Origin of the sequence: Pseudoalteromonas sp. S408 (assembly GCF_005886645.1) — a bacterium.
In the GTDB taxonomy this organism is placed as follows: Bacteria; Pseudomonadota; Gammaproteobacteria; order Enterobacterales; family Alteromonadaceae; genus Pseudoalteromonas.
In genome coordinates, this window is sequence record NZ_PNDY01000014.1 from 57,672 (window position 1) to 115,342 (window position 57,671).

The window sequence follows — 57,671 nt, forward strand, 5'->3', positions numbered from 1 at the left end:
CTCAGTCGGTAAGTGATCCACTTGCTGATGATTTATATAAACACTCTGCTCGTCCTCAAGCCCACTAATACAGCGCAGCAATGTCGACTTTCCTGAACCTGATGGGCCAAAAACCCCAGCTATAGAAAACGATTCAAGGTGAAGCTTTATATCTAAATCAAAATTATTAAGTGCTTTAAATAGGGTTAATTTAATCATATTATTGTTTAACCCCCACTATGCTTTTATTAAATTTAAATAACAGCACTAAACAGGCAAACGAAATAGCGAGTAAAATAAGCGAAAGCTGATGCGCAGCTGCATAGTTTAACGATTCCACATGGTCGTACAAAGCAATAGAAACCACTTGAGTTTCTCCTTGTATGTTGCCACCAATCATAAGTACTAAGCCAAACTCACCCAATGTATGCGCAAAACCCAATGCAAACGCACTACCTATACTGGGTTTTAATAACGGCAAAATTAAATAAACAAAGCGTTTAAAGTGGCTTAACCCCAGTGCTATTGCAGCTTCATTATAGGTTTGATTAATTTGCTTAAACCCTGCAACTAAGGGCTGCATTACAAAAGGAAGAGAATAAAAAAGCGAACCAATAACCACCCCCTGAAAACTAAACGCCAGCTGCGTGCCTGTTAGCCAAAACCAAAATTGCCCAACTGCATGCGTAGGTGAAAATAAAACAAGTAAGTAAAAACCAAGCAAGGTCGGTGGCAACACTAACGGCATTGCAATAAGCGCTTCTAAAAACGGTTTAAATTTACCTTTGTATCCCGCTAGTTTGTATGCAACAGGAATACAAAAAGCGAGTAATAATATAGCGGTTATAAAGGCTAGTTTAATTGTTAACCACAGTGCAGTTAAATCACTTTGAAGCATTGCTATCCTTTGTTCTATACCCTAATTCAACAAGCTTTTTCTGTGTGTTGCTGGTCATTAAAAAATCCATAAGCTTTTGAGCGCTCACTATTTTTTTACTCGTTTTAATAATCACCCCCTGTTGAATAATTTCGGGATACTCGCTAGGCGGTATTAACTTATACGACAAATATTGAGGATCTTGACTGGTATTAAACGCCATTTTTAATGTAGAAACAGCCACTATCCCTACAGATGCATTACCACTTTGAACAAACTGAAAGGCTTGCGTAATGTTATTCCCATATACATAACTTATTGGCTTTTTAAAATTGGCATTAGCGTAAAACTCAGACGCTTGCCCATAAGGTGAAAAACGCGGGTTAGCTATAGCTACTTTTTCGTTTAGTTTATTAGCATTGGGCTGCCATACAGCAAGTTCACCGAGCGCATAAGTAACTAATGTACTTTCACTAGCAAATCCCTCTTTGATTAATGCTTGAGGGCGCACATTGTCAGCCGATAAAAACACATCAAACGGCGCACCATGCACAATTTGAGAATATAAAACCCCACTCGATGCTGCTGATATTTTTACTTGTATACCTGGTATTGGGGAGTCTTGTAGCAAGGTTTGTAGCACAGTTTTAAAATTACTTGCCACCGCAACATGTATTGTTTCTTTTGCGTTTAACGTACTTGAAAACACGCAAACACCCAACAAAAAATAACCCAGCCATGTATTGTAAAGCTTTGACATTGTAAGTATTGTTTTAAAAAATGATTTAAGTAAGCAATATATATGAACGATGTTTGCAATGCACCCGGTTTATTACCTATAGAAACCGCAATCAGTAATATGTTGGACGCAATTAGCTTCAATAAACTCACCGAAACAATACCTTTAATGAGTAGCGTTGGCCGCATTTTAGCTACAGATGTTAAATCAACAATTAATGTGCCCGCACATGATAACTCGGCGATGGATGGTTATGCACTGTGTATCAGCGACGGCCTTACCACCTACAAACAAGTAGGCAGTGTATTTGCTGGGCAAACTTTCGACAAAACGCTTAATCCTGGCCAATGCGTAAGAATTATGACCGGTGCAGCACTGCCAACAGGTGCTAACGCCGTTGTTATGCAAGAAAACGCCACAGTTAATGACGATGAAATTACTTTCTCAGGCACTATTGAGCTCAATAACAATGTCCGTTTTGCTGGTGAAGATATAGCAGTAAACAGTGTCGTATTAAAAGCAGGCAGAAAGCTCAAAGGTGTAGATGTAGGGTTACTAGCCTCTATTGGCATAAATAAAGTAAACGTTTACGAAACACTCAAAGTAGCCGTGTTCTCAACTGGTGACGAACTAATAGAGCCGGGTAATACCTTACCTGCAGGCGCTATTTTTGAAAGTAACCGGGCTGTTATTATTAGCGAACTTAATAATCCCAATATAGAAGTTATTGATTTTGGTATTATTGCTGATGACAAAACCTTGATTCAAAATACCTTTTTAAAAGCGAACGAGCTAGCCGATGCCGTTATTAGCTCAGGCGGTGTATCGGTTGGTGAAGCCGACTTCACAAAAGAGGTATTAAACGACATTGGCGATATTCACTTTTGGAAAATAGCCATGAAACCAGGCAAACCCTTTGCCTTTGGTAAATTGCCTAACAGCTACTTTTTTGGTTTACCTGGCAATCCAGTTTCTGCCGCTGTGACGCTTGAGCGACTTGTAAAACCAGCATTGACTAAACTATCAGGCAATGAACATAAAACCACGCTACGTTTAAAAGCAGTCACAACTCAGCAAATTAAAAAGCGCCCTGGCCGCACAGATTTTCAACGTGGTATTGCAAGTAACGATGAAAACAATAACCTTGTTGTTACACCAGTTGAAAAGCAAGGCTCAGGAGTACTGTCGTCACTCAGTAAAGCAAATTGCTTAATTGTAGTCCCTGCACAAAGTGGCAACATTGCACAAGGCGAAACCGTTGAAATAGAACTGCTGTAATACCAGCGAGCAATAATACAAAAAGCCCAACTAGGTGTTCACCTTGTTGGGCTTTTTAATATTAGTTTATAAAACTAAAGGGGGTTTAAAACAACGATTCAAAATCACCATTTGGAAATAAAACACCCGGAATACCACGAACAGCGGTAACCTCAGCAATTTTTGTATCACCAAAGTATAAGCCGCCACTGTAATTACGACCCGCTTGTTTTACATCTAACCAGCGACCGTACTCACCTTTAGCAACTAAGCTAATATTGCCATTAACATCGCGAATACGAAGATCTAACGCTTGCCCTTGAGCACTCACATATATATCTGTTGATGTTAGCTCTGTTAAATTATCTACAGCACCCACATAAGCAAATTTAAAATCGTTGGCAGCACTTAGCGGAAAATCTAATTCAAAGGTAAATGCTAAATCATCATTTTCTTCACCAATAAAGGGGGACGATTCAATTGCAGTAATATGAAACGCGGTATTTTGAATATCACTTTCATAATCACCTTGAAAATTAAAAGACGATAACGTGTTAGACACCTCTGCAAATGAGTCTACAAAACGATTTAAATTTAACGACAAATCCCCAGCCAACTTACCATTAGCCTTATTAATAACAACATCTGTAGTAAGCTGAGCAATACCTGTATCAGCGTCTGGGTTTGTTTCGTTTACCACCTCAATACCATCAAACTGAATCAGTAACTCGCTAACATCAACACTCAGTATCGTTGCACCATTGGTTACCGTAGCACTCATTACCCCCTCAATTTTATTACCTAACACACCACTTACTCTAAAAGTAGGAATAGATAAGTCTATGCTAATGGGTAGGTCATCGTAGGTACCCGTTATTGCCCAAGTATAAGGCGATTTACTGTAATCAATGTCTAAATCTCTAAGCGAATATTGCCCAGCAGGCACTGAGTCATCAGCCAGCGGAGAATAATTTGTTATTACCTCGTTGAGCGCATTAATAAGTGCAGTCAGTGTTGCTTGGGTATCTTCATCAAACGCGCCCTCAAGTTCAGCAAACTTAGCATCGATTTCTTCTGAATAGCTTTTTTCTTGAAGCCTTGCCACACCAATAATGTTTCTAACATCAACAAGCAGCTCTTTTGACTCTAAGCTTTGTGCTTCGCTTACACGTGGCTCCCACTGCTGATAAGTAGTAACACTCGCAATTGTCTGGTTTACTTGGCCTGCAACGTTAGGTAATAAGCCATTTCCCTGTTCATTAAACAGATTATCAGGAATGTATTGAGCAGCTAATTGGCTGTAATCTTGCCATGCTTGCTGTTCAGTATCATTACTAGAAAAAGCATTAAATGCCGCATCTACATTAAATGTACTATCAGCTACGCCTGCAATAATAGCGGCATACGTAAATGCATTTGTGACCATTTCAGCTTCAACACTTGCTGTAAGGTTACTGTGCGTTAAATGATAAAACGGCGTGGCCGATAAACTAGCCTTTGCTGCACTTAAGCCGGCATCAGTGATAGCTGTACTTAATGGAGAAAAATACACCGCGTTCACACCAGGGGCAATAAACGCATCGGCCTTATAATTTAATGTAACAGCCGTCGGTTCTTGAAAATCAACTAAGCGGTTGCCGTTTAAATCATTAGGGTCGTCACGCACGGTTCTGCCACAACCGGTAAATCGCGGACATGGGAGCGACGTGTTGTCAGGTATAAATTCAAAACGGCTATAAGCGAGTGGTGTCACAGTAACACTAAAGGTATTAATATTATCAACGTCAATTGATTCTTGAATAACACCTTCACTATTTAAAATATTAAGCGTACCCTGTGGCGACTGCCAATTAGCTACAAAAAAACGTGCTGTTGAATTAGTTGTAATTTGAGTTAAAGCCACGTTTTCATTGTTATCAGTACTCGAAGATGATCCACCACAACCCGCTAATGCTACTGCAACCCCTAAAGGTATAATTTGTTTTAACATCTTCATTCCTTAAAACTTAATGTTCATGTACCAATTTATATTTGCATAATACGCTTTATCCAAATCTAAACTATCGGTTTGCAAATTAAGACCAAAATACTTGCTTTCAATCCCCACTAAGTAAGCTTTACTTTTAGTTTCGTAGCCAGCCTGTACTTTCCAATGGTCCCAAAAGTGAACTCGCCCTTTTAACTGGCTAAATGTATCTTGATCGTAGCGTTTAAGAGTTAATTGAGTAGAAAATCGATCATTAATTCTGTAATCAGCAAACGCTTGCATGCGCATTTTCATATCAAAATCGTGAGATTGCGTATTACCAAATGACGACGTTTTTAACGATACCGTTGGCTGAGTTATTATGTCGCCATTGTCGTTTTGGCTAAATGGGATCTCAGTGGTTTGGCCGTTTACAAAACCACTGTCTTCGTAATCTGTTTTATAAAGTAAGTCTTTAACGCTAAAGCCTACATGTAATTCATCATTTACTTGCCAATCAGCAAATATATCTAGGCTGTAACCTAGCCCTTCAGGGTTTTCAGAGGGAGTAAACTTTTTAAATAAAATATCTTTTGAATAGTTATAATCAACAGATATATCGCCTTCTACTTCATCACTGTAAATACGTCCATCAACTATCCCATCTTGAAAATGCGTACTCGCAAACACAGACAATTTTGGGGTAATGGTTAATGCATTTTTGTCTAAAAATTTAAAATCGTAAGACACAAAAACACCGTTAGACGTTGCCTGTTTGGCGTCTAAAAAGTAAGTGTAATATCTATCTTCAAAAGCAAGATCATTTTTTTCGGTGTGCGTATATTTTGCCGTATCAGGGTCAAAGTTTAATACGTAGTCAAAGCGACTTTGCAGTCCAACTTTAAAATTACCGTATCCTACACCTACTTCAAATATATTGTACGTAAATGCACTGTCACCCGATGTTAGCGGCGCATCAAAGTCATCAACAAATGCCTGAACTGGTTGCGCTTCGGTATAAATTTCTGCGTCAAAATGAGTAAAAACTTGAAACTGATTATTAGCGGATGCAAGTGGAGAAAGTAGAGCTGATGAAAATCCTAGCAAAAGAATTTTTTTTTTCATAATTTAATCGCTTTCAATAAAAAAAGGGAAAAGCACACTGCTTTTCCCTTTAATAGTTTAAAAATTACTTGCTTGAGTCAATTAAATCAACATCAGTGTAATCCATTGTTACACCATCAATGTAAGTGATTGAAAGCCCATTAGTAACTTTAGTAGCAGTACCAAACGACATCATCATGCCTTCGTACATCGCTTTAACGTCGCCAGTGTAACCTGTAGACTCAGCACCCATAAGAGATAATGTGTAACCCATTGCTGCGTCACCTTTAACCATTACATCTAACATGCTTTGATCTTCATCGCCGCTTGCGTCAACCGTACCCATAACTTTAAAGTCTAGGTCGCCCGACATACCTTCAAGAGTAACAGTACCCATGTCAGTCGCGTCATCAGCAGTTACATTTAACATACCAGTAAACCCAGAATCACCGTCCATAATTGTAACGTGGTTCCAAGTTTCAGTATTAACGATTTCAGCGTCATCTACTGTGTCAGCATCTACTTCGCCGTCAAATGTAAATATTAAACAAGAATCAATTTGAGTCTCGTCAATATTACCAGCTGCAAAGTCAACACAATCTGCAAGTGCATTAGTTTGCGTGTCTGCAGTCATTAGCTCAACCGTAGCGTCACCACCAACTAGCGTAGCGCCCCAAGCAACAACTAACTGCTCACCTTGGTAAGATGCAGCAGCGCTGATCATTTCACCTGTGGTTGCATTGTTAAGCATAAGCGTTAGGTCGTCTAAGCTGTAAGCATAAGTCCAGTTGGGTTGACGAGTAGACGTACCCTCACCAGAGTTGCCCATATCAGCAAGTTCGTTAATTACGTCAGCTAATACATCTGCTGCATCAAGAACCGCTTCACCACCAGTGCTTGTAAGTACAGTCATTGTACTTAGTGACTCTGATGTTGCTTTAACAGATACAAGTACTTCAAACTTAGCAACTGCATCTTGCGCTGTTAATTGTAAAGCATACGCTGTAGCAAACTGCTCTGATGCAAGCTCTGCTTTAGCAGCCGCTGTAACAGCCATAGCCTCTGCAGCGTCAATTAAGTCTTGTGCATCTGCGCTGTCAGCATCTAAAGCTAAGTAAGCTTCTGCAGCAGCTAATGCTTGTGCAATAGCAACTTCTAATGCGTCAACACTTGCAGCAAAGTCAGAAGCCGCAACAATTGCAGCGTCTGCAAGTACTAGCGCCTCAGCTGCATTTTCAGCGTTGTCTACCATTGCATCTTCAGCAGAAGATAGTGCTGTTGTTGACGCTGTTTCAGCAGTCATTGCAGCTGTTTCAACCGCTAGCGCTAATTCATTTGTTTCTGTAGCAAGAGCAGCTGCTGCTGCAACTTCTGCATCAAAATCAACAAGTGCTTGCGCTGCAGCAGCTACAAGTACTTCAAGTTCTGTATTAAATGTAGCAACTTTTTCAATTTCAGCAGAAGAACCGACAACTAACGCGTCTGCATCATCTAAAATCTGTTGGTAATCAGTGTTATTAGCCACAAGTAAAGTAGCTACAGACACTAAACCTTGAGACTGTACAAATAATGCATCTGATTCACCGGCTAAATCAGCCACTTCAGCTTCATTTGTAAGTAACTCAACCGCATTTGCAAACGCAACGGCTGTGTCTGCGTCAACTACAGTGTCACCACCTAGTGCTTGTACTGCAACTAAATCAGCCTGCGCAGCAGTAACTGATGCCTGAATTGACACTAGCTCAGCTTCTGCAACAGTAACGGCAGCAGTTGTTTTAGCTGCAAGTTGCATGTAAAAGCCATCGCCCACTGTACAATCGTCAGTACAACCAATTTTCTCAAGTGCTTTTTTAGATTTTTCAGCGGCCTTTGCTAAACCGGCATCACTCGCTGCACCATTTTTAACAGCTTTATCTTTAGCAGCTTTTGCCTTTTTAGCAATACCTGTAGATTGCGCAGCAAACGCCGCTTTTTCAGCGTCAGTCGCATCTGGGTTGTTTACAGCAAATGCAGCTGCTAGTGCAGCTTCAATATCGCTTTCTTCACCTGTAGCAATTGCAAAGAAAATATTAGCTGTATTTGTAGCAGCTTGTTGTAATGCAGTGGCTAGTGCAGCTATCTCTGCATCGTCACTACCTGTTACTTTACCTGCTTTAATACCAGCAATAAGTTTTGTCATGTTGCCGTTAATGTCAGAAAGGCCCTGAATAGATGAAGCAACTTGAGTTAACGATAAAATACCATCGTCTAGCATTTCTTCACCGTCAACGTCAGTTAAATCAACTGCACCGCCGTTAGAAACATCACCTAGCAAAGAAGCTAGTAAAAGTGCTGTATCTGGGCCTAAAACTTGAACAAGCACATCAACACTTGAATTAGCAATACCAGCAGCATCAACACCTTCACCTGCATCAATTAAAAGTTGTGAAACAAGCGTTGTTAAGAAAGTCGCATTTGCTCTAAGTGAACGCGCTACGTTTGCGTCGCCTAAAGCACCACTTGCGCCAGATGCATCAGCTTCTACCGCTGGAATAAATTTAACAACAGAAAGCTCTAGGTCTGTTTTGTACCACTCGCCAAACTCAATCGCTGTATCGCCATCGTTAACATCGTCTTCTGCTGCTGGTGCTTCGTCGTAAGTACCACAACCTAGGTAAGCATCACAACGTAGGTAGCTATCGTCACCTTCAGCTGATGTTTTAACTGTGATGTATACAGGACCTGAAAAGTCATTTTCTAAGTAAACGCTGTAACGACCACTTTCGTTTGTTAAAACGGCTTCTGGGTTTGCTGCTAAAATGCTTGCAGCAACTGCTGCATCTGCAGCTTCTTGAGTTGACTCTTCAGCAGAGAATGTTTCAGCTTCAGCTGAGGCTGCTAAACGAAATGGTACTGCTACCATTTCACCTGTTGCATCTAATGTTGAAACGCTAACCACCGCGTTCATCATCGCACCTTTAACCGCTTTACCTGTAACTTCTACGTTAAATAAAGCCGTGTCTTCTGAACTAAAAGACTCCGCCGGTGGTGGTGGTGCAACATAGTTATTGCCATCGTTGTCAGAACCACACGCAGTTAAGCCGAGTGTAAGTGCAACTGATGCCGCTATTGGTGTAAATTTGATCATACGCTTCGCCATTTATTTCTCCTTGATAGCTATGAAATAAGTATCTGAAAAAGTTTGGTTAAACTTGGGTAAGCTTATTCACCGTTTACAAAAAATGTAAACAAGCACAATAATCTAACCTTTGTTACTAGAACTTTAAAAGTACCATTAAGCTATGAGTTGTTGCTACATATTTATACATATAAAATGATGTAATTTTAGTTTAACGCCATGTTTTAATTTTTATAGGCCTTAATTAAATTCAATAACCTAGGTTAGAGCCACAAAAAACCAACATGTTGGTTTATAATATATCGTGTTTGTTGATTGATTATTACATTAAATTTAGTTTGTTAAATTTTTTCTTCAAGTATTTGCGACAGAACATTAAAAATAAATGTAGACTGGAAGGAAATCAACCCTAAAGCATTTAGCTTTAATGAAAAAGCAACCCTTTAGAACTAACCAAGCTAATCCCTTGTTTATTATTTATTTTAAAATCCTGCTTAATTGTTACTGCATTATTAATACTGTTAAATTAACCCTAACTGACTATAAGGGTCAGTTGATTTTTAAAAGTGAATAATGCAGCAAAAAATGATTAAAAAGGAACCCTTACAAGCCCTTCCATTAATACTCTGGCGCTTCGGCTCATACTCGCTTTGGTAACTTGCCAGTCGCCATTACTGTTTTTAGCCTCGGCGCCTACTTTTAACGTGCCCGAAGGATGACCAAAGTTCACCTCACTCAATGCGCCGCCACCTGCAGCTAAATTAACTAACGTACCTTCTATAGCCGCTGCGGTGCCAATAGCAACAGCGGCTGTTCCCATCATGGCATGGTGTAATTTACCCATCGACATAGCACGTACTAATAAATTAATACTGCCCGCATCTATGTGTTTACCGCTTGATGCAATATACGCAACGGGCTTGGCAACAAACGCCACTTTAGGAGTGTGCTGGCGTGCTTGTGCCTCATTTATATTAGTAATTAAGCCCATTTTAACAGCGCCATAAGCACGTATTGTTTCAAGCTTTTTAAGCGCAGCGTCATCATTGTTAATGTCGTCTTGAAGCTCAGTGCCGGTATAACCAATATCTTCAGCATTAATAAAAATAGTTGGAATACCCGCATTAATCATCGTCGCCTTTAGTGTGCCAACATCTGGTACCTCTAAATCGTCAACAACATTACCTGTAGGAAATAAAGCCCCATCCCCATCAGCAGGGTCTACAAACTCAAGCTTTACCTCAGCCGCTGGGAACGTAACACCGTCAAGCTCAAAGTCCCCTGTTTCTTGCACTTCGCCATTAGTCATTGGTACATGCACTAAAATGCTTTTTTTAATATTAGCCTGCCACACACGCACAATAGCAATGCCATTTTCGGGCAAGCGGTTTTTATCAACTAAGCCATTACTAATAGCAAACGCACCCACTGCCGAAGTTAAGTTACCGCAGTTACCGCTCCAATCAACAAAGGCTTTATCAATAGCGACTTGCCCAAACAAGTAATCTACATCGTGATTGGCTTGCTCACTTTTACTTAAAATGACCGTTTTACTGGTGCTTGATGTAGCACCACCCATGCCATCGGTTTGTTTTCCGTAAGGGTCGGGGCTACCAATAACACGAAGTAATAAGTTATCCCGCGCCTCACCTGCCACTTGGGCAGGCTTTGGCAAATCGGTTAAATTAAAAAACACACCTTTACTCGTACCGCCACGCATATAGGTTGCCGGCACTTTTATTTGTGGTTTAAACATTTTAAAAAATCCTTATTACGCGTTTGTCGCTTCTAAAAAGTCTTGAGCAAAACGCTGTAATACACCACCAGCAGCATAAATAGAAAGCTCTTCTTGCGTATCTAATCGGCATTTCATTACTGTAGTAACCACCTCACCATTTTTACGAGTGATCACCAGCTCTAAAGTTGCGCCCGGTGCTGGAGTACCTTTTACATCGTAACTTTCACTACCATCTAGGTTTAATGTTTTACGCGTAGTGCCTGGTGCAAATTCGAGCGGTAAAACACCCATTCCAATTAAATTAGTGCGGTGAATACGTTCAAAACCTTCAGCAGCTATCACTTCAACACCTGCAAGCCTAACGCCTTTTGCAGCCCAATCGCGCGACGAGCCTTGCCCGTAATCGGCACCGGCCACAATAATAAGCGGTTGCTTGCGCTCCATGTAGGTTTCAATTGCTTCCCACATGCGCGTGTTTTTACCCTCAGGCTCTATGCGTGCGAACGAGCCTTGCTTAACCTCGCCGTTTTCATCAAGTACCATTTCGTTAAGTAATTTAGGGTTTGCAAACGTGGCACGCTGCGCCGTTAAATGGTCGCCGCGGTGCGTTGCGTATGAGTTAAAATCTTCCTCTGGCACATTCATTTTAGTCAGGTATTCACCTGCAGCACTGCTTGCCATAATCGCGTTAGAAGGCGATAAATGATCGGTTGTAATATTGTCACCCAATACCGCTAATGCACGCATACCACTCATGGTGCGCTCACCTGCAAGTGCGCCTTCCCAATAAGGTGGGCGGCGAATATAGGTACTTTGCGCTCGCCAATCATAAAGTGGGTCGTTGTCTTCACCGTAATCTACGGTTAAGTCAAACATCGGCTCGTACACTTTTTTAAATTGCTCGGGTTTAACGCTTTGCTGAATAACCGCATCAATTTCTTCATCGGTTGGCCATAAATCTTTAAGGGTTACATCATTACCGTGTTGGTCTTGCCCTAAAATATCTTTTTCAATATCAAAACGAATCGTGCCCGCAATAGCGTAAGCCACAACCAAAGGCGGTGATGCTAAAAAGGCTTGTTTTGCATAAGGATGAATACGCCCGTCAAAGTTACGGTTACCCGAAAGCACAGCCGTTGTGTATAAATCGCGATCTATTACTTCTTTTTGAATAACAGGGTCAAGTGCCCCACTCATGCCATTACAAGTCGTACACGCAAAGCCAACAATACCAAAACCAAGTTGTTCAAGCTCTGGTAATAGGTTTGCATCTTCGAGGTACGATTGCACGGCTTTAGAGCCCGGCGCTAACGACGTTTTAACCCACGGTTTGCGCATTAAGCCTTTGGCATTTGCGTTGCGCGCTAACAAACCTGCCGCAATTACATTGCGCGGGTTACTGGTATTGGTACAACTGGTAATTGCCGCAATAATACACGCGCCGTCTGGCATTAGGCCTTCTTCGTTTTCAACAACACCCGAAATACCTTCTTTCGCTAAATCGCTAGTTGAAACACGACGATGTGGGTTAGAAGGCCCCGCAATATTGCGACCAACACTCGATAAATCAAAAGTCAAAACACGCTCGTATTTTGCTGTTTTTAAGCTATCGCTCCAAAGGCCTGCTGTTTTAGCGTAGTTTTCAACAAGGGCTATTTGCTCTTCATCGCGCCCTGTTAAACGTAAATAGTCTATTGTTTTATCGTCGATATAAAACATGGCCGCAGTTGCACCAAATTCGGGTGTCATGTTCGAAATGGTCGCTCTGTCGCCAAGCGTTAGCGCATCAGCGCCTTCGCCATAAAACTCTAAATAGGTAGATACCACACGCTGCTCGCGTAAAAACTCAGTAATCGCTAACACAATATCGGTAGCGGTGATCCCCGGCTGGCGAGTACCCGTTAGCTCTACACCCACAATATCAGGTAAACGAATATACGATGCACGGCCAAGCATAACGCTTTCAGCTTCAAGCCCGCCTACACCTACAGCAATAACACCTAACGCATCAACATGCGGGGTGTGGCTGTCGGTACCTACCAAAGTATCGGGGAATGCAATACCATCGCGGTTTTGAATAACGGGCGACATTTTTTCAAGGTTAATTTGATGCATAATGCCGTTACCAGGCGGGATCACATCAATATTTTTAAAGGCCGTTTTAGTCCAATTAATGAAGTGAAAACGGTCGTCGTTGCGGCGGTCTTCTATTGCACGGTTTTTTTCAAATGCGTCAGGATCAAAACCCGCATGTTCAACCGCTAACGAATGGTCAACAATTAACTGCGTTGGTACCACAGGGTTAACCTTAGACGGATCGCCCCCTTTTGCTGCAATAGCATCGCGCAAGCCTGCTAAATCAACAAGGGCTGTTTGGCCTAAAATATCGTGGCACACCACACGTGCCGGATACCACGGAAAATCTAAATCTTGTTTGCGCTCAATTATTTGGCTAAGTGCATCGGTTAACATAGCAGGGTCGCAGCGGCGTACTAAGTTTTCGGCAAATACACGCGAGCTGTAAGGAAGAGTAGCATAAGCACCGGGTTTAATAGCATCAACAGCGGCATGAGTATCGTAGTAATCTACGTTTGAGCCCGCAAGCGGTTTGCGGTACTGAGTATTGTTAATTATGGTCATAATAAAAACTCGCTAATAAGTGACGGGAAATAAAAGGCAAAAAGGTGAGCGTGTTGCTCACCTTACATACTGACTAATTAGCCCCTTGATTCAATTGGCGTGTAGCTGCGTGCATCTGGTCCTGTGTAATCAGCACTAGGGCGAATAATACGGTTATTAGCACGTTGCTCTTTAACATGTGCTGTCCAACCAGTTACGCGGCTCATTACAAATATTGGCGTAAATAACTTAGTCGGAATATCCATAAAGTGATAAGCCGATGCATGGAAAAAATCAGCATTACAAAATAACTTTTTCTCACGCCACATTACTTCTTCACAACGAACAGACACCGGGTAAAGCACATCATCGCCCACCTCTGCAGCTAATTTTTCAGACCACTTTTTAATAATTACATTACGTGGGTCCGACTCGCGGTAAATAGCATGGCCAAAGCCCATAATTTTATCTTTGCGCTCAAGCATGCCCATAACTTCTTGCTCAGCGTGTTCTGCACTAGTAAAACCTTCAATCATGTCCATTGCGGCTTCGTTTGCACCGCCATGTAATGGGCCACGTAACGTACCAATAGCACCGGTTACACACGAATGAATATCAGACAAAGTAGATGCACACACGCGCCCCGTAAATGTAGAGGCATTAAATTCGTGCTCTGCGTATAAAATAAGCGACACATTCATTACCTGTGCAAATAACTCGCTTGGCGCTTTGTCGTGTAATAGTGTTAAAAAGTGTGCGCCTACTGAATCGTCCTCTGTTTGTGTTTCAATACGAACGCCATCGTGTGTAAAACGGTACCAGTAACAAATAATGCTTGGGAACACCGCAACCATACGGTCAATTGCATCGTTTGCTTGGCTAAAATCAAGTTCCATTTCAAGGTTACCCAACATAGAGCAACCTGTACGCATTACATCCATTGGGTGCGCGTCTTTAGGAATATTTTCAAGCACGGTTTTAAGTGCATCTGGTAGGCCACGTAAGCTTTTTAATTTGGCTTTGTACTCAGCTAGTTCGCTAGTAGTTGGTAACTCACCGCGTGAAAGTAAAAACGACACTTCTTCAAACTGCGCTTTTTCAGCCAGTTCGCTAATATCGTAACCACAATACGTTAAACCCGAGCCACTTTGGCCTACTGTACACAATGCTGTTTGACCCGCTACTTGGCCGCGTAAACCTGCGCCGCCTAATGCTTTATCTACCATGATCTTCTCCTATCTTAAATTTGTGTGTGTTATCTAATTTAATAGTTATTATTTGTCAGATTTTGATGAAAAAAGGTTATCAAGTGTGTTTTCGTACGTGTGGTAATCTAAAAAGTCGTAAAGTTCAGCACGGGTTTGCATGTTCTCAATTTCGCTTTGCTGCGAGCCTTCATTTAAAATTGCCGAGTACACGTTAAGCGCCGCTTTGTTCATTGCTCTAAACGCACTGAGTGGGTAAAGCACCATTTCAACGCCTACATCACTCAACTGCTCTTTGGTATAAATTGGCGTTTGGCCAAACTCAGTGATGTTGGCCAAAATAGGCACGTTTAGCGCATTGGCAAACGCTTGGTAATCGGCAAGGTCGTGCACGGCTTCTGCAAAAATAGCATCAGCGCCGGCTTCAACACAGGCTGCTGCACGGTCAATAGCAGCATTTAAGCCTTCTTTTTGAAACGCATCGGTACGCGCCATAATGTAAAAATCGCTATCGGTTTTTGCATCTACCGCCGCTTTAATACGGTCAACCATTTCGCCTTGGCTAACAATTTCTTTGTTAGGGCGATGACCACAACGTTTTTGCGCTACTTGATCTTCTATATGAAAACCCGCCGCACCCGCTTTAGTCATTTCTTTAACGGTACGTGCAATGTTAAATGCCCCGCCCCAACCGGTATCGGCGTCAACAAGTAAAGGTAAATCGCTGGCACCCGTAATACGGCGAATATCTTCCAGCACGTTATCAAGGCTGGTCATACCTAAATCGGGCATACCGTAAGAGGCATTAGCAACACCCGCACCCGAAAGGTAAATAGCCTGGTGGCCCATTTTTTCAGCCATCATTGCTGTGTAGGCATTAATAGTACCCACCACTTGTAACGGACGGTTATTAGCAATAGCTTGTTTAAATTTATATCCTGCTGACATGTCATTTCCTCTCTTTGAACGGTTGCTACGTGGAGTAACTTATATTTTTAATCTTTGTATATGACGCTTTAACTATTTTGCTTAACTTTTAGCTTTTAGCGGCTTTGCCAATCTGTATGGGTAAACAGTTATTCAGATTGGTATAAATCAAATTTTGTTTGAATATTGGCTTGCGACGCGCTTATGTGGCGCTTCATTAGCATTTCGGCCAGTTCGCCGTCGTGGTTTTCAATCGCGTTAATAATAGCTAAATGTTCGTCAAACGCTTTTGATACCCGCGGCCCCGCCATACCCATTTGCACACGGTACATGCGAATTAATTGGTACAGGTCGTTACAAAGCAAATGAATCAAATGTGCGTTTTTACTGCCTTTAATAATGCGGTAATGAAAATCTAAATCGCCCGCCTCTTGGTAGTACGACTCGCCTTCTTTAACACGCTGCGTTTGTAAATGCTGATTCAGTAATTGTTTTAAGCCTTTAATTTCATCAGGCTCCATATTGTCGGCAGCTAAACGGCAAGCAAGCCCTTCAAGCGAGCTACGTACTTGGTAAACTTCAATTAAACGCTCAGCGGTAAGGGCGACTACACGGCAGCCTACATTGGCTTTACGCTCTACTAAATAACAGCTTTCTAGGCGGTTTAGCGCCTCACGCAGGGTTGCGCGGCTTACACCGTAACGCTTTGCAAGCTCAGGCTCCGAAATTTTACTACCTTGTGCAATAGTGCCTTCAACAATCTCACGGCGCATGTTTACAAATACCTGGTCGGATGCTGTGGTAATAGGCGCTTCGTTTAAAAATGAGTCTGTCATAAGTTAATTTTTTAGATTGTCGACAATTTGTATCGCCATAATGGGCGCATTAAAAAAACATGTCAACCCTAAAACTGTACAAAAAGACTAAAAAACACCTTCATTGTCGACACTATTATTCTAAAGTATGTATAAAATAGTTTATAAATACCTAAAAACCACAAAGTGTCGACAGCACCATATAATTACTGGAGGTGTTTTTATCACTGAAATTTAGTTATTTAAATGCTAATATCGCGCTTTATTTTTAATGTACGAGCTAGCGCGTGAACGCCAATACTTTTATTCCTGAGCACTTTATAAACGACGTAAAAACCTACCTACCAAATCACCTAAAGTTAGATGACTTTATAAATGCGTGTCGTCGCCCGCTCAGAAAATCTATCCGCGTAAATACATTAAAAATAACCGTTGAAGACTTTATTAAAAAAGCAGAACAAAAAAATTGGCAACTTACGCCAATTCCTTGGTGTAGCGAAGGCTTTTGGCTAGAGCGCCCAATTAGCGAAGAGCAAAACCTAGCCCTAGGCAATACCGACCTGCACCTAAGCGGCGCAATGTACGTGCAAGAGGCAAGCTCAATGCTACCGCCAATCGCGCTTAAACAAAGTATACAAACAAGTAACACCGTGCTCGATATGGCGTCGGCGCCGGGTTCTAAAACATCGCAGCTAGCAGCACTAATGAACAACCAAGGGGTGCTAGTAGCAAACGAGCTTTCGTCGTCGCGTTTAAAAGTACTCAGTGCCACCTTAAAACGCATGGGCGTGGGTAACTGTGCGCTTTCACACTTTGATGGCATTATATTTGGCAATTACATGTTTGAATGTTTCGATAGCATATTGCTAGACGCCCCCTGCTCTGGCGAAGGCACGGTACGTAAAGACGCCGATGCACTAAAAAATTGGTCAATCGAATCAAATATTCAAATAGCTCAAGTACAAAAAGATTTAATAAAAAGCGCATTTTACGCGTTAAAACCCGGCGGCACGCTGGTGTATTCTACCTGTACGCTCACCCCGCTTGAAAACCAACAGGTATGCGAATTTTTACTTGAAGAATTTGGCGAGTTTATAGCGCCCGAGTCACTCAGCGATTTATTTCCCGGAGCCGACAAAGCAACAACGGCCGAGGGCTATTTGCACGTATGGCCGCAAACATACGACAGCGAAGGCTTTTTTATTGCTAAATTTAAAAAGCATGCAAGTTGTAACAACCCAAATCAGACAGTCAAAAAAGGCGCGTTTCCGTTTACTGAGTTTGATAAAAAACCAACAACCGCGTTTATGAGCGAGCTTAAAAAGCACTTTGGTTTAACAGGCCTACCCGGCACATTAATGCAGCGCGACAAAGAACTGTGGCTATTCCCACAGGGGTTTGATGCCATTCAAAACAAAATTAAATATGCCCGCTTAGGTATTCAAATAGGCATTATTCATAAAAATGGCGTAAGGCTCACTCACGAATTTGCCACCGTGTTAGGTAACGCGTGCAAAACCAACACGTACGCGCTTAATAGCGAACAAGCAAACGACTATTTTAATGGTAAAGATGTACGCTTAGCCGAGCCCACAAAAGAGCTAGGCGAAGTGGTATTAACATTATGCGGCTGCCCCATTGGGCTAGGAAAATGGCAAAAAAATAAGATCAAAAACTCACTTCCACGCGATCTGGTTCAAAATACACAGTTAATAACGTGGGAGTAAATACGCATAAATTGCGTATAAAATGTGTACAACATAGTTAAGTAACTGTATTTGCTGCAGTATAAAAAACAACCAAAAAATATGTAATTTTAAGAGCTTTGGCTATACTTAAAATACTTTCAACTTCTCCCTATGAATTAGAAAGTTTTTTGTTAACGCAAGGCTCAAAAGAGCCCGTTATAGCCCAGAGTTTCCCTAAATCACTCTGGGCATTTTTTTGCCTGCTTAAATACACCAGTGAAATAAAATTCACAAAGGGTCGCTCTGTGATTAATTAGTAATCAAGTAATTTAATCACCACCGAGCAGTAAAGGAGAATACAAGGAGAAGTAATTTAAGGGCAGGTAAATAATTTGGATTTAAATATATTTTTCTCTGTGTAGCGCGCAGCGCCTCTGTGTTCTCGGTGGTCATATTCTTATAAATAACAAGAAGCTGCGCTTCTAACGTGAGCAAGCTCTACGTCTACAAAGCAAAGTCAATTTTACACCGTACATTGCTAAGTGAGTTTGTCACCACCGAGCAGTAAAGGAGAATACAAGGAGAAGTAATTTAAGGGCAGGTAAATAATTTGGATTTAAATATATTTTTCTCTGTGTAGCGCGCAGCGCCTTAGTGTGCTCGGTGGTCATATTTTATTTATAAGTAACAAGAAGCTACGCTTCTAACGTGAGCAAGCTCTACGTCTACAAAGCAAAGTCAAACTTTACAGCGTAGACGCGCAGCTTGCTGGCGTTTAAAAGCAACGCTTTTACATATCTATAAATAAAGTGCCAGCGAGCAAGACGCCTACAGTAAATCAACACCGTACATTGCTAAGTGATGTTGTCACCACCGAGAAGTGAAGCAGAATACAAGGAGTAGTAATTTAAGGGCAGGTAAATAATTTGGATTTAAATATATTTTTCTCTGTGTAGCGCGCAGCGCCTCTGTGTTCTCTGTGGTTATATTTTAATTATAAATAACAAGAAGCTGCGCTTCAACGTGAGCAAGCTCTACGTCTACAAAGCAAAGTCAAACTTTAAAGCGTAGACGCGCAGCTTGCTGGCGTTTAAAAGCAACGCTTTTACATATCTATAAATAAAGTGCCAGCGAGCAAGACGCCTACAGTAAATCAACACCGTACATTGCTAAGTGATGTTGTCACCACCGAGCAGTGAAGGAGAATACAAGGAGAAGTGACTACCAAATTACTTGTGTTTCCTCTGTGTAGCGCGCAGCGCCTTAGTGTTCTCGGTGGTAGTATTTTATTTGTACCCTGCGCTTTAAAGAAATGACGAATAAAGTTATTAAACAGCTTGGCTAGTGTCTTCTCATTTTGTTCTCTTTGTGCAAATGGTCTTTCAAAACCCCGAAAAAGAAGCTGCGCTTCTAACGTGAGCAAGCTCAACGTCTACAAAACTAACTTAAACTTTACAGCGTAGACGCGCAGCTTGCTGGCGTTTAAAAGCAACGCTTTTACATATCTATAAATAAAGCGCCAGCAAGCAAGGCGCCTACAATACAACAACACCGTACATTGCTAAGTGATTTTGTCACCACCGAGAAGTGAAGGAGAAAACAAGGAGAAGTGATTTAAGGCTAGTAAATATTTTTTGGGTTTATAACTTTGTTTTCTCTGTGTAGCGCGCAGCGCCGCAGTGTTCTCGGTGGTCATATTGTTATAAATAACAAGAAGCTGCGCTTCTAAAGTGAGCAAGCAAAACGTCTACAAATAAATACAAGCAATTTCGCTCTAATCTCGTGGGTATGGTTTTAGATCTAATATCTGAAATCTAATATCTGAAATCTAATATCTGAAATCTAATATCTGAAATCTAATATCTGAAATCTAACATCTAAAACCTTTTCCCTAAAAAACCTATTTACACTGTTTTTTGAACATCCAACTGTTTCTGACGGGATCAAAATGAGCGCCAAATTTAAGCGACAAACATAAAATAGGTAAAGCATCTACCTGCTTAGCTATGTCAAAAGCGCGTGAAAACTTATGGCCATGCTTAGCTGCTAACTTAAGCTCGTTAACATATAACGCTTTATATTTTGGAGGGAGTTGTTGCCAGTTCATTAGGGCTATTTCTATTACACCTAAATGAACATCTATTTTATAAGGGCCCACGCGTTTAGCCTGCTCAATATACTCAAATACACGATCGGTTGGCCCTTCTTGGTAACTCACTACCTTAGCCAACGCAATCCAGGTTTCGGCCCAGGTTTGCCTATATTTAACCGACTCAAGCAGCCTAGCTTCAGCCTGTTTTAACACACGCAAATTATGCGCTATTGCCTCATCTGTATTCGCCGGGTTTAATTGCAGCAACTTAACATGGGCAAAAACTTCATGGTAATGAGGGTGTGAAGGGTCAAGCTCACTCGCAAGGCTAATAGCGGTTTGTGCAAGCTCAATATTTACCGTGTTATCAACTTGGCTTTTTAGCCCCTGCAGCGTATTTTTAGCATTAAAAAACCACGCATTCGCGCGCATACTATTAATACTGCTTAAACATACACCCACAGTAATTAGTGCAAGTAAAATTACCTGCACTATTTTAATCGCTTTATTTGGCTTGGCCGCGCTATTACTCATTAACCGCACCGTTAAATAAACTTTGGGTTAAACGCAGTGGGTTTGTATAAAACAACGCCTGTGCTTGCTCGGCCCCTATTAAATCGCTAACAATCCTTTTTGCCTTACTTAAAATAGGCGGCCTACGTTTAACCGAATGCGCATCACTTGCAACGTAAGTCACTAACCCATTTTTAAGCATATCGAGGCTAATAATTTGCGCCTGTTCGCCCCACTCGCCTTCAATGCTTGAAGCCGTTAACTGAAATTCGCAGCCCAATTGCTTTAAGCGCTCTATGTAAAAAGGCTTAGCTTGTATATCGCGGTTACGCTCTGGGTGCGGAATAATGGTTTTAATATTTTGCTTAGCCAACCAACTAATAAACTTGTCAAACCCTTGTGGTACATGCGAATGCGGTAACTCAAGCAGCACGTAATTAGCACCATTTACATTACCAATAAACGGCAGCTTTTTGCTCATAACTAAAGTCATTAGCTCTACATCTAGCCTAACCTCTGCGGCTACTGCTAGTTGTACATTAATATTTGCATCACTGGCGGCGTGTTTTAAATTAGCTAGGTCGTCGTAAATGTGCGAAGCCGCATTATTAAAGCGGCCTAAATGAATATGCGGGGTAGCTACCATATGGGTTATACCATCGGCTTGTGCCATGGTTAAAAGCGCTAAAGACTCATTCAAGTCTTTAGCGCCATCATCAAGCCCAGGTAATATGTGGGAATGTATATCTATCATAGTAACCGTTAATTACGACTTTTCAGATTGCTGAGTGTAATCGTAATAGTCGTAGTAGCCATAATTATGCTCTTCTTTCGACTTAGTTATATCTACTTGGTTAACAACAACCCCAGCAATATGCGCCTTAGATTCAAACAAACGTTCAATACCTGCTTTAATCGGTTTAATGCGTGTTAAATCGGCTTTAACAACATAAATAACCGAATCGGTATTTTGCGCTATTACTAATGCGTCACTCACCGCTTGGGTTGGTGGTGTATCAATAATTATATGGTCGTAGGTTTGTTTTAGGCTTACCAATAACTCATTAAACTGATTGCTCGAAAGCAGCTCTAACGGGTTACCCGGTATTTGCCCACTTGGCATAATAGTCACGCCCGACTGCTCGTCTATGTGTATACATTCGCTTAATTGTTCAGTACCCACAATTAGGTTACTTAAACCAGGGTGAAATACCGGTATATCAAAGCGTTTTGCAATACTGGGTTTACGTAAATCGCCATCAATTAATAATACTTTACCCATTTGCGCAAGCGACATCGCTAAATTGGTAGAGGTAGTTGTTTTACCTTCACCCGGCGAGCTAGAGGTAACGGCAATAACTTTGTGCTCACGGTCAAGCTGGGTTAACAATAAACTGGTACGAAACGTACGCACCGACTCAGCAAAACGCCTGTAATGTTCGTCAAAGTAGGCATGAATACCAAATACGCTATTTTTAGGCACTTTAACAAACGGTAAAATACCTAACATACGTTGCGCTAGTTTGTTTTCAACGTCGTTTTTATTTTTAACAGTATCGTTAAGTGCGTCAAACACAAAGCTCATTACCACAGCAAAACCAAAGCTTGCTACAAACGCCAATACTACAATAAGTTTTTTGTTTGGTTTGCTTGGATCTTTTGGTGCGTATGCGCGGTCGGTAAAACGGGCCGCAGCCGAGCTAAAGTCGCTAGTTACTTCGGTTTCGCGTGAGCGCGATAAAAACGTATTAAATATATTACGGTTAGTTTCAACTTCGCGTTTAAGCTGATTGTAGGCGGTTTCTTTACGCGTTATTTCTTGGTATTCGGCGCGTATTTTAACTAAGTCGGCTTCAAGGGCGCTAACGGTGCGCGTAATACGGTTTAGCTCTTTTTCTATGCCGGTAATCAGGCCTTTAATTTGCTTATTTAAGTTACTTTTAACCGTAGCAAGCTCTGCCTTTGCCGATATTATTTTAGGGTGCTTAGGGCCGTAAACTTCGCTAAGTTCACTTACTTTACGCTCTACTAAAATAACTTCGCGTTTTACATCTTGCACCACTTTGTGCGATGTAATTTCGGGCATGCTGCCCAGTAAATCTAAATTGTTATTACCGTATTCACTTATTACACGGTTAATACTTTGTAGGTTATTTTTTTCGGTGCGGGCAGTTACTAATTGCTCAGACGTTTGCTCAAGCTCTTGGGTTACTAAACCCGCAATACCTTCAATATCTACCAGTTTTTGCGCTTCACGGTAGGCTTGAAGTTTTTCTTCAGAGTCGTCAAGTTGCACACGCAACTGAAACAAACGCGTATTTAACCAGCTAGACGCTTGCTGAGTAATGCCCATTTTAGCGCGCATTTGGCTTTCTATGTACACTTCGCCCACGGTATTAGCCACTAAAGCGGCAAGCTTTGGGTCGCTCGACTCAAAACTCACTTTAACTAGTTGGGTTTTACGTACAGGCGAAACGGTTAACCTTTCTTTAAATACCTCAAGCAAGCCAAGCATTTGTAGATCTTGTTGTTCTTGCTCAGTAAGTTGTTGCTGATCAGCTTTATTTAAAAAAGGAAACAACCCTTTTACAAAACCAGTGGCCTCACCAATAAAAGAAGACTTAGGGATAAAATCAGCATGGGCTTTTAAATCAAGCTTAGTAATTACCTCGCGGGCAATACTGTCCGACTTAATAACTTCAAACTGGGTAAGGTAGTATTCTTTTTTAGATGAGTCGAGCCCGTAAACTTCATCAAAGCTTACTGCTTTGCTTTGTTCGGCCTCAATTAACAATGTAGCGGTTGCGGTATAACGCGGTATTAGCGTTAACGTTACCATAATAGTTAACAAGGTAACTACTAGCGCAAAGCTTAAAATACGCCATTTGTTGCGCTTTATAACAGTTAAATAAGCACTTAAATCTATGACTTCTTCGCTTTGTGGGTTTTCGTTTATTTGGTTCATTTATTACTGCCCTAACAATTGCTTAAAACAAGCGCTGTTCTATTTTTATTGTATCGCCCGCTGCAATTTGGCTATTTAAATTACCTTTTTGTTGCTGCTGCTTTGTTTGCTCTTTAAATATATATATTTTATCAAGCGATGCGCGCTCGGTTAAACCACCGGCTAGTGCTACGGCTTGGTTTACTGTCATCGCGGGTTGGTATGGGTATGCTCCGGGGCTTTTAACTTCGCCATGTATATAAAATGGGCGATATTCAGTAACTTGTACATATACGTTTGGGTTTACAAGGTAGTCGGGCTTTAAACCTTGGGTAATTAAGTTTTCAACTTGCGTTGTACTTAAACCGGCCAATTTAATTTTACCTAAAAACGGGTAACTTACTTCTCCGCTGTTACCCAATAACGCGGTTACTTCTAGGTCGGGCTGGCCAAATACTTTTATTTCAACCTTGTCGCCCGCGCCTAAAACGTAATCTTGCGCAGCATGCGCAAGATTACCCATTACTAAATTTATAAATAAACCAGTAATAAAAATACCAAATTTCATTAATTAGCCTTTAGTGCAAATGTAAAGTTAATGCCTACAACCATGCGGTCAAACTTTAGTGCGTCTTGGGTTGAGTCTTTATCAATAAAGTCAACATAAGTCGAAACCATACCAAAGCTGTTTGTGGTATAGCTTACTGCAAAGTTAGCATTGCTGGTTTTGTCTTTACGGCCAATTTCACCTACGTATTTTTCGTCGGTGTACGACAGGCCAGCACTTGTGCTTAGTTGGTCGTTCCAATCGTGTGTCCATGTTGCACGGTATACACTTTCACGAATGTAATCGCCTTCAACTAATGGGTCTTTTGCGGCGCGGCTAGTACTAAAGTCAACAAACGAGTAACTAAGTGGTTGCCAAGTAACGCCCGCCTCCCAGCTAATACCGCTAAAGTTTTCACGCTGTTCGGCAGCAAAATCCTTTTTTTGGTAACCTAATTTAACCGAGCCCGATGTAAGTGCCGTTGCATCCCACTCCATACCAAACAATACTCTTACGTCGTCTGAGTCACGGCTTATACCATTAGCGTCTATTACATCGTAGCGGTAGTCTTCTTGTTTTAGCTCTAAAAAGGTACGTGTAGCGGCTTGTGTATTGTAGTAACCAACAATACCTAGGGTAGTTCTGTCGTAGTCACGAAATTGCGAAATAGCTCTAAAGTTTTGGTATTTTTTATTAAAAACCCCACCCAATAATGCTATTTGCGCTTTTGAACTTTCGGCGCCAAATTCGTAGCGGCCATTTAAGCTTTGTTGTTGGTATTCAACCAACTCATTTACGGCATCGCCTAGGCCTTCGGTTAAACCGCTACCACGTGGCTCAAACAACCAATCGGCTGTAGCGTTAAAGTCAAGCCTGTGCTTACTGGTAAATTCGTTATGGGTTGCAGCACTTAAATTAACTTGGGTAAAATTATCGGCGCTGTCTTTATTGTGTATGCTAGTGCTGGTTGCAACGTTAAAGTTATAGTAGTTAACACCGTCTTCTATTAGTGCATCAACATTTGGCGCTATAGTCCAAATTAAACGCGACTCTTCGTCGGTTGGGGTACTAAAAAAGTTATCGTTACTGCTAATACCCGTGGTTAAAGTAGGTGTTATTTGTGCGCCATCTTTGGTCATAACACTGCCCGGGGTTAGCTCAGCCATTGCAGGCGTTGCTATACCCATACTTGCAACTAATAGTAAACCTTTAACGGGGTTAGTAAGCGTTTGCATTTTTAAATCCCTTAAATATTGTTAAAAAAATAATTTTTATGTCAAACCACAGCGACCAATGTTTAATGTAATGTAAATCGTACTCTACACGTTTGGTCATTTTGTTTAAGGTGTCGGTTTCGCCCCGCCACCCATTAATTTGTGCCCAGCCCGTAATTCCCGGCTTTGCTTTATGCCTAAACATATAAAAGTCGACCTTTTTACGGTATTCCTCGTTATGGGCTACTGCATGCGGGCGTGGCCCAACAATCGACATATCGCCTTTTAGTACATTTATAAACTGGGGCAGCTCATCTAAGCTAGTGCGGCGCAAAAAACCACCTAAGGGTGTTACACGTGCATCGTTTTTAGTGGCTTGCGTAACAACATGGCTATTTTCGGTCACACTCATAGAGCGGAACTTCCATACTTTAATTTTTTTGCCATCAAGCCCGTAGCGGTCTTGCTTAAATATAACAGGCCCTTTTGACGTTATTTTTACAGCGGCAGCAATAACCACTAACAATGGCGAAATAAGTAATAAAATAAGGCTGGCTACTATTATGTCTTCGGTGCGTTTAATAAATTCGTGCGCGCCAATAAAAGGCGACTCAAATACACTTAATGTGTCTACCTCGCCAACATGTTCTATGCGCGCATGTATAAGGTTCGAGAGCAAAAAATCGGGGATTATGTGTACATCTACCGTGGTGTCGCCCAATTGTTTTAAAATGTCGGCAATACGTTTTTCGGCTTTTAATGGCAGTGCAATATATAGTATGTCTATCTCGCCGGCTTTTGCGGCATTAACAGCTGTTTGTATACTACCTTCAACACTATCAATAGCCAGTTTATCGCTTAGGCGCTCTGGCTTACGGTCGTCAAAAAAGCCTTTAAATTTAAAGCCGAGCTCGTCGTTGTTATCTATTTCGGTAAATAAGTACGCACCGCTTTCGGTAGCCCCTACAATGGCAACATTACGTAAGTTCATGCCTAATTTACGGCGGTTACGCTTGTATAAAAACACCGTTAAGCGCCATGCATATAAAAACAGCGTGCTACATAAAAACCAAACACCTAAACCAATGCGCGAATAGGTTTCGGTAAATTTAAACATAAACGAAATTACAAAAAGGCATAAAAACGCAATAGTTAACGAGCCCCATGCACACAACACCATGCTTCTAAACTTACCCGCTCGCCACGAACGATAAGCCGAAAACAATTCGGCGCAATACATGTAAGCCACAGCAACAAAAAGCACTGCAACCAAGTAGGCAGTATTAAAGGTAAATGAATAAATAAGGGATGAAAGCTGAAACGCTAAAAAAAGGCAAAGTAAGTCAAACAATCGATAAAAATTGGCATCAGAAGAGCCCGAAGGCTTAAACGTCCTTGAAGTAACCACACTAAAGTCCCTCTAGTTTTGTATAAATTTGTAAACATTAAGCTATCGTTAATATAAAGCATTAATCAGTTATATACAATAAAAATAAGCCAAAACACCTAGCTAATTAGTATTAAAAAACAAAGGTGCTTTTAACTTATTAAATTAATTAACAAAAGTAAAAAATAAATTTATATTTATAAAAAATGAATTTTTATCCTCATTTAGCATAAAAATAACATTATAAAACAGCTTAACTCAGCTAATCGTATGCTCTACGTAGCTTTGTACTTTGTTAAGTACATTTAAAGCCAGTGCTTTTGCATTGCTTGCATTACTGCTTTCGGTGTAACAACGTAGCTCGGGCGCATTACCCGAAGGACGTAAATGTACTATGTCGCCACTGGTTAAAGTTAACCTTACCCCATCGGTAGTATCTACTTTACTTACGCTGTATTCGTTTAAGCATAATGTAACCATTAGCTCAGCTGGGTTGTTTTTACCTAACTCAATTAATGGGGCCGATTGTGCTTTGGTAATATTTTTTAAACGATCACTGTAATTAAAACGCTGCGGCAATAAGCTATTTAAATCAGATAAATTAGCCCCGTTAGCTAATGTTAACGTTGCCAAAACAGGTAATACCGCATCGCGTGTTGGTAAGCTAATTAATGGCTTATTATTAATTAAAATATTAGCCGCCAACAAAAATCCGCCATTGGCTTCAAAACCCGCAACAGCAGAATAGTTATTCATTAAATCGGCAAAGGCCGCTATTACATAAGGCGAACCTATTTTTGTGCGTTTTACAGTATTAAAGTAGCCAGTTAATTCAACCGAGCTAGTACAACTAACCGGAATAGCTAACGCCTCAATATTTAAGCTTTTAGCTGCCAATAAACATAAAGCATCGCCTGTAAAGTAGTCGCCGTTTTCGTCGGCTAATAAGGGCCTGTCGCCGTCGCCATCGGTCGAAAAAAGCGCATCTAACTTATGCTCACTTGCCCACTTGCGGGCCTGTGCGCGGTCGGTTTCGGCTACGGCTTCGGTGTCTATGGGTACAAATTCATCGCTATAACCTAAGCATACAACGTCGGCGCCAAGTGCTTTAAATAAAACGGGGTATAAATCTCGGCCAGCGCTTGAATGCTGATAAATACCAATTTTTTTATTTTTTAATAAATCACTAGCGTAAACATCTAGGTAACGCTTTATGTATAAATCGAATGCGCGGGTATCGGCATTAGGCAAAGGTAAAAGGTCACTATTTTCAACTGGTACGCTGGCACTAATAATGGCTGTTTCGTCTTGCTTGGTTATTTCACCGGTGTTTGTGTAAAACTTTAGCCCATTACGGTCAAACGGTATATGGCTACCGGTAACCATAATGGCGGGTACCTGTGCAATTTGCGCAGTATATGCAAGTGCCGGCGTGGGTATAACACCAAAGTAGTCAACCTCAATACCGGCTTGTGTAGCCGCACTAATACACGCTTGCGCCATAGCTGGGCTGCTCGGCCTATTATCAATCGCAATCGCAATGCGCTTTACATTGTTTTGCGTACTTAAAAATGCCAACGTGAACGCAAAACATACCTCGTCTGTAAAATTGGTAACTAAGCCACGTGCGCCCGATGTACCAAATTCTATCCCACTTTGTTCAATAATAACCGAACTATCCATAGTACCCTCTAATATACAAATTTATTAAGATCGACCGTAACGATCTTCAAAACGAACAATGTCGTCTTCACCTAAGTAAGAGCCCGACTGAACCTCTATTAGCTCAAGATCTACTTTGCCTGGGTTTTCGAGCGCATGAACTGCAGTAATAGGTATATAAACCGATTCGTTCTCGGTTAAATATTGCTCTTGCCCATCTAAATGTACTTTGGCAGTACCCGAAACCACAATCCAGTGTTCAGCACGGTGGTGATGCATTTGCACCGACAATTTAGCACCGGGTTTAACCGTAATGCGCTTAACCTGAAAACGCTCACCGCAATCAACCGAGTCATACTTACCCCAAGGGCGGTATACTTCACGATGAAACTTAACCTCTGGGCGTTGCTCATTTTTAAGTTGTTGTACAATGGTTTTTACTTTTTGCGATTCGTTTTTATGGGCAACTAAAACGGCGTCTTTAGTGTTTACAATGACTAGGTTTTCAACACCTACGGTGGCAACCAGTTTGTCTTCACCAAATACGAGGGTATTTTTGGTATCAACCGCTTTTACATCGCCTTTAAACGCATTGCCGTTTTCGTCTTGTTGAGATACTTCCCATAATGCTTCAAAACCGCCTACGTCGTTCCAACCGGCGTCCATAGGCACTACAACAGCATCTTTTGTGTGTTCCATTACTGCGTAATCAATCGACTCGTCGGGGCATTGCTCAAATGCGGCTTTGTCTACTCGTACAAAGTCCATGTCGTCGTTTTGTACTTGCATGGCTTGTTCGCACGCAGTGTAAATATCGGGCCTGAATGCTTTTAGCTCTTGTAAATAACGGCTTGCTTTAAATAAAAACATACCGCTGTTCCAGTAGTAGTCGCCACTTTCAATATAGGTATTCGCGGTCGCTAAATCGGGCTTTTCAACAAAACGGTCGACCACAAAACCTGCTTGGTATTGTTCGCCACGTTTAATGTAGCCATAACCTGTTTCGGGCTTGTTGCCCACAATACCAAAAGTAACTAATTTACCCTGCTCAGCTAGTGCGGCTGCTTGGCTTACGCTTTGCTGAAATGCCGCTGTGTTTTCAATAACATGGTCGGCAGCTAGCACAAGTAATAGCGGGTCTTGCTTGTTTTCAACGGCTTTAAAGGCAGCTAATGCAATAGCCGGTGCGGTATTGCGCCCTACTGGCTCTAAAAAAATACCCGAATGCTCAACATTTAATTGCCTAACTTGCTCGGCGGCTATAAAGCGGTGTTCTTCGTTACAAATAAGCATGGCGGGTGCATGGTCAATACCGCTTAAACGGCTAATGGTTTGTTGCAGCATAGTGTGGTTAGAGCCATCAAGCGCTAAAAACTGTTTTGGGTAATTACCACGCGAAAGCGGCCATAAACGTGTACCAGAACCACCGGCCATAATAACAGGTAAAATCATAATTATTCCTTTGTATATTTTACAGTTTGCAATCACTGCTATTGTTGCTTAATGACTCAAAATACCATTTAGTATGTTTATGTACTGCGGTGTCGTTAAGTAAATCGTTAATTTCAAACCATTTGTAACCATTATGCTGTACATCCATTGGTAGGTTACTAAGGGGTTGTGTCAGTTTTATAACAAACGAAATAGCCACGTAATGGGTAGTAAACTCGTTTCCAAATACATTGTCGTCGTAAAAATGGTCATACGGGCCCTGCAACGTTGCTTGTTCAATAGCAAACTCAGTACCTAGCTCGTCAAGCGTTAGGCGTTTAAATGCATTAGCTAAGCTTTCGTTTTTTAAAATTCGCCCGCCAGGCACAAACCAAAACCCTTTTGCGGGGCGGTTAAGTCGCTCTCCTAACAAGGCTTGCCCGTCAGTATTAAATACAACTAAATCGATAGAAACTAAAGGCGTGTTTTGGATTACAGACTTGAATAACTTTTTCTCCAACATCAGAATTTCATACCCCTAATACATTTTTTGAATACTTACCGGAGGCTAACTTAACTAGATAAGAAGCTACCGTTGCTAAAAGCACACTTAATGTGAATGTGAATACAAATTCATGCAAGGAGTCCTCTAATCCAAGTTTAGAAAATAATAATGTGAAAAGAATCAAAAAATAATAATGGATAAAAAATATCCCAAATGAATATTTCGCAAGAACATCAAGGGCCTTAAATTTATAACCCATTTTTTCTAAAAACATAAATAATGAGATATAAAATAAAACACTCGCTAACTTTTCTAAAGCTGAATAGTTGAACATGCTCTCGTCATAGTTAACCTTCCAATAAAGAAACAATAGCGATAATGGTAAAGAAATAAATAAAAATAATAACGCTTTATCAAAGATTACTTTCTGATTTTTCTTACAAAATATACCTAAAAGAAACACCCCCAAATAATGAGCATACTGAGAGGTAGCCCAATCCCCCCTTTCACTCAAACTGGTATAAATTAAGGTAATCACTAAAACAAAGCCGAAATATCGTGTTCTAGAAATAAATACAGTTAATGGCGATGTTATAAAAAATATAGTTATCATTGGTATAAACCAAAGTGGATAGTTAATAGCCCCACCTTTTAAGTAGTGCCAAATAAAGCCATTATTTGATAGCAGATTTTCAAAACTTACTTGGTAGTCAAATCTTGAATAGTCAATCGAATTAACTCCAAATTTTGACAATATATAAACACTTAATAGCGTAATTGTTAAAATAAGAAGATAAGGCGAGACCACGTTGTTAATTTTATTTTTTATAAAAGTAAAATAGTTGTATTTGTGTATTTGATGCCAAAATAAATACCCAGCTATAAATACAAAAAAAGCAGTGCCATTTTGAAAGTATGCAGCTAAATAAACCCCAGCTCTATATTCTAGTAGCCCATTTAATGGTGTATGAGTCATAACAACAAATAATATTGCTAAACCTCGAAACCAATTGAGAGAATGTAGATATTCTTTTTTACTATTCATAATATCTACTTTCTAAAGTTATTTTGGTTAGCTAAAAACCAATCGTAAGTACTAGTAAGGCCTTGTTTTAGGTCAATACTGTATTGCCAACCTAAGTCTTTCAAGCGTGATACATTCATTAACTTACGCGGTGCGCCATCGGGCTTGGTTGCATCAAACTCAATAGTGCCTGTAAAGCCCACTACTTGTGCCACGGTTTCAACTAATTCACGTATAGTGCAATCTACGCCTGTACCCACGTTTATATGGCTTAGCATGTCTTGCGTGTTGGCTTGGTAGGTTTCGTTATTTAGGTTCATAACGTAAATAGAGGCTGCTGCCATGTCGTCTACGTGTAAAAACTCACGCATAGGCTTACCCGAGCCCCACGCAACTACTTTGCTGTCGCCATTAAGCTTTGCTTCGTGAAAACGGCGTAACAATGCAGGTATAACATGAGAGTTTTCAGGGTGAAAATTATCGTTTTCACCATATAAATTAGTTGGCATTACCGAACGGTAATTACGGCCATATTGCCTATTGTACGACTCGCACATTTTAATACCGGCAATTTTAGCAATAGCATAAGGCTCGTTGGTTGGCTCTAACGTACCTGTTAATAAAGCCTGTTCGGTCATGGGCTGAGTGGCAAGTTTAGGGTAAATGCACGACGAACCTAAAAACAATAAGTCGTTAACGCCGGCTAAATGTGCGCTGTGTATTATATTGTTTTGTATAGTTAGGTTTTGGTAAATAAATTCGGCTGGGTAGGTATTGTTAGCAACAATACCGCCTACTTTAGCCGCCGCTAAATATACTTGGTCAATTTTATGGGTTTCAAAAAAATGTTTAACCGCTGTTTGATCAAGTAAATTTAATTCGCTACGGTCTTGAGTAATTACATTTATGTTGGGGTTTAGCGCTAACTGGCGAACAATAGCCGAGCCCACCATGCCTTTATGGCCCGCTACAAAAATAGTTTTCATAATAAATCCATGTAAAGTGTACTGCACACTTAAGTGCAGCATTAATACTTAAATGTTACTCAACACTTACGCTAATGTTGTAACCATGCGTTTTTAAAATAGCGTGTTGTTTGGCTTTGCCTAAATCGTTTTGCACCATTTCGGCACACATTTCTTCTACGGTAATTTCTGGCTGCCAACCTAGTTTAGCCTTTGCTTTAGAAGGGTCGCCTAGTAGTGTTTCAACTTCAGCTGGGCGGAAGTAACGCGGGTCAACTTTTACTATTACATCGCCTACTTTAAGTGCCGCCGCGTTATCGCCCTCAATTGCGGCTACCGTTGCAATTTCGTTTACGCCTTCGCCACTAAACTCAAGTGTTACACCTAGTTCTCTAGCTGACAAGCGCACAAAGTCGCGTACCGAAATTTGTTTACCTGTAGCAATAACAAAGTCTTCAGCAACATCTTGTTGTAACATCATCCATTGCATGCGTACGTAATCTTTAGCGTGGCCCCAGTCACGTAATGCATCCATGTTACCTAGGTACAGGCATTTTTCTAACCCTTGTGAAATATTAGCTAAAGCACGGGTAATTTTACGGGTAACAAAGGTTTCACCACGGCGTGGCGACTCATGGTTAAACAAAATACCATTACAGGCATACATACCGTATGACTCACGGTAGTTTACTACAATCCAGTAAGCGTACATTTTTGCAACTGCGTACGGTGAGCGCGGGTGAAACGGGGTTGTTTCTTTTTGTGGTATTTCTTGTACTTCACCGTATAGCTCAGAGGTAGACGCTTGGTAAAACTTAGTTTTTTTCTCAAGCCCTAAAAAGCGAATGGCCTCAAGTAAACGCAGTGTTCCCATTGCATCTACATCGGCTGTGTATTCTGGTGCCTCAAAACTAACCGCTACATGGCTTTGTGCGCCCAGGTTATATACTTCGTCTGGCTGAACTTCTTTTAAAATACGCGTAAGGTTAGACGTATCGGTTAAATCGCCGTAATGCAGAAAAAACTGTGGGTTAGTTTCATGGCGATCTTGGTAAATATGATCAACTCGCTCTGTATTAAAGCTCGATGCACGGCGTTTAATACCATGTACTTCGTAACCTTTTTCAAGTAACAACTCAGCTAAGTAAGAGCCATCTTGGCCTGTAACACCGGTTATTAACGCAACTTTTTTTGACATGTCATTTCCTTTTAAATTTTCTAAGCTGTTAAATGTTATAAATTGTTATTTGTTAGTTTGTTTAGGTCTGTAACAAACTGATCAAGTATTTTATTTTTTGCTAAATAAGTTTCTGCAAATTGGCGAGCAACTAAATTATGCGTAGTTAAATCTCGGCTTAAAATTAGCTCAAGCCCTTCAATAAAAGCAGCTGTGTTTTCGGGCTCTACACAGTCATAAATGCCGGTATGCTTATTAGCTATTTGGCCAAGCTCAGTATGTGGCTCTGCGGTAATTAATGCATGCCCACCGGCCGATAAAATGTTAGTTAACTTTGATGGCAATACGGCATCGGCAGCACCCTTTTTTTGTACGACTAAATGTACATCGGCCAATGCCAGCATTTGCGGTACTTTTTCCCATGGTTGTAATGGCAAAAATACAACATTGTTAAGGTTGAGTTGGTTCGCATTCGCTTTTAGCGTGTCTACATACGCGCCAGCACCTACTAATACAAATTTCACATTAGGTTGTGTTTGGTAATGCTTAGCAGCGTCAAGCACAACTTCAAGGCCTTGCTTATTACCAATATTACCTGCATACAACACTATTTTATCGGTAGGTTTAAAACCCCACTCTTTTTTAAGTGCTTCACCACATGTTTGCGGGGTTACAAAGTCGGTATCGGACCAATTTGGAAAGTGAATAATTTTACTCTCGTCTACGCCCTTACGTTTAGCGTTTTCAATCATTGAGTACGATATGGTCGATACCGCATCAAAGCGTTTCATTAGCCAACTTTCAATGCGTTTAACAAAGCGCGACACTTTACCTTCGGTCATTAAGCCTAAGCCAAATAATGCGTCTACCTCATAGTCTTGTATATGCATTACCGTTTTAGCGCCAGTAAGTTTTGCGTACAGTAGCGTGAAAGGAGCACAAAATAAGGTAGGTTGTACCAGCATAATTACATCAGGCTTTTTAAATAACTGGCTAATTAGGGCAAAAAATGACGAAATAGCAAACGACCCTAAGTGAATTACCCGCTTTATGGTAGTTACATTTTTAGGCACATAAAGTGGGCATCGTATTACATTTACACCTTCAACTTCGCTGCTGCTAAAAGTAAATGCATTAAAGCCGTTATGCACTTGCCATTCAGGGTAGTAAGGTGGTGCAACAACAGCTGTTACGTTTAAATCACGCTTAACCAGTTCTGGACACATTTCACCATTGTATTTACCAATACCTGTAAGCTCAGGTGAGTAGTTAAGGCTCTGGAGTATAAGGTTCATTGTAATCCCATTAGGTTTTCATAAAGAGTGATAATATGTTCTTCTTAAATTCTGACTTCGAAAATAACTTAGAACGCTCAAAAGCTTTTTTTTGCATTTCAATAAGTAAGTCTTTATTTGAAATTAACCTTATCACTTCTTTTTGAAGACTGTCTGCTGATTTTTTTTCTACGAATATTGCTGCATCATCCACAGTTTCAGGAATACCATTATGATAAGTTGTTATCACTGAACACTTGTTAGCCATAGCCTCTAAAATAGTTAATGGTACCCCTTCAGTAGGATAATAAGTCTGCAATACGAATACCTGCGTTTTTTCCCATATCAAACGCTTAACCTTTCCAGTTACAGAGCCGTGAAATGTTAAGTACCCATTATTTTGCATCTGCTTAAGTTTATTTATAATGATACTATTGCCAGAGCCACACACATGAAAATTTGCGACTGCAAACAATTTTTGAGCAACAGTAATAAACTCATCAATACCTTTTTCTTCCATTAAACCACCTAAAAAAAGTATGTTGATCTTATCTGTGCTTATTTCATAAAACTTACTATCGTGTGATTCTTCACAAAAATTTTGAAGTATATACGTATTTTTTAAATTTAATCCAAGGCTTTCAAGCTTTAGTTTAAAGTCATAAGTTAGCAATATATTGGTAGTTCGATTATTAAAATACAGTTTCTTTAATATGCGATTACTTTTTAGTACATCATATACACCATAACCATGCCAGTGAAGGAAAACTTTTTTCCTAAAAACAAGTGACAATAATACAACTGGTGAAAACCTAATTAAACCAAACAAACTTTGACCAGGCGTGCAGTACAAAAAATCAGCCCCCGGTAAATTAATAATTGCTTTTAAGATAACATTAAAACCTTTAAATACTTTATAAAAACCTATAACTCCAACATTATTAACATCATTTATGATACAGGAGTTAATCTTTTTTATTTTAAATTTATCACTTAAACTATCAATAATTAACTCATTACAAATAGACTCTCCAGTAATTGGAGGTGGGAACTGCCCAACGACTAAGATCTTTTTCATATAAAAATTTTTCTCTTATATATGCTGTGTAATTTAAGTAAAAGCAGCCCAATCCATATAGGCAATCCATTAAAAAACAAGTAATTCAAAAATGATAAAAATGTTGCATTATAGAAATTTAAAAGTAGAAGTGCTCCAATGTATGCATAAATTAAATACTCAAAAGGTTTATTAATTTTATTTTCAAGCTTCCAGTCTAAATATGTTGAAATTTTTGATATTAAATATGATAAAAAAACAACACCAAATATACCAAAATTAATATAAAACTCAGACAATATACCTGGAACAACATACGTAACTTCATCGCTACCAAATATGTCTAAGCCAACCATACCTATTAGCGTACCTTCTTTACCACCAACAAACTCCGCACCGAGACCTGTAAAGTATAATGGTGAAGCAAAAATTCTTAGTATTGCATCATATATTGTATATCCATATGAAAAATCAAACCTGTCAACGTAATCAATACCATAACCAACCATAGAAAAACGGCCAATTTCCCAGTCAAGTATTTGGCTTAAAGGTGTTGACTCAACTGCATAACCTTGCTTTCGAATAAATGTAATTGCTGAAACATAAAAAAACATCATAACAGAACTAATTATTGATAAAGGAAGCTTCATTTTTGGTTTAATATGAAATAATAAAAATAACAACGGAAAAGAATATAATAAAGCAACTACACGGCCACCACGCCAAGATATATTACCTACTATTGCTATTGAAAAAACAATAAAAATGGCAATTAATAAATACTGAGGTATTTTATTGTAAAACATGTTTAAACTATAAAAAATGAAAAACATTCCAAATGAAAACCAAGTATTCATAAAAATTAACTTAGCAGAACCAGCGGGCATTTCGCGAACCCTGATGATTTCAGATAAATCTATCATCGTACTTAATTTTAACCTCGCAATAATGGCGATAAATACTAATGTAAGGCCAAGAAGAAAAATAATTATTGCGTATCTCTTGTTATTTGCAATATGGTTTGAATTATTGCTTTCTAATTTTCTTGAGTGTTTTGACTGAAAATAAATCAAAGACAAGTAATGTAAAAAAAGCGTTGCACATACCTGTATATTAATAAACGAAAAATCATTAATCTTCGAATAATAATGTGTATCAAAAAAACCTCTGTATGGCATATCTATGAATATTAAATGGCAAAAACCTGAAATAACATACAAAAAGAAGAACACTATCCGAATTAATACAGTAAAACTGAAATAACCATGGTACAAACCACCAATATATATCGTTCTAACAACATATAATAACAGTATAGTTAGGAGTAAAAGTGATATAAATACGTCCATAAGCTTTACATCTTTATTCTTTTTTTAAGTAAAACACTTCTAATAAAAATTATAGTAAGATACTTAAAATCTCCAAAATAAAAAAGTTTTAAAAATATTTTTAAACTAATGCCATCGCCGGTTTGGTACTTTATCCGTAGCAGATGAAGCTTTTTATGCCTAGCCTTCATTTCGTTTTTATATTTTTTATATAACTTAAAGTACCCTCTCTTTTTCTTGGGAGACATTGATATCCTTGTACCTTCATAAGAAGCATCCATTATTTGTGTTATGGTATTTGTATTTTTAGCAAAACCTCTTAATCTTAAGATCTTAAACCACATATCATAATCTTGTCCTGATTCCAAAGATTCATCAAATTTACCTGCATCTAAATAGTCCTTGCGCAGAGTGAAAAGTTGATTACCGATATAATTAAATTTTAGAAGGTCTTGGTAATAAACCGTTTTACGTTTTTTTATATACTTACTTTTTCCATTATTAAGCAGTAAGCTATCGTTAGAAAATATAGGAGTATTATGATATTTGTATGATTCAAAAAACTGCTCTATCCTATTTTCTGCGAAGAAGTCATCATCATCTAACCCTGTGATATATGTACCGCTTGCTAGTTCAATTGCTTTATTTCTAGCATAACATGCACCAAAATTATCAGCTAAGTATATTACTTTTATCCCCTTTCCCATTTCCATGCTTTTAAGATATGCCACCGTGTCGTCAGTAGAGCCATTATCAACCACAATTAACTCAATAGGCTTGTAAGTTTGAGACAGGACTGAGTCGATAGCCCTTTTTAATAACGCACAGCGATTATATGTAGGTATATAAATACTTACTAAATTTTTTCTTTCCATATTAGAACCCAGTTAGCCCAAGGAGTTATGATGATCTTTTCTGATAGCATATATGTAGATACAAAGCCTAAAAAACCATAGTAAAAGAAATATAGTAACTAGATTAAAATAATTTAGATTAGAAAAATAAACAGTTACAATGTGAAAAATAAAAACACTTATAATAATAGATATAAAACTTAAAACATATAATGTAGTGCTTTTACAATTTATACTGTATGCAACTGAAGCTAAAGAGTATACGCCTTTAACCATACACATAGAGATAACACAAAACATGAAATCCAGTGACATACTTCTAATTTCTATAAAATCAAATTCTAGAAGAAAAATAATAAAAACAACTGATAACAAGCTCACCAAGCCATTTAAAAATAATAAATTTCTAAGATCTATATGAAATTCTTTTATATTAAACAGCTTTTTATAACCCGAAATTTTTAGTGATGAATAATAATTAGATATCAATGAGATTGGAGTCATAAGTAGTATATAAATAAAAAAATAATCACCGAAAACTTCTACATCATAAAGTGCAATAAACGTATTTCTGTCTAAATTATCAAATAAGAAAAAGCCTACTAACGAGAAAGAACTCGCAAGGAGTAAATTTAATTCTTCTGTTTTATTTTTAGATTTTTCTTCTACTTTAAAATCTAAACGTGTTCTCATAAATGGAAATGCAAATACTGAAACCACACTTACCAAAAAAATTACCCATATATTCCCTAAAAAGTCTAGACCCAACAAGCATAATATAAAAACAATTATAGGGAATATTAATTTCCAAAGATTCAAAACTAAATAAACTTTTACAATATTTCCAATTAACTTAAAAAAAGTTGAGTAAATAATTAATACTGGAATCAAAAAAAACAACAATAAAGAGTAAATATTAAAAAAATCATATTTCACAAAATAATCAATTAATATATATGAAAAAATGGGGCACAATAAAACCCATAAAATACCTAAGCGAAAACAATATCCACTAATTTTAATCTCATTCGCCTGTGATACAGCCGAGGTTCTATTTACTAGTTGGTCATAGCCATATAAACCAAGTGTAAAAGTAATATTTATTATGAATAAATTTACCGCAAAATTTCCATAAGAGGATTCATCCATCCTACTTTTTAGAAATATATTTAATATAAAACTTAAGCCGGATGAAGAAATAGGTATTAATATAGCTATATTTTTTGTAATAATTTCTTTGATCAAAATAAGAAACTTATAAAAATGTTAAAAAAACTCATACTGACATCAATAATTGGCATGAAAAGTACAATGAACTATTTAGTAATTAAGTAAATATTTAAGTTGATTGGTAAACTCTTCACCCATATGGCTTGATTGCATTGCATATTCCACATTTGCCAGCATATAGCCTAATTTTGAGCCACAATCGTGCGATTTACCTGTTAGGTGGTAGGCTTCAAGCGTTTCGAGGTGGCGTAATTGTAGTAATGCATCGGTAAGTTGTATTTCGCCGCCTGCGCCCGGTGGTGTGTACTCAAGCAAATCCCAAATGGTGGGCGATACAACATAGCGGCCTGTTATGGCTAGGTTGCTTGGCGCTTCATCGTTATTTGGTTTTTCGACCATGTTTTTAATAGTGGCGTTTTCGCCTGCGTTTATGTTTTTACCAGCTAGGTCTACCACGCCATATTGGTGTACTTGCGCTTGCGGTACGGGCTCTACCATTACTTGGTTATGGCCTGTTTGGTCAAACCGGGCGATCATTTGGCTTAAGTTATCGGTTTTTGGGTTTGATTTATATTTGTCTATTATTACGTCGGGTAGCATAACGGCAAACGGGTTGTTGCCTACTATAGGTTTAGCAGCAAGTACTGCATGGCCTAGGCCTAATGGCGCCGATTGGCGAACCGAAATTACCGTTACGTCTTTTGGTACTATTGAGCGAACCTCTTCTAGTAGGCTGCGTTTTACGCGTGCCTCTAGTGTGGCTTCTAGCTCAAAGCTGGTGTCAAAATGGTTTTCGATAGAGTTTTTAGAGGCGTGAGTAACTAATACTATTTCTTTTATGCCTGCGGCTACGGCTTCGTTAACTACGTATTGAATTAAAGGCTTGTCGACCAAGGGGAGCATTTCTTTTGGTATTGCTTTAGTGGCTGGCAGCATGCGCGTGCCTAAACCTGCAACTGGGAGTACGGCTTTTAATACTTTCACTTTAATTCCTTTTTTTATTTTGTTTTTAAAATCACAAAAAGGCAAAGCAAAAGCTTAAATCCTTTTAACGTACGTCACATACCGTGTGAAGTTATTATTATACACAACACAATAATGTACTCAACTATAAAAACATCCTTTAATACTGTTTTTTTGTTAATTTTTTGTTGCACCAAAATAACAAGCAAGCGCCCTATTTTAGTGCTTTGTAGCACTTTTTACTTATCTACCTTTTTTGTTGTAATAATACTATACTTAGCCGTGCTGTTTATTAGGGATTTTTAACTAAAGGAACGTATGTGCGCTTAGGTGTTTGCATTTTAATTGTTATGTCGTTTTTTGTGTATGCGCAAGATGCACTTATGCATTTGCGTAACAGCGATATACTTGCCCGTGCACAACAGCAATACGGCGCTGCGGGCTACACCCGCATAAAAAACTGGCTTAGCTTTATTGATAGCAGCCAAGGTAAAAGCGAGTGGCAAAAAATACACCTAGTTAACGACTTTTTTAATAAACACATACAATACAAAAACGACGATGAACTGTGGCAACAAACAGATTACTGGGCAACCCCGCTTGAAAGCTTAGGCGTAGGTATGGGCGACTGCGAAGACTACGTAATAGCCAAATACTTTACATTAATAGCACTGGGCATACCTGAGGATAAAATACGCTTTATGTATGTGCGCCAAAAAACAGTAAACCAGCCACATATGGTATTAATTTATATTGAAGAGCCCAACCAAATACCCCTTGTGTTAGGTAATTTTAATACTAAACTTTTACCGGCTAATAAGCGCCCCGATTTAAAACCTATATATAGCTTTAACGGCCAAGGTTTATGGCTTGCTAAAGCAAAAGGGTTAGGTAATAAAGTTAAAAATAGCCGTGGTGTGTCGGCCTGGAACACCATGCTACAACGAATAGAACACGGTGAGCTTGCGCCCATCGCACGTAACAATAAAGGAACTACTAGTTATGTCGCCAATTTTTAAACATGGTTTAAGCTTAAAAACACAAGTTTATGGCCTTATAATTTTAATATCGGTTATTTCGTTTTTTGTTCGCGTAGCAACCGACGTACAAACAACCCGCCAATACTTACAAACCCAAATGGGTAGCCACGCGCAAGACACGGCAACAAGCTTAGGGCTTTCGGTTTCGCCCTACCTTGACGACGAAAGCTTAATGATTGCCCAAACCATGGCCACGGCTATTTTTGATAGTGGCTATTACAAGCAAATAAAATATACCGATACACAACAAAATGTGGTGTTTGAGCTTACTAACCCTAAACGGGTTGAGTCGGTGCCCAATTGGTTTATAAACGCGGTACAGCTTAGTGCCCCTACCATGAGCAGCGAACTTAATAATGGCTGGGTAATGGCCGGCACGCTAGAAGTAACCAGCCATGCGGGGCAGTCGTACTTAACGCTTTGGGAGCATACAAAACGTAGCTTTTACGGATCGTTTTTATTATTAGCAGGCTCGCTTGCGGTGGCGTTTTTAATTTTAGGCACGGTGTTTAAGCCCTTAAAAGCGGTAGAACACCAAGCGCAATTAGTTACCCGTAAACGCTTTACGTTAAACCAACAAATACCGGTAGCCCGCGAGCTACGTACGGTAACTAAAGCCATAAATAATATGGTAGTTAACTTACAAAGCACGTTTGACTCGTTAACTAAACAAACACAAACCCTTACCGAAGAAGTATACATAGATCCCCTTACTGGGCTGGGTAACCGCCGTTCGTTTGAAAACCATTTTAGCTCGGTGGTTGACTCAATAACCCCCGATGCGCCAATAACCGCAATGATGATCACCCTGCCTTCGCTTGCTAACATTAACCAAACTGTAAGCTACCAAGATGGCGACCAACACGTTTACGATGTAAGCACTACGCTGCAACACATTTTAAGTGAGCTAACTAATACCAAGTTATTTAAATTAAACGGCAGTACCTTTATAGCGCTTGCCCCGTTTGATGTGCCTTTTTTAAATAAAACGCGGTTAGACATTAACGATGCCTTTAGCCAAAAGAAAAACAGCCTGCATGTAAACGGCTTTGCTAACTTGTCGTTAGTTAATGTAGAAAAAGGCTCTAGCTTAGGGAGTGTGCTTTCGGCGCTCGATACCGGTTGCACCATTGGCGAAACAGCCGCAAACAATAAAGTAGACAAAGACACCCTATTTAGTGTTAAACAGTGGCGTACGCTTATTAAGTCGATTATTGATTCTGGCGAGGTGAGCTTTTCGGTGCAGGCGGTTAAGCAGGCTCGCTCTGAAAATACACAGTGTTACTTTGAGGTGTTTGCGCACTTTATTCACGAAGGTGAAAAAGTAAATAACGGCCATTTATTTGCTATGGCCGAAAAACTAAACCTAACCGAAGAGCTCGACAAAAAAATAATACGCAACTTTGTAAACGTTAAAGAGCAATACCCAAAAGATGTGTTTGCGCTAAATTTAAGTAAAGCGTCGTTATATTCTACCGATTTTATAGAGTGGCTTACGCTTTACGCCACTACTAAACCTATTTTAAAAAATAACTTACTGTTTGAACTGCACGAAATAAGCTTGCTTTATAATGTGCATGTGGCCAGTTTGCATATAGATGCCATTAAAGATATTGGTATTAATGTTTGTGTAGAACACTTTGGTACGAGTTTAACGTCGTTTAGGTACTTACAAGGGTTAGACATAGAGTTTGTAAAAATTGATGGTAGCTACATACAAGACCTGCTAGATAACACCCAAAGCCAATTTTTTATTCAAACCGTTAATAATATTTGCCACGGTTTTGGTATTAAAGTATTAGCCTGTTTAATAGAAAAACCTGAGACTTTAAAAGTACTTGAAAAACTAGGGTGCGATGGCGTGCAAGGTAATTTAATAATGGCACCCTCGCAAATAGTAAAAACTAATAATAATGGCGTAAATAAAGAGTTTACTTTTTGCCCTAATACGCTAAAATTTTGTAATTAGACACTCAACCATGGGACGAGATATGAAAAAACTACTTTTAGCTGGCTTAATTGCTAGTGCAAGTGCGGTAGTAACATTACCTGCAAATGCACAAGCAGATAGCTCAGGACTTGTAAGCGTATTAAATAACGCGTCGGCAGATGCTACGCCGGAGCAACTTCAAGCTGATTTACTTGCTGCTATTCAAGCTGCATGTAGCGACTGTTCTGCTGAAGACGTAGACGCACTAATTAACGATGCTATTGCTGCAGTAGGCGCAGATAACCCGTTAATTGCTGATGTATTAGGTGCAATGAGCGCTGCTGGTATTGATAGCGATACGCTAACACTTGCTGCTGTTACTGCTGGTGTTGATGCGACGACTGCTTCTGAAGCAACGGCTGCTGGTAATCCAAATGCACCAGGCCAAAACCCTGGTAATAACGCTGCTCCAAACAGCAATGCTAACCCTAATGCACGTTCACGCGTACCAGCATTTGTTAGCTTACCAACACCTCCGGGTGCTGGCGGTAATGGCGGCGACGACGGCATTTCTGAAGTTGGTAACTAATACCACCTATTTAGTTTAAAAACGCAGCCAATTGGCTGCGTTTTTTTATGTGTAAGTGTTTGGGCATTGTGTAATAATGTTTAAGTAAAAGTGATTAGATATTAGTTTTCAGAAGTCAGTTTAAAGAAATAGATTTTAGAAGTCAGTGTATAAACAGATTTAAGAAAACAGACGTTTAAAATTCAGTTTAAAATTTAGTATTAACTATTTATAGGGATATAAGTGAATCGTTTTATTTTTGCTTTGTTGTGCGGCATTTTATTTTTGCTCCCTTTGCCGTTAGGCAGTTACCGCCCTTGGGCTATATTAGCAATGGGGGTGTTAATTAGCGCCACGTTTTTAACGCATTTAGTTTATAGTGCTGTAAATACTAAACACCCGTTGTACCCTCCTTTATATTCTTGGCCTGTGTTTGCTTCTTTAGGCGTTGTTGCGGCTGTATGTGCTGTGCAAATGTTTACGGTAAGCGTTGACCCTTTTCAAACAAAACACATGCTGTTAAAAACCATTTTTATAATTATATTTTGCTGGCTCATTTTTATTTACTGCAATACGGCACAGCGTATTAAACAGCTTATTTATGCCATTATTTTTGCTGGGGTTTTTCAGGCCTTGTATGCAAGTTACTTAAATTTATCGCCCGATGTAATAAGCCCTATTTTTGGTTATAAACATACCGACCGCGCTATTGGTACATTTACGTATTCTAACTTTTTGGCTAACTTTTTAGCGCTGTGTTTATGTTTGGGTATTGGTGTGTTGGTAAGCGAGTTAAAGCGCACCAGCGGTAGGCATAAACAAACGCTTAAGCAAACTTTGCGTGCTTGGGCCGAAATACTTTTAAGCTCTAAAATTGTGTTACGAATTTCGCTTATTATAATTATTGTGGCGCTTATTTTAACCCGCAGCCGTATGGGTAACTCGGCCTTTTTTATTGCATTAATGGTGGTGAGCTTTTTGGCGCTGTTTGTTTATAACAATAAGCCTAAGGCGTTTAAGTTATTAATAGTGAGCTTTTTTATTATTGATTTAATCATTATTGGCGCTATTTTTGATGTTGAAAAAGTTAAGCAGCGTATTAGCGAAACCAGTATTGCGTCTGAAACGCGCGATGAGGTGGTTCGCGATTCTATTCCGCTTATTTTAGATAAGCCTTTATTGGGCTCGGGCGGCGGTACGTTTTATACGGCGTTTCCTGCGTATCAGTCGGAGCCGTATTCAGGTTATTACGATAATGCCCATAACGATTATATTCAATTTGCTGTAGAGCTGGGTATACCTGCTACGGCTACTTTGGGTGCGCTTATTTTGTATTGTTTGTGGTTGTGTGTGGCTACTATGCGTAAGCGCAAAACGGCGTTGTTTCAGGGTGTAGCTTTTGGTTGTGCTATTGCGATTATTGATATGTTATTGCATTCGTCGGTAGATTATTCGCTCCAAGCTGGTGCAAACTCTATGCTGTTTATGGTTATTTTATGTTTGGCGATTTTGAGTAATAAAATAGTTGTTAAACGTGTACGTAGTTTTAAATAGGTAGTTTTTAGTTTTCAAAATATTTTGTTCTGGTAAGTAGCCATATCTTCGCAATTAAATAAACACCCTGCATTGCTAAGTGATTATGTCACCACCGAGAAGTAAAGGAGAAGTCAAAGAGAAGTGACTAACCATTACTAATGCTTTTTCTGTGTAGCGCCAGCGCCTCGGTGGTCATATTTATAAATAACAAGAAGCTGCGCTTCTAACGTGAGCAAGCTCTACGTCTACAAAACCAACTCAAACTTTACACCGCAGACGCGCAGCTTGCTGGCGTATAAAAGCAACGCTTTTACATATTTCTAATTAAAGCGCCAGCAAACAAGGCGCCTACAGTAAATCTATACCTTACATTGCTAAGTAATTTATTCACCACCGAGAAGTAAAGGAGAAGACAAGGAGAAGTGACTACCAAATTACTTGTGTTTATCTCTGTGTAGCACCAGCGACTCTGTGTTCTCGGTGGTCATATTTTTTATAAGCAACAAGAAGCTACGCTTCTAACGTGAGCAAGCTCTTCGTCTACAAAATAAAGTCAAACTTTACACCGTACATTGCTAAGTGATTTAATGCTGGTAAATAATTTTTGGGTTTAACTTTGTTTATCTCTGTGTAGCGCCAGCGACTCTGTGTTCTCGGTGGTCATATTTATAAATAACAAGAAGCTGCGCTTCTAACGTGAGCAAGCTCAACGTCTACAAAATAAAGTCAAACTTTACACCGTACATTGCTAAGTAATTTTTTCACCACGAGCAGTGAAGAAGAAGCCAAGGAAAAGTGATTTAAGGGCTGGTAAATATTTTTTGGGTTTAACTTTGTTTATCTCTGTGTAGCGCGCAGCGCCTCGGTGTGCTCGGTGGTCATATTTTTTATAAGTAACAAGAAGCTACGTTCCTAACGTGAGCAAGCTCAACGTCTACAAAACCAACTCAAACTTTACACCGTAGACGCGCAGCTTGCTGGCGTATGAAAGCAACGCTTTTACATATTCATAATTAAAGCGCCAGCAAGCAAGGCGCCTACAGTAAATTTATACCGTACATTGCTAAGTAATTTTTTCACCACCGAGCAGTGAATGAGAAGACCAGGAGAAGCAACAAAACCAATCTTTTTAACTCTGTGTAGCGCGAAGCGCCTCGGTGTGCTCTGTGGTGATATTTATTACTAAAAATCAAAAAGCTGCCGCTTCTAACGTGAGCAAGTTCTACGTCTACACTAAGGGCAATGACGGGCTTTATTTATGTTCTAGGTCAAATTCGGTGGTGTGGCCGTCGCCGTGGATGAGTTGGTATTGTGATAAATCTCCTTGCTGTAAGGTGATTAAGCTTATTGCTGAGTCGCTTACTAAATACTTTTGGCCTTCGCCTACGGTTTGGTGTTTGTCTACTTCCATGTGCCAGCGTTTGGTGAAAAAGTTAAGCGGGCTTTTGGGACCGTATAAAATAGAGTCGAGTTTATCTAATACATTTATTAGCTTACGAGGGAATTCGTTTTTAATCCCGCTTGCGGTGAGTTGCCATATACGGTTTGGGTGATCGCCAAAACGCTTTTGCACCGAAAAACAAAACGAATAATGCACATCGCCCGATAAAATAAGGGTTTCGTTTGGTGTGTCGGTGCGCCTAAATGTGTCGAGTAGTTTTTTAGCCGAGCCTTCGTGTGCCATCCAGTTTTCTACATCAACCATAAGTGGTTGGCCGCATATATTAAAAGCCGCTTGAATGGCTTCTATTGATTTAACTCCAAATACCGGCGCTGGCGACACAATAATAACTTTATCGTGGCTTAGTAGGCTTTCTTCAAGCTCGGTAAGGCGCTCCCAATCAAGCAGGCCTGAGGGCTCGTTAAAATTGCTTTCGTTACGCCAGCGATGTGTGCGTGTGTCGAGCACCACAACTTTGGGTATTGTGGTTAGCTCGTAATGCCAATGGTTAAATTCGTTTAAGGGTTTATCAAACGCTTTAAATTGCCATACGTTATTAGCACTTAAGCTTTGTTTAAATGGCGTTATAAGCGCGCCTGTTTTTGCCAGCGCGTCATTACCCATACCTTGAAACAGCCAATAACTTATAAGCCCGTTATTAACGATGCGTTTACTGCTTGGGTTTTGGTTTATGGCTTGCTCCCACCCTGCGGTGAGGTTCCAATCGTCGGTAACGTCGTGATCGTCAAAAATCATTAACGTCGACACATTAGCAAATAATTTTTCTACTTCATCCAGCCCTTTTGAATAACCAAGCAGCGCTGACTTTTCGGCATTAAAAATACGTTGGTGCTCTTGGTTTTGCCCTGTGTATTGTGCGTTTTGTAAGTCAACACAGTGCCACGCAGCCGCACTTAAATTAAGCAGGTATAAAGCAACGTATTCTTCAAAATGAATAAGGTGGTTAAAGGCTTTAACGCTTGAAAAATGCGGCTCGTCTTTTTTAAGCCAATAACCCACACCGAGCTTTGAACGTTTTTGCCACGGCGTTTTAGGTAAAAAATGATGCCGATTATAAAGTTGCTCGTTTAACTGCTCTGGTAGCGGCAGCGCCATGGGTTGTTCTTTATAAATACCTAACTTTTCAATAAGCTGATGAATCACCAATAACATGGGCCCTGCTACATCGTCGGCGTAAACTTGGTCGCCGCTTAAAAGCAGTAGTTGGGCACCGGGCGTATTTTGGCTGCGCTGAGTGTTTTGCCATTGGCTTGCGGTGACTAGGCTGTCTTTTGCCGGGTGATGCGCGTTACGGCACGAGCCATGTAGTATGCTGTTTAACGTATCAGGTATTACAAATGCAGGGGTTGATTGATTGTTGTAAGCCCATGCTGATAAATCAATCTCTTTGCCATCAATTAGTAATTGATACGCCAGTAAGGTGTCGAGCACAAAAGGCGCGTTGGTAGGTTTAATTACCACATACTGCAAAAACAAGCGCTCGCCCAATGCAATAGTTTGTTGTTCGCTCACACTTTGGGTGTTAAGTATGTTTATTTGGCACTGTGCGGGTTTTGACGTTGCAAACACTATGCACACGCCTGTTTGCTCAGCACGGCGCACCATTGGCCCCATAAGTAAAATAGGAAGTTGCGCCGCGTGAGTGCTCATAAGGTTAGCCTTTAGCTGCTAATTTAAATAGCGAGTAAAAGTTATTGGTGGTGGCTTTTGCCAGCTCGTTAAAACTAATGCCTTTAAGTTCGCTAATGTAATAGGCTACATCTTGCACATAAGCGGGTTGGTTAGTTTGCCCACGGTGTGGCACCGGTGCTAAATACGGCGAATCGGTTTCTATTAGTAGTCGGTCGAGTGGAATTTGTTTTACCACGTCTTTAAGCTCTACCGCATTTTTAAACGTTACAATGCCTGAAATAGAAATATAAAAGCCCATATCGATGGCTTTTTTAGCCATGTCCCAGTCTTCTGTAAAACAGTGCAGTACGCCGCCGCAGTTTTCGGCTTTGTGCTCGCGCATTAGGTTTATGGTGTCGGCGCGGGCATCGCGAGTATGAATAATTAGCGGCTTTTGTAGCTCGTTAGCCACGTCAATATGGCCTACAAAACTGGCTTGCTGCACGGCATGGGTGTCTTTTGCGTAGTAGTAATCAAGCCCCGTTTCGCCTATGGCGACTACTTTTTTGTGTGATGCTAAATCAATTAATTGCTGTTTGTTAAGCGCGTCTTTTTGATCGAGCGGATGTACGCCACACGAGGCCGATACATCGTCGTAGTGCTTAATTTTATCTAGCATACTAGGAAACTGGTCAAGCGTTACGCTTACGCACAAAAAATGTTCAACCTGTTTGGCGCGTGCTTGGTCTAGCACTTGGTCTAGGTTTAAATCGAGTTTATCAAAATCAAGACGGTCTAAATGGCAATGCGAATCTACAATCAAAATTGGGCCTGTTTTTTACTACATGGTGTAAGTTGGATTACCGGAGTTTAACATAGTCCCCAGTAGTTTTTCGATCTTGGAATTTAGGTTTGTTTTGTCGTCTAAAAAGCTAATACCTATACCTGGAGGATTTGAGCTTTGCGCACCTTGAGGGGTGATCCACGCCACTTTGCCGGTTACTATGTCGTCTTCGAGTGCGTCGGGAAGGGTTACACGTAACGCCAGCGAGTGCCCTACTTCGTAACGCATGTTAGTGCGAACAAATAAGCCGCCTTTTTTTAAGTAAGGCATGTAACAGCGATATAATTCGTCCAGGTCGCCTATATCTACTAATAGCTCTTGCATGGTTAATCCTTTTATTTATTACGTAAAATGTACGCTAATCGCGATACGGCGAGCGGTAAATTAAGGCCAAGAATTTTTGTGTTATTTTGCAAAAATTCGCTAAGTGCTTGTTGCGCTTCTTGATACGCTTCAAAACTCATACCTTGTAATAATTGCTGTTTTAATTGCTCGCTTAAAAACAAAGTAAATATACGAACCAGCTCCGGTTGTTTATTTATTATATCTACTAACGCTTTGAAATTATGGCTTTGTTTAAACTCAGTTGCAAACTTATAGAGGGTATCTATATTTTGTAGCTGGTTTTGCTCTTGCCATTGTTTTACTTGCAATGGCTGGCTGTAAAAAAGCGGTAGCCACGTGTAATTTAGTATTTGTAACGACTCAAGCCATTGCTGCGCTAATTGCGTACTGGTTACTTTTACGTCGGTTTTAGCACATCGGCTCAAAATAGTGGCCGGTAGTTGTGCTGGTTGGCTTGTGGTTAATATTAAAAAACGGCTATTGCTTGGTTCTTCTAATGTTTTTAATAAGGCGTTAGCCGCTGCCATGGTCATTTTTTCGCAGTTTTCGATTACCACTACTTTGTTGCCATTTTGCGCCGCAGAGTGGTTCATAAAGTCGCTTATGGCGCGTATGTCGTCTACGCCAATACTTTGGCCTTCTACCTGAGTTATGCGCTTGTCGGGGTGTGTGCCAGCAAGGTTAAGTGAGCAACTTTTACATTGCCCACATGGCGCTAAAATACTGTTTGGTGCGGCTGTTTGCTGTGTAATATTTTGGCATAACAAGGCATTGGCTAGCTCGTCACTTAAGGCAAACTTACCTACCCCCACTGGCCCACAAAACAGCTGGGCATGATGAAAACGCTGACCACGAAAGCTTTGTGCTAAGTGTTGCTGTGTTTCATATAGCCATGGCAAAGACATGTTATTTTAGCTCTTCAAAAAAAGTGCGTAATACGTTTGTGATATCGCGATGTACTTTATCAATTTCTTGATTGGCATCTACGGTTTTAATTGAGTTGTCGTCGCTTGCAAGCTCTAAGTAGCGCATGCGTGTGCGCTGAAAAAACTCAATGGCTTCTTGCTCTATTCGATCAAGCTCGCCACGCCCTTTAGCGCGCTCTAGGCCTATTACTGGGTCTATGTCGAGGTAAATAGTTAAATCGGGCTTTAGGCCTTTTAATACCATAGACGATAACGACGCCAGTGTATTTGAGCTAATGCCGCGCCCGCCGCCTTGGTATGCCTGCGACGATAAATCGTGACGATCGGCTAAAATCCATTTTCCCTGCTCAAGCGCTGGGTTTATTACGTTATGCATTAACTGCGATCGTGCAGCGTACATAATTAGCAGTTCGGTTTCGAAGGCTATTTCTTCTTCGTGCTCGGCTTTTACCAAGGTGCGTAACGACTCTGCCAATGGCGTGCCGCCTGGTTCGCGTACGTTAATGTACTCAATTTGCTTTTTGTTTAAAAAGTCTTGGCAAAGCGAAATAGCGGTTGATTTACCTGCGCCTTCTAGGCCTTCTACTACTATAAATTTTGGTTTCATAAACAAGTTAATTCTTTTTATTTAAAATATAGGTTTTAACCGCCGCGTTATGTTGTTTTAACGTGGTTGAAAATTGGTGGCTGCCATCGCCTTTTGCTACAAAGTAAACATAGTCACTTTGTGGCGGGTTTACCGCTGCTAAAATAGCGTCTTTAGATGGCATGGCTATGGGTGTTGGCGGTAATCCATCAATACGGTAGGTATTGTAAGGCGTGTGGTTTCGTAAATCTTTGTATTTAATATCGCCGTCAAAGCTTTCTCCTAGGCCGTATATTACGGTTGGATCGGTTTGTAGGCGCATTTTTGTGTTTAATCTATTTACAAAAGCAGACGCTATTAACGGGCGCTCGCTGGCTAAGGCGGTTTCTTTTTCAATAATTGAAGCCATTATGAGTGCCTCGTAAGCGGTGTTGTACGGTAAATCGTCAGCGCGTTGCTGCCATGCTTCGTTTAATGTTTGTTGCATAGTATGTGCTGCACGTTTTAATACACTGCTTGCGGTATCGTTATGTTGGTAGTGATAGGTATCTGGAAACAACCACCCTTCTAAAAATGTGTTGTTGCCCAAAATTTGTTGGCTTAACGCATCTAATTTTAAATCGTTTTTTAAGTTAGGCGCATTTTTAATGTTAGCAATAACATCGCGTAGTGCTTGGCCTTCAATAATGGTAAAGCTAAAGCTGATTTGTTGGCCTTGGTTTATTTTTTTTATGTTGTCAATAACGCTGGTATTTGAAAGCGCGTAAAGCCCTGCTTTTAAATCGGTTAGCGTGGGATCAAGCTTTGCTATAACTTGGTAACGCCAGCAGCTTTCAAGCCAGTTATTTGCTTGCCACTGTTGGCATAGTTTATTAAAGCCCGTGCCTTTTTTAACCTCAAATTGGGTGTTTTCGCTTACTTTTAGTGGGCTTTGCAAAGTTGCCTGCAATTGCTGATAGCCAATAGCCGTGCTAATAACCGCTAAAAGTACAACTGATAAAATAACTTTTAACACTCAGCCTCCTTGGCTATTAATTGGGTTAATAATGTATTGCTATGCGCTACATTAAAACTTTGCTGCTGTATACGTTTAACAGGTACGGCATGCATTAAACTATTACATATAAATACCGCATCGGCTTCTGTTAAATCGTTTACGGTAATGTGTTTAAACTCAACCGTTAATTTATCACATAACGCTTGCAGATAAACGCCCTTTATACCGCATTCACTCAGCTTTGGCGTAAATACTTTACCGTTTTTAATGGCAACTATATTGGCTGCTGACGCTTCAATAACATGGTTGTTGTAGTCGAGCACTAGTACGTCGTCGCAATTTTGCATTTGCATGGCGTTTTTAATGAGTACTTGTTCTAGCCTGTTTAGGGTTTTTAGCCCTGCGAGCAATGGCTGAGCCGCTAATTTTATTGGGCTTATTTCAAGGCTAATGCCGTGCTCTGCAAGCAAGTGATAATGTGCAGGGTATTCAAGTACGCTTACTATAATAGTTAAATTACACTCACTTGGTAGGCTATACCCTCGCCCGCCTTCACCGCGTGTTACGAGTATTTTTAATACACCTGTTTGTTTTTGGTTTACTTGGTTATGTAGGTGTTGTTCTAGTGAATTAAAGTCGAGCTCAGGAAAGGCTAAGCGCTTTGCGCATTCAGCTAAGCGTGCTTTATGGTGGTGCCAATATTCAACTTGGCCATTAGCTATTTTTGCCGTTGTAAAAAAGCCATCGCCATAGTTTAAGCCTCTGTCGCTTGTACTAACGGCGTTTGATTTACTGGCGTTGATGATTGTTTGCGTATTATTTATTATTTTTTGCATATAAAAAAAGCCCAGTTAAACAACTGAGCTCTTATAAAGTGGTTCGTTGTTAAAAAAGATTATACCTTTTTAAATAGCAACGAGCCATTAGTACCACCAAAGCCAAATGAGTTACACAGTGAGTAATCTAGTTTTGCATCGCGTGCTGTATGCGCAATGTAATCTAGGTCACAGCCTTCATCTGGGTTATCAAGGTTAATAGTAGGCGACACTTTTTGATCTTTTAACGACAATATCGACACAATTGATTCAACCGAGCCGGCTGCACCTAGTAAATGACCCATCATCGATTTAGACGAGCCCACCATTACGTCTTTTGCTGCATTACCAAAAATAGACTTAACGGCGGCTGTTTCGGCTTTGTCGCCTGCGTTGGTCGATGTACCGTGGGCGTTTATGTAACCTACTTGCTCTGCATTTACTTGCGCATCTTTTAATGCGTTTTCCATTGCAAGGGCTGCACCGGCACCGTCTTCTGGAGGGGATGTCATGTGGAATGCATCGCCACTCATACCAAAACCAACTAGCTCGGCATAAATGTTTGCGCCACGTGCTTTTGCGTGTTCGTATTCTTCAACCACAACAACACCTGCACCGTCAGAAAGTACAAAACCGTCACGGTCTTTATCCCACGGGCGTGATGCAGCTTGTGGGTCGTCGTTACGAGTTGATAATGCGCGTGCTGCGTTAAAGCCACCCATGCCAATAGGTGTACAGGCTTTTTCTGCTCCACCGGCTACCATTGCGTCGGCATCGCCGTAGGCAATCATACGGGCGGCATGACCAATGTTATGTAAGCCTGTAGTACACGCAGTTACAATTGAAATATTAGGGCCACGTAGTCCGTACATTATTGATAAATGACCCGAAATCATATTAATAATGGTAGAAGGCACATAAAATGGAGATAGCTTACGTGGGCCACTGTTAAGTAACTTAACGTGGTTTTCTTCAATTAGCGTTAGGCCGCCAATACCAGAACCAACAGCAACACCAATTCGCGTTGCGTTTTCTTCAGTGATTTCTAGGCCCGAATCTTTAAAGGCTTGAACACCTGCTGCTAAACCGTATTGGATAAATAAATCCATTTTTTTTGCATCTTTGGGTGGCATATAAGCCGATGCGTCAAAGTCGTTGATTAAACCAGCGAACTTTGTTCCAAATTTTGATGTGTCAAAGTGTGTTATTGTTTGTATTCCACTTTTAGCATCTAATAAGCCTTGCCAGGTTGATTGAACATCATTGCCTAGCGGCGTCAACATTCCTAAGCCAGTTACGACGACACGACGTTTAGCCACGGTTTGCCTCCAATAAGGGATATTTATAATTTTATTAAAATTTATACCATTTTAGTTTTTAAATGGTTTTTTTAATCCAATTAGATTCACAAGGGAATTAATACCCAAGCAACCTCAAAGTGCGAGTCTCAAACTTGTTTGACAACACATAACATAAACAAAATTAATGTTAGTTAAATTTGGGGAGTTAAGGTTTGCTATTTGAATCATGAACTTTGAGGTGGTTTGAATACATAGATTAAAGGCAGCGAATGCTGCCTTTAATATACAATGATTACTCAGCGTGAGCTGTTACGTAATCGATTGCGCTTTGAACTGTAGTGATCTTTTCAGCTTCTTCATCTGGGATCTCAGTGTCAAACTCTTCTTCTAGAGCCATTACTAGTTCTACAGTATCAAGAGAATCTGCACCTAGGTCATCTACGAAAGAAGATTCGTTTTTAACTTCTTCTTCTTTAACACCTAGTTGTTCAATGATAATTTTTTTTACGCGTTCTTGGATATCGCTCATTCTTCTTTCCTTTATTAAAACGCCAATGCGTTATTTTCAGATTGCGGGGTAGTTTACGCCGCATAATTCTCTGATTCAATGATTTGACCGTAAATAATTATCTGGTCAAACCTCTGAGTGTGTGTTTTCCCTGTTATCGCTTATTTTAATAGCAATTTCAAGTATGTTTAAAGCAAGTTCACAAATAATTCAATGTTTTTTAGTGAATTAAGCCAACTTAATTTTAATCTTTTAAAGGCTATATGGTTATTAAACCATATACATCGCGCCATTTACATGCAAAGTTTCGCCTGATACATACGCAGCCGCGTCAGATGCTAAATAACACACTGCCGCTGCAATTTCGTCAGGTTGGCCTAAACGACCCGCCGGTACATTTGCTAATGTGGCTGCTTTTTGGTCATCGGTTAGCTCGTTGGTCATATCTGTTTGAATAAAACCCGGTGCAATTACGTTTACTGTAATACCGCGCGAGGCCACTTCACGTGCAAGCGACTTAGAAAAACCAATTACACCCGCTTTAGCCGCAGCATAGTTGGCTTGACCTGCGTTACCCATAGTGCCCACAACCGAGCCAATATTAATAATACGGCCGTTCTTTTTCTTCATCATTGGGCGTAAAACAGCCTTTGATAAACGGAAAATAGAGCTTAGGTTGGTATCGATAATATCGTCCCATTCAGCCTCTTTCATACGCATAAGTAAGTTGTCGCGCGTAATACCTGCGTTATTTACAAGTACGTCAATATCGCCTAAGTCGGCTTTTATTGCCGCTAAAGTTGCCTCAATTGAAGCAGGATCGGTGACGTTTAATGCATAACCTTTACCGTTATCACCTAAATACTCACTAATGTTAGCCGCACCCGACTCACTTGTTGCTGTGCCGGCTACTTTTGCGCCTTGTGCAACCAACATAGTTGCAATTGCCTTACCAATACCACGGCTTGCGCCAGTAATTAGGACAACTTTGCCCTCTAAAGAAAATAAGTTAGACATTGTTATATACTCTTATTTAGCTGTATCAATTGAAGCGGCGTCGTTTACTGAGCCACATACCATTGCTTTATCAATTCGTTTTGCCAGGCCTGTTAATACTTTACCTGGGCCAAATTCGTAGCTTTGCGTTATACCTTGGGCGACTAGCGCTTGCACTGTTTCTGTCCAGCGTACTGGGCTGTATAATTGGCGAACGAGTGCATCTTTAATCACGTCTGCTGCACTTTCTGCTTTTACATCTACATTATTAATTACATCACACTTAGGTGTATTAAATGTTAAAGCGGCTAAATCTGCTGCCAATTTATCTGCCGCAGGCTTCATTAGTTCACAATGCGAAGGCACACTTACCGAAAGCGGTAATGCGCGTTTTGCGCCGGCCTCTTTACAGGCTACTGATGCTCTATCTACAGCAGCTTTATGCCCCGCTATTACAACTTGACCGGGTGAATTGTAGTTAACTGGCGATACAACCTCACCTTGCGCTGATGCTGCACACGCTGCTTTAATTTCGTCGTCGCCTAAACCAATAATAGCGGCCATTGAGCCCACACCTGCTGGTACGGCTTCTTGCATGTACAAGCCACGGTTTTCTACTAATTTAACGGCTTCGCTTAAGCTAATTACGTTACTACATACCAGTGCTGAATATTCACCTAAGCTGTGCCCTGCCATTACAACATCGGCGTCTGGGTTTTTAGCTAACCAGTCGCGATAAATCGCAACGCTTGCGGTTAATAATGCAGGTTGAGTTCGGTGGGTTTCGTTTAGTTTTTCTTCTGGACCGTTAAGAACTAACGCTGCTAAGTCGTATCCCAATGCGGTTGACGCTTCTGCAAACGTTGATTTTACAATGTCGGAGGTTTCTAGGAGCGCTTGTAACATACCTACGCTTTGCGAACCTTGACCTGGGAATAGAAGTGCAATTTTTTGTGCCATACTTTGCTCTTTTTAATTAAACAAATAAATAATGAAATACACGGCACATCAATTTACTGATTGGCCACCGTGTCTTTAGAATGTGTTTTTTCGAAAATAGCGGCTATTTTAGTGGGAAGTTGGCGTTCAACTTCTTTTACCGCTTCATCGATTGCTGCTTGAAATGCTTTAGCTGAGGCATTTCCATGGCTTTTAACGACAATACCGCGCAATCCTACCAGAGAAGCACCGTTATACTGGTCGGGGTTCACCCTTTTATAGAGTTTTTTTATGATTGGGCTTAGCATAAACGCCATACACTTATATAAAAGGTGTTTTTCGAGGGCTTTTGAGAACTTATTCATGATAAGTTTGGCAATGCCTTCACAGGTTTTAAGGGCAACGTTGCCAACAAACCCTTCACATACAATAACGTCGGCCTTGCCTGTAAAAATATCGCTGCCTTCACTGTAGCCAATATAATTTATATGCGGACTTTGCTGCATTAATTGGGCGGCGTGTTTTATGTCGTCGTGGCCTTTTATGTCTTCGGCACCAATGTTTAATAAACTTACCCGTGGGTTATCACAGCCAAGCGCTTGGCCTGCAACCACTGAACCCATTAAACCAAATTGGTAGAGTATTTCGCTATCGCAATGTACGTTGGCGCCTAGGTCGAGCAAATAAACTGGATTTTTACGCTCTGTAGGTACAGATGAAATAAGTGCGGGGCGTTTTACACCGGGCAACATTTTTAATACGTAGTGGGCCATAAAAAATAATGCGCCAGTATTACCTGAACTTACACATGCTTGAGCCTCGCCTGATTTAACTAAATCAAGGGCAACACGCATTGAAGAATCTTTTTTTGAACGCACGGCAACAGCAGGTTCGCAGGCATTAGTGACTATTTCACTACAATGACGAATTATGAGTCTTGGGTGAGATAAAGAATCGAGGGATTCGAGTTCTTTAGATATAACTTGCTCGTTACCACACAGAATAAGTGTAAGGTTGGCGTGAGCGTTTACTGCACTAACAGCAGCAGGAATAGATGAACGGGGGCCG

The 57,671-nt window shown here is 40.2% G+C and carries 47 protein-coding genes (2 of these 47 cut by a window edge); 6 read left to right on the plus strand and 41 right to left on the minus strand.

The window, feature by feature from the left end; genetic code table 11:
• The 3 genes in view from CWB62_RS12945 to modA are tightly spaced (at most 1 nt apart) and all read right to left on the minus strand, a layout consistent with a single transcriptional unit that may run on beyond the window.
• Positions 1-198 carry the beginning of an ATP-binding cassette domain-containing protein gene (locus tag CWB62_RS12945; protein WP_138528475.1) on the minus strand. Its footprint begins 831 nt before the window's first position, so the window shows 198 of its 1,029 coding nt (coding positions 1-198); it begins with the start codon at positions 196-198; the stop codon falls past the left edge of the window.
• A 1-nt stretch (position 199) separates the two neighbouring features.
• Positions 200-877 carry a molybdate ABC transporter permease subunit gene (gene modB / locus CWB62_RS12950; protein WP_058405461.1) on the minus strand — a complete coding sequence of 226 codons (678 nt, stop codon included), beginning with the start codon at positions 875-877 and terminating at the stop codon, positions 200-202.
• Positions 864-1,616, minus strand: coding sequence for a molybdate ABC transporter substrate-binding protein (gene modA, locus CWB62_RS12955; RefSeq protein WP_138528473.1), 753 nt, complete (start codon positions 1,614-1,616; stop codon positions 864-866). The genes modB and modA overlap by 14 nt, the downstream gene beginning before the upstream one ends.
• A gap of 42 nt (positions 1,617-1,658) precedes the next feature.
• On the opposite strand from modA, the gene moeA reads away from it, so the two are divergent.
• A complete protein-coding gene (moeA, locus tag CWB62_RS12960; RefSeq protein ID WP_138528471.1) occupies positions 1,659-2,873 on the plus strand; it encodes a molybdopterin molybdotransferase MoeA in 1,215 nt (404 codons plus the stop codon).
• Positions 2,874-2,958: 85 nt separating this feature from the next.
• Here the strand turns inward: moeA and CWB62_RS12965 are convergent, their stop codons facing one another.
• The 8 genes from CWB62_RS12965 to CWB62_RS13000 form a co-directional block, all read right to left on the minus strand.
• Positions 2,959-4,842, minus strand: coding sequence for a hypothetical protein (locus CWB62_RS12965; protein ID WP_138528469.1), 1,884 nt, complete (start codon positions 4,840-4,842; stop codon positions 2,959-2,961).
• Positions 4,843-4,851: 9 nt separating this feature from the next.
• Entirely contained in the window at positions 4,852-5,943 is a 1,092-nt protein-coding gene (locus CWB62_RS12970) for a hypothetical protein (RefSeq protein WP_138528467.1), read from the minus strand.
• 64 nt (positions 5,944-6,007) lie between these two features.
• Entirely contained in the window at positions 6,008-9,061 is a 3,054-nt protein-coding gene (locus CWB62_RS12975) for a hypothetical protein (RefSeq protein WP_138528465.1), read from the minus strand.
• 568 nt (positions 9,062-9,629) lie between these two features.
• Complete coding sequence (prpF, locus tag CWB62_RS12980) at positions 9,630-10,796, minus strand: 2-methylaconitate cis-trans isomerase PrpF (RefSeq protein WP_138528463.1); 1,167 nt, start codon at positions 10,794-10,796, stop codon at positions 9,630-9,632.
• Between the two features lie 15 nt (positions 10,797-10,811).
• On the minus strand, positions 10,812-13,418 hold the full coding sequence (gene acnD / locus CWB62_RS12985; protein WP_138528461.1) for a Fe/S-dependent 2-methylisocitrate dehydratase AcnD: 2,607 nt from the start codon (positions 13,416-13,418) through the stop codon (positions 10,812-10,814).
• A gap of 77 nt (positions 13,419-13,495) precedes the next feature.
• Positions 13,496-14,623 carry a bifunctional 2-methylcitrate synthase/citrate synthase gene (prpC, locus tag CWB62_RS12990; RefSeq protein WP_138528459.1) on the minus strand — a complete coding sequence of 376 codons (1,128 nt, stop codon included), beginning with the start codon at positions 14,621-14,623 and terminating at the stop codon, positions 13,496-13,498.
• Between the two features lie 48 nt (positions 14,624-14,671).
• Positions 14,672-15,550 carry a methylisocitrate lyase gene (gene prpB, locus CWB62_RS12995; protein ID WP_058552061.1) on the minus strand — a complete coding sequence of 293 codons (879 nt, stop codon included), beginning with the start codon at positions 15,548-15,550 and terminating at the stop codon, positions 14,672-14,674.
• 128 nt (positions 15,551-15,678) lie between these two features.
• Entirely contained in the window at positions 15,679-16,365 is a 687-nt protein-coding gene (locus tag CWB62_RS13000) for a GntR family transcriptional regulator (RefSeq protein ID WP_058405451.1), read from the minus strand.
• 266 nt (positions 16,366-16,631) lie between these two features.
• Between CWB62_RS13000 and rsmF the strand changes: the two genes are divergently transcribed.
• On the plus strand, positions 16,632-18,071 hold the full coding sequence (gene rsmF / locus CWB62_RS13005) for a 16S rRNA (cytosine(1407)-C(5))-methyltransferase RsmF (RefSeq protein ID WP_138528457.1): 1,440 nt from the start codon (positions 16,632-16,634) through the stop codon (positions 18,069-18,071).
• A 1,861-nt stretch (positions 18,072-19,932) separates the two neighbouring features.
• Here the strand turns inward: rsmF and CWB62_RS13010 are convergent.
• The 18 genes from CWB62_RS13010 to galU form a co-directional block, all read right to left on the minus strand.
• Positions 19,933-20,658: a VpsP family polysaccharide biosynthesis protein gene (locus CWB62_RS13010; RefSeq protein ID WP_138530479.1), complete on the minus strand. Its 726-nt coding sequence runs from the start codon at positions 20,656-20,658 to the stop codon at positions 19,933-19,935.
• Positions 20,651-21,391, minus strand: coding sequence for a tyrosine-protein phosphatase (locus tag CWB62_RS13015; RefSeq protein ID WP_138530481.1), 741 nt, complete (start codon positions 21,389-21,391; stop codon positions 20,651-20,653). The genes CWB62_RS13010 and CWB62_RS13015 overlap by 8 nt, the downstream gene beginning before the upstream one ends.
• Positions 21,392-21,403: 12 nt before the next feature.
• Positions 21,404-23,602 (minus strand): GumC family protein, encoded by a 2,199-nt coding sequence (locus CWB62_RS13020; RefSeq protein WP_138530484.1) that lies wholly within the window; start codon positions 23,600-23,602, stop codon positions 21,404-21,406.
• Between the two features lie 22 nt (positions 23,603-23,624).
• On the minus strand, positions 23,625-24,149 hold the full coding sequence (locus tag CWB62_RS13025) for a polysaccharide biosynthesis/export family protein (RefSeq protein ID WP_058406077.1): 525 nt from the start codon (positions 24,147-24,149) through the stop codon (positions 23,625-23,627).
• Complete coding sequence (locus CWB62_RS13030; RefSeq protein ID WP_138530486.1) at positions 24,149-25,363, minus strand: outer membrane beta-barrel protein; 1,215 nt, start codon at positions 25,361-25,363, stop codon at positions 24,149-24,151. Before CWB62_RS13030 ends, CWB62_RS13025 begins: the two co-directional genes overlap by 1 nt.
• Positions 25,347-26,750 carry an undecaprenyl-phosphate glucose phosphotransferase gene (locus CWB62_RS13035; protein ID WP_138530488.1) on the minus strand — a complete coding sequence of 468 codons (1,404 nt, stop codon included), beginning with the start codon at positions 26,748-26,750 and terminating at the stop codon, positions 25,347-25,349. The genes CWB62_RS13030 and CWB62_RS13035 overlap by 17 nt, the downstream gene beginning before the upstream one ends.
• A gap of 237 nt (positions 26,751-26,987) precedes the next feature.
• Positions 26,988-28,412: a phosphomannomutase gene (locus CWB62_RS13040; RefSeq protein ID WP_138530490.1), complete on the minus strand. Its 1,425-nt coding sequence runs from the start codon at positions 28,410-28,412 to the stop codon at positions 26,988-26,990.
• Positions 28,413-28,436: 24 nt separating this feature from the next.
• Entirely contained in the window at positions 28,437-29,843 is a 1,407-nt protein-coding gene (locus tag CWB62_RS13045; protein ID WP_138530492.1) for a mannose-1-phosphate guanylyltransferase/mannose-6-phosphate isomerase, read from the minus strand.
• 19 nt (positions 29,844-29,862) lie between these two features.
• Positions 29,863-30,348 carry a GDP-mannose mannosyl hydrolase gene (locus tag CWB62_RS13050; RefSeq protein WP_138530494.1) on the minus strand — a complete coding sequence of 162 codons (486 nt, stop codon included), beginning with the start codon at positions 30,346-30,348 and terminating at the stop codon, positions 29,863-29,865.
• Between the two features lie 4 nt (positions 30,349-30,352).
• Positions 30,353-31,372 (minus strand): acyltransferase family protein, encoded by a 1,020-nt coding sequence (locus CWB62_RS13055; RefSeq protein ID WP_138530496.1) that lies wholly within the window; start codon positions 31,370-31,372, stop codon positions 30,353-30,355.
• Positions 31,373-31,377: 5 nt separating this feature from the next.
• Positions 31,378-32,337 carry a GDP-L-fucose synthase gene (gene fcl, locus CWB62_RS13060; protein ID WP_138530498.1) on the minus strand — a complete coding sequence of 320 codons (960 nt, stop codon included), beginning with the start codon at positions 32,335-32,337 and terminating at the stop codon, positions 31,378-31,380.
• A gap of 55 nt (positions 32,338-32,392) precedes the next feature.
• Positions 32,393-33,514, minus strand: a complete 1,122-nt coding sequence (gmd, locus tag CWB62_RS13065) for a GDP-mannose 4,6-dehydratase (RefSeq protein WP_138530500.1) — start codon at positions 33,512-33,514, stop codon at positions 32,393-32,395.
• Between the two features lie 35 nt (positions 33,515-33,549).
• A complete protein-coding gene (locus CWB62_RS13070) occupies positions 33,550-34,788 on the minus strand; it encodes a WcaI family glycosyltransferase (RefSeq protein WP_138530502.1) in 1,239 nt (412 codons plus the stop codon).
• 10 nt (positions 34,789-34,798) lie between these two features.
• Positions 34,799-35,845, minus strand: coding sequence for a glycosyltransferase family 4 protein (locus CWB62_RS13075; RefSeq protein WP_138530504.1), 1,047 nt, complete (start codon positions 35,843-35,845; stop codon positions 34,799-34,801).
• Positions 35,842-36,747 carry an O-antigen polymerase gene (locus CWB62_RS13080; protein WP_502704951.1) on the minus strand — a complete coding sequence of 302 codons (906 nt, stop codon included), beginning with the start codon at positions 36,745-36,747 and terminating at the stop codon, positions 35,842-35,844. The genes CWB62_RS13075 and CWB62_RS13080 overlap by 4 nt, the downstream gene beginning before the upstream one ends.
• Positions 36,748-37,178: 431 nt before the next feature.
• Positions 37,179-38,027, minus strand: a complete 849-nt coding sequence (locus CWB62_RS13085; protein WP_138530508.1) for a glycosyltransferase — start codon at positions 38,025-38,027, stop codon at positions 37,179-37,181.
• A gap of 12 nt (positions 38,028-38,039) precedes the next feature.
• Complete coding sequence (locus CWB62_RS13090) at positions 38,040-39,251, minus strand: hypothetical protein (protein WP_138530510.1); 1,212 nt, start codon at positions 39,249-39,251, stop codon at positions 38,040-38,042.
• 75 nt (positions 39,252-39,326) lie between these two features.
• Positions 39,327-40,220 (minus strand): UTP--glucose-1-phosphate uridylyltransferase GalU, encoded by an 894-nt coding sequence (gene galU, locus CWB62_RS13095; protein WP_138530512.1) that lies wholly within the window; start codon positions 40,218-40,220, stop codon positions 39,327-39,329.
• A 299-nt stretch (positions 40,221-40,519) separates the two neighbouring features.
• Between galU and CWB62_RS13100 the strand changes: the two genes are divergently transcribed.
• The 4 genes from CWB62_RS13100 to CWB62_RS13115 all read left to right on the plus strand — a co-directional run bounded on the left by CWB62_RS13100 (position 40,520) and on the right by CWB62_RS13115 (position 45,291).
• Entirely contained in the window at positions 40,520-41,218 is a 699-nt protein-coding gene (locus CWB62_RS13100) for a transglutaminase-like cysteine peptidase (RefSeq protein ID WP_138530514.1), read from the plus strand.
• Positions 41,202-43,208: a bifunctional diguanylate cyclase/phosphodiesterase gene (locus tag CWB62_RS13105; RefSeq protein WP_138530516.1), complete on the plus strand. Its 2,007-nt coding sequence runs from the start codon at positions 41,202-41,204 to the stop codon at positions 43,206-43,208. The genes CWB62_RS13100 and CWB62_RS13105 overlap by 17 nt, the downstream gene beginning before the upstream one ends.
• A gap of 22 nt (positions 43,209-43,230) precedes the next feature.
• Positions 43,231-43,758: a hypothetical protein gene (locus tag CWB62_RS13110; protein WP_138530518.1), complete on the plus strand. Its 528-nt coding sequence runs from the start codon at positions 43,231-43,233 to the stop codon at positions 43,756-43,758.
• 222 nt (positions 43,759-43,980) lie between these two features.
• Complete coding sequence (locus CWB62_RS13115; RefSeq protein ID WP_138530520.1) at positions 43,981-45,291, plus strand: O-antigen ligase family protein; 1,311 nt, start codon at positions 43,981-43,983, stop codon at positions 45,289-45,291.
• 1,234 nt (positions 45,292-46,525) lie between these two features.
• On the opposite strand, the gene CWB62_RS13120 is transcribed toward CWB62_RS13115, so the two are convergent.
• The 12 genes from CWB62_RS13120 to plsX form a co-directional block, all read right to left on the minus strand.
• Positions 46,526-48,385: an alkaline phosphatase D family protein gene (locus tag CWB62_RS13120; RefSeq protein ID WP_138530522.1), complete on the minus strand. Its 1,860-nt coding sequence runs from the start codon at positions 48,383-48,385 to the stop codon at positions 46,526-46,528.
• Between the two features lie 4 nt (positions 48,386-48,389).
• A complete protein-coding gene (locus CWB62_RS13125) occupies positions 48,390-49,169 on the minus strand; it encodes a TatD family hydrolase (RefSeq protein WP_138530524.1) in 780 nt (259 codons plus the stop codon).
• An 18-nt stretch (positions 49,170-49,187) separates the two neighbouring features.
• Positions 49,188-49,514, minus strand: a complete 327-nt coding sequence (locus tag CWB62_RS13130) for a PilZ domain-containing protein (protein ID WP_138530526.1) — start codon at positions 49,512-49,514, stop codon at positions 49,188-49,190.
• 11 nt (positions 49,515-49,525) lie between these two features.
• On the minus strand, positions 49,526-50,440 hold the full coding sequence (locus CWB62_RS13135) for a DNA polymerase III subunit (protein ID WP_138530528.1): 915 nt from the start codon (positions 50,438-50,440) through the stop codon (positions 49,526-49,528).
• 1 nt (position 50,441) lies between these two features.
• Entirely contained in the window at positions 50,442-51,068 is a 627-nt protein-coding gene (tmk, locus tag CWB62_RS13140) for a dTMP kinase (RefSeq protein WP_039037938.1), read from the minus strand.
• Between the two features lie 7 nt (positions 51,069-51,075).
• Positions 51,076-52,062, minus strand: coding sequence for an endolytic transglycosylase MltG (gene mltG / locus CWB62_RS13145; protein WP_138530530.1), 987 nt, complete (start codon positions 52,060-52,062; stop codon positions 51,076-51,078).
• Positions 52,056-52,880 (minus strand): aminodeoxychorismate lyase, encoded by an 825-nt coding sequence (gene pabC / locus CWB62_RS13150; RefSeq protein WP_138530532.1) that lies wholly within the window; start codon positions 52,878-52,880, stop codon positions 52,056-52,058. The genes mltG and pabC overlap by 7 nt, the downstream gene beginning before the upstream one ends.
• A gap of 59 nt (positions 52,881-52,939) precedes the next feature.
• Entirely contained in the window at positions 52,940-54,178 is a 1,239-nt protein-coding gene (gene fabF / locus CWB62_RS13155; protein WP_006792303.1) for a beta-ketoacyl-ACP synthase II, read from the minus strand.
• 274 nt (positions 54,179-54,452) lie between these two features.
• Complete coding sequence (gene acpP / locus CWB62_RS13160; protein ID WP_006792304.1) at positions 54,453-54,689, minus strand: acyl carrier protein; 237 nt, start codon at positions 54,687-54,689, stop codon at positions 54,453-54,455.
• Between the two features lie 249 nt (positions 54,690-54,938).
• Positions 54,939-55,685 (minus strand): 3-oxoacyl-ACP reductase FabG, encoded by a 747-nt coding sequence (gene fabG, locus CWB62_RS13165; protein ID WP_058406051.1) that lies wholly within the window; start codon positions 55,683-55,685, stop codon positions 54,939-54,941.
• Positions 55,686-55,697: 12 nt separating this feature from the next.
• Entirely contained in the window at positions 55,698-56,624 is a 927-nt protein-coding gene (fabD, locus tag CWB62_RS13170; RefSeq protein WP_138530534.1) for an ACP S-malonyltransferase, read from the minus strand.
• A 53-nt stretch (positions 56,625-56,677) separates the two neighbouring features.
• On the minus strand, positions 56,678-57,671 hold the 3' portion of the coding sequence (gene plsX / locus CWB62_RS13175) for a phosphate acyltransferase PlsX (RefSeq protein ID WP_006792307.1). The gene runs 47 nt beyond the window's last position; only the last 994 of its 1,041 coding nucleotides appear in the window; the start codon falls outside the window, past its right edge; its stop codon occupies positions 56,678-56,680.

Excerpts from the sequence above, each read along its gene's own strand:
- modB (WP_058405461.1), bottom strand. The coding sequence starts at position 877 with ATGCTTCAAAGTGATTTAACTGCACTGTGGTTAACAATTAAACTAGCC.
- modA (WP_138528473.1), bottom strand. The coding sequence starts at position 1,616 with ATGTCAAAGCTTTACAATACATGGCTGGGTTATTTTTTGTTGGGTGTT.
- moeA (WP_138528471.1), top strand. The coding sequence starts at position 1,659 with ATGAACGATGTTTGCAATGCACCCGGTTTATTACCTATAGAAACCGCA.
- CWB62_RS12965 (WP_138528469.1), bottom strand. The coding sequence starts at position 4,842 with ATGTTAAAACAAATTATACCTTTAGGGGTTGCAGTAGCATTAGCGGGT.
- CWB62_RS12970 (WP_138528467.1), bottom strand. The coding sequence starts at position 5,943 with ATGAAAAAAAAAATTCTTTTGCTAGGATTTTCATCAGCTCTACTTTCT.
- CWB62_RS12975 (WP_138528465.1), bottom strand. The coding sequence starts at position 9,061 with ATGGCGAAGCGTATGATCAAATTTACACCAATAGCGGCATCAGTTGCA.
- prpF (WP_138528463.1), bottom strand. The coding sequence starts at position 10,796 with ATGTTTAAACCACAAATAAAAGTGCCGGCAACCTATATGCGTGGCGGT.
- acnD (WP_138528461.1), bottom strand. The coding sequence starts at position 13,418 with ATGACCATAATTAACAATACTCAGTACCGCAAACCGCTTGCGGGCTCA.
- prpC (WP_138528459.1), bottom strand. The coding sequence starts at position 14,623 with ATGGTAGATAAAGCATTAGGCGGCGCAGGTTTACGCGGCCAAGTAGCG.
- prpB (WP_058552061.1), bottom strand. The coding sequence starts at position 15,550 with ATGTCAGCAGGATATAAATTTAAACAAGCTATTGCTAATAACCGTCCG.
- CWB62_RS13000 (WP_058405451.1), bottom strand. The coding sequence starts at position 16,365 with ATGACAGACTCATTTTTAAACGAAGCGCCTATTACCACAGCATCCGAC.
- CWB62_RS13010 (WP_138530479.1), bottom strand. The coding sequence starts at position 20,658 with ATGAGTAATAGCGCGGCCAAGCCAAATAAAGCGATTAAAATAGTGCAG.
- CWB62_RS13015 (WP_138530481.1), bottom strand. The coding sequence starts at position 21,391 with ATGATAGATATACATTCCCACATATTACCTGGGCTTGATGATGGCGCT.
- CWB62_RS13020 (WP_138530484.1), bottom strand. The coding sequence starts at position 23,602 with ATGAACCAAATAAACGAAAACCCACAAAGCGAAGAAGTCATAGATTTA.
- CWB62_RS13025 (WP_058406077.1), bottom strand. The coding sequence starts at position 24,149 with ATGAAATTTGGTATTTTTATTACTGGTTTATTTATAAATTTAGTAATG.
- CWB62_RS13030 (WP_138530486.1), bottom strand. The coding sequence starts at position 25,363 with ATGCAAACGCTTACTAACCCCGTTAAAGGTTTACTATTAGTTGCAAGT.
- CWB62_RS13040 (WP_138530490.1), bottom strand. The coding sequence starts at position 28,412 with ATGGATAGTTCGGTTATTATTGAACAAAGTGGGATAGAATTTGGTACA.
- CWB62_RS13045 (WP_138530492.1), bottom strand. The coding sequence starts at position 29,843 with ATGATTTTACCTGTTATTATGGCCGGTGGTTCTGGTACACGTTTATGG.
- CWB62_RS13055 (WP_138530496.1), bottom strand. The coding sequence starts at position 31,372 with ATGAATAGTAAAAAAGAATATCTACATTCTCTCAATTGGTTTCGAGGT.
- fcl (WP_138530498.1), bottom strand. The coding sequence starts at position 32,337 with ATGAAAACTATTTTTGTAGCGGGCCATAAAGGCATGGTGGGCTCGGCT.
- gmd (WP_138530500.1), bottom strand. The coding sequence starts at position 33,514 with ATGTCAAAAAAAGTTGCGTTAATAACCGGTGTTACAGGCCAAGATGGC.
- CWB62_RS13070 (WP_138530502.1), bottom strand. The coding sequence starts at position 34,788 with ATGAACCTTATACTCCAGAGCCTTAACTACTCACCTGAGCTTACAGGT.
- CWB62_RS13075 (WP_138530504.1), bottom strand. The coding sequence starts at position 35,845 with ATGAAAAAGATCTTAGTCGTTGGGCAGTTCCCACCTCCAATTACTGGA.
- CWB62_RS13080 (WP_502704951.1), bottom strand. The coding sequence starts at position 36,747 with ATGATAGATTTATCTGAAATCATCAGGGTTCGCGAAATGCCCGCTGGT.
- CWB62_RS13085 (WP_138530508.1), bottom strand. The coding sequence starts at position 38,027 with ATGGAAAGAAAAAATTTAGTAAGTATTTATATACCTACATATAATCGC.
- CWB62_RS13105 (WP_138530516.1), top strand. The coding sequence starts at position 41,202 with ATGTCGCCAATTTTTAAACATGGTTTAAGCTTAAAAACACAAGTTTAT.
- CWB62_RS13110 (WP_138530518.1), top strand. The coding sequence starts at position 43,231 with ATGAAAAAACTACTTTTAGCTGGCTTAATTGCTAGTGCAAGTGCGGTA.
- CWB62_RS13120 (WP_138530522.1), bottom strand. The coding sequence starts at position 48,385 with ATGAGCACTCACGCGGCGCAACTTCCTATTTTACTTATGGGGCCAATG.
- CWB62_RS13130 (WP_138530526.1), bottom strand. The coding sequence starts at position 49,514 with ATGCAAGAGCTATTAGTAGATATAGGCGACCTGGACGAATTATATCGC.
- CWB62_RS13135 (WP_138530528.1), bottom strand. The coding sequence starts at position 50,440 with ATGTCTTTGCCATGGCTATATGAAACACAGCAACACTTAGCACAAAGC.
- tmk (WP_039037938.1), bottom strand. The coding sequence starts at position 51,068 with ATGAAACCAAAATTTATAGTAGTAGAAGGCCTAGAAGGCGCAGGTAAA.
- pabC (WP_138530532.1), bottom strand. The coding sequence starts at position 52,880 with ATGCAAAAAATAATAAATAATACGCAAACAATCATCAACGCCAGTAAA.
- acpP (WP_006792304.1), bottom strand. The coding sequence starts at position 54,689 with ATGAGCGATATCCAAGAACGCGTAAAAAAAATTATCATTGAACAACTA.
- fabG (WP_058406051.1), bottom strand. The coding sequence starts at position 55,685 with ATGTCTAACTTATTTTCTTTAGAGGGCAAAGTTGTCCTAATTACTGGC.
- fabD (WP_138530534.1), bottom strand. The coding sequence starts at position 56,624 with ATGGCACAAAAAATTGCACTTCTATTCCCAGGTCAAGGTTCGCAAAGC.